General features: G+C 45.3%; 44 protein-coding genes (1 of these 44 only partly in view). 23 read left to right on the top strand and 21 right to left on the bottom strand.

The window, feature by feature from the left end; translation table 11 throughout:
* Positions 1 to 160: 160 nt before the first annotated feature.
* Positions 161 to 1969, bottom strand: a complete 1809-nt coding sequence (locus tag K0O23_RS15740) for a M61 family metallopeptidase (protein ID WP_219878399.1) — start codon at positions 1967 to 1969, stop codon at positions 161 to 163.
* Positions 1970 to 2063: 94 nt separating this feature from the next.
* Positions 2064 to 2486 (bottom strand): hypothetical protein, encoded by a 423-nt coding sequence (locus tag K0O23_RS15735; RefSeq protein ID WP_219878398.1) that lies wholly within the window; start codon positions 2484 to 2486, stop codon positions 2064 to 2066.
* Positions 2487 to 2762: 276 nt separating this feature from the next.
* On the opposite strand from K0O23_RS15735, the gene K0O23_RS15730 reads away from it, so the two are divergent.
* The 3 genes from K0O23_RS15730 (at position 2763) to K0O23_RS15720 (ending at position 4936) form a co-directional block, all read left to right on the top strand.
* A complete protein-coding gene (locus K0O23_RS15730; RefSeq protein WP_219878397.1) occupies positions 2763 to 3380 on the top strand; it encodes a C40 family peptidase in 618 nt (205 codons plus the stop codon).
* Between the two features lie 85 nt (positions 3381 to 3465).
* Positions 3466 to 3840: a hypothetical protein gene (locus K0O23_RS15725; RefSeq protein ID WP_219878396.1), complete on the top strand. Its 375-nt coding sequence runs from the start codon at positions 3466 to 3468 to the stop codon at positions 3838 to 3840.
* 643 nt (positions 3841 to 4483) lie between these two features.
* A complete protein-coding gene (locus K0O23_RS15720) occupies positions 4484 to 4936 on the top strand; it encodes a DUF2147 domain-containing protein (protein WP_246597153.1) in 453 nt (150 codons plus the stop codon).
* Positions 4937 to 5058: 122 nt separating this feature from the next.
* Here the strand turns inward: K0O23_RS15720 and K0O23_RS15715 are convergent, their stop codons facing one another.
* Complete coding sequence (locus tag K0O23_RS15715) at positions 5059 to 5526, bottom strand: hypothetical protein (protein WP_219878395.1); 468 nt, start codon at positions 5524 to 5526, stop codon at positions 5059 to 5061.
* A gap of 166 nt (positions 5527 to 5692) precedes the next feature.
* Here K0O23_RS15715 and K0O23_RS15710 point away from each other — a divergent pair, with 166 nt between their 5' ends.
* Complete coding sequence (locus tag K0O23_RS15710; protein ID WP_219878394.1) at positions 5693 to 6295, top strand: hypothetical protein; 603 nt, start codon at positions 5693 to 5695, stop codon at positions 6293 to 6295.
* A 127-nt stretch (positions 6296 to 6422) separates the two neighbouring features.
* On the top strand, positions 6423 to 8942 hold the full coding sequence (locus tag K0O23_RS15705) for a gliding motility-associated C-terminal domain-containing protein (RefSeq protein ID WP_219878393.1): 2520 nt from the start codon (positions 6423 to 6425) through the stop codon (positions 8940 to 8942).
* A gap of 209 nt (positions 8943 to 9151) precedes the next feature.
* On the opposite strand, the gene K0O23_RS15700 is transcribed toward K0O23_RS15705, so the two are convergent.
* On the bottom strand, positions 9152 to 9778 hold the full coding sequence (locus K0O23_RS15700) for a cytochrome c oxidase subunit 3 (protein ID WP_246597152.1): 627 nt from the start codon (positions 9776 to 9778) through the stop codon (positions 9152 to 9154).
* A 187-nt stretch (positions 9779 to 9965) separates the two neighbouring features.
* On the opposite strand from K0O23_RS15700, the gene K0O23_RS15695 reads away from it, so the two are divergent.
* From K0O23_RS15695 to K0O23_RS15660, 8 genes are all read left to right on the top strand, one after another.
* The gene (locus K0O23_RS15695; protein WP_219878392.1) at positions 9966 to 10541 is read left to right on the top strand and encodes a hypothetical protein; all 576 of its coding nucleotides are present in this window, start codon (positions 9966 to 9968) and stop codon (positions 10539 to 10541) included.
* A 42-nt stretch (positions 10542 to 10583) separates the two neighbouring features.
* A complete protein-coding gene (locus K0O23_RS15690; protein ID WP_219878391.1) occupies positions 10584 to 12914 on the top strand; it encodes a patatin-like phospholipase family protein in 2331 nt (776 codons plus the stop codon).
* 546 nt (positions 12915 to 13460) lie between these two features.
* Positions 13461 to 13961 (top strand): DUF4920 domain-containing protein, encoded by a 501-nt coding sequence (locus tag K0O23_RS15685; RefSeq protein ID WP_219878390.1) that lies wholly within the window; start codon positions 13461 to 13463, stop codon positions 13959 to 13961.
* Between the two features lie 143 nt (positions 13962 to 14104).
* Entirely contained in the window at positions 14105 to 16114 is a 2010-nt protein-coding gene (gene ligA / locus K0O23_RS15680) for an NAD-dependent DNA ligase LigA (RefSeq protein ID WP_219878389.1), read from the top strand.
* Positions 16115 to 16554: 440 nt separating this feature from the next.
* Positions 16555 to 17586: a sensor histidine kinase gene (locus tag K0O23_RS15675; RefSeq protein WP_219878388.1), complete on the top strand. Its 1032-nt coding sequence runs from the start codon at positions 16555 to 16557 to the stop codon at positions 17584 to 17586.
* Between the two features lie 16 nt (positions 17587 to 17602).
* Positions 17603 to 18346 carry a LytR/AlgR family response regulator transcription factor gene (locus tag K0O23_RS15670; protein ID WP_219878387.1) on the top strand — a complete coding sequence of 248 codons (744 nt, stop codon included), beginning with the start codon at positions 17603 to 17605 and terminating at the stop codon, positions 18344 to 18346.
* Positions 18347 to 18533: 187 nt separating this feature from the next.
* Positions 18534 to 19403 carry a 4-hydroxy-tetrahydrodipicolinate synthase gene (dapA, locus tag K0O23_RS15665; protein WP_219878386.1) on the top strand — a complete coding sequence of 290 codons (870 nt, stop codon included), beginning with the start codon at positions 18534 to 18536 and terminating at the stop codon, positions 19401 to 19403.
* Between the two features lie 5 nt (positions 19404 to 19408).
* On the top strand, positions 19409 to 19840 hold the full coding sequence (locus K0O23_RS15660; protein ID WP_219878385.1) for a hypothetical protein: 432 nt from the start codon (positions 19409 to 19411) through the stop codon (positions 19838 to 19840).
* Positions 19841 to 19876: 36 nt separating this feature from the next.
* Here the strand turns inward: K0O23_RS15660 and K0O23_RS15655 are convergent, their stop codons facing one another.
* Entirely contained in the window at positions 19877 to 20971 is a 1095-nt protein-coding gene (locus K0O23_RS15655) for a glycoside hydrolase family 113 (protein ID WP_219878384.1), read from the bottom strand.
* Positions 20972 to 21210: 239 nt separating this feature from the next.
* On the opposite strand from K0O23_RS15655, the gene K0O23_RS15650 reads away from it, so the two are divergent.
* Together K0O23_RS15650 and K0O23_RS15645 are read left to right on the top strand one after the other, a co-directional pair.
* The gene (locus K0O23_RS15650; protein WP_219878383.1) at positions 21211 to 22059 is read left to right on the top strand and encodes a hypothetical protein; all 849 of its coding nucleotides are present in this window, start codon (positions 21211 to 21213) and stop codon (positions 22057 to 22059) included.
* 286 nt (positions 22060 to 22345) lie between these two features.
* Positions 22346 to 23449 carry a lysylphosphatidylglycerol synthase transmembrane domain-containing protein gene (locus tag K0O23_RS15645; RefSeq protein ID WP_219878382.1) on the top strand — a complete coding sequence of 368 codons (1104 nt, stop codon included), beginning with the start codon at positions 22346 to 22348 and terminating at the stop codon, positions 23447 to 23449.
* A 123-nt stretch (positions 23450 to 23572) separates the two neighbouring features.
* Here K0O23_RS15645 and K0O23_RS15640 read toward each other — a convergent pair whose 3' ends face one another.
* From K0O23_RS15640 to K0O23_RS15630, 3 genes are all read right to left on the bottom strand, one after another.
* A complete protein-coding gene (locus tag K0O23_RS15640; protein WP_219878381.1) occupies positions 23573 to 24121 on the bottom strand; it encodes an SRPBCC family protein in 549 nt (182 codons plus the stop codon).
* 181 nt (positions 24122 to 24302) lie between these two features.
* Complete coding sequence (locus tag K0O23_RS15635) at positions 24303 to 24860, bottom strand: hypothetical protein (RefSeq protein WP_219878380.1); 558 nt, start codon at positions 24858 to 24860, stop codon at positions 24303 to 24305.
* 52 nt (positions 24861 to 24912) lie between these two features.
* Complete coding sequence (locus tag K0O23_RS15630; RefSeq protein WP_219878379.1) at positions 24913 to 25596, bottom strand: hypothetical protein; 684 nt, start codon at positions 25594 to 25596, stop codon at positions 24913 to 24915.
* 143 nt (positions 25597 to 25739) lie between these two features.
* On the opposite strand from K0O23_RS15630, the gene K0O23_RS15625 reads away from it, so the two are divergent.
* From K0O23_RS15625 to K0O23_RS15605, 5 genes are all read left to right on the top strand, one after another.
* Positions 25740 to 26486 (top strand): hypothetical protein, encoded by a 747-nt coding sequence (locus K0O23_RS15625; RefSeq protein WP_219878378.1) that lies wholly within the window; start codon positions 25740 to 25742, stop codon positions 26484 to 26486.
* Between the two features lie 60 nt (positions 26487 to 26546).
* Positions 26547 to 26783 (top strand): hypothetical protein, encoded by a 237-nt coding sequence (locus K0O23_RS15620; protein WP_219878377.1) that lies wholly within the window; start codon positions 26547 to 26549, stop codon positions 26781 to 26783.
* A gap of 164 nt (positions 26784 to 26947) precedes the next feature.
* Positions 26948 to 27745: a DUF547 domain-containing protein gene (locus K0O23_RS15615; protein ID WP_219878376.1), complete on the top strand. Its 798-nt coding sequence runs from the start codon at positions 26948 to 26950 to the stop codon at positions 27743 to 27745.
* A 3-nt stretch (positions 27746 to 27748) separates the two neighbouring features.
* Positions 27749 to 29119: an NAD(P)/FAD-dependent oxidoreductase gene (locus K0O23_RS15610; RefSeq protein ID WP_219878375.1), complete on the top strand. Its 1371-nt coding sequence runs from the start codon at positions 27749 to 27751 to the stop codon at positions 29117 to 29119.
* Between the two features lie 12 nt (positions 29120 to 29131).
* A complete protein-coding gene (locus K0O23_RS15605) occupies positions 29132 to 30487 on the top strand; it encodes a 4Fe-4S binding protein (protein WP_219878374.1) in 1356 nt (451 codons plus the stop codon).
* 53 nt (positions 30488 to 30540) lie between these two features.
* Here K0O23_RS15605 and K0O23_RS15600 read toward each other — a convergent pair whose 3' ends face one another.
* Positions 30541 to 30786 (bottom strand): hypothetical protein, encoded by a 246-nt coding sequence (locus tag K0O23_RS15600; RefSeq protein ID WP_219878373.1) that lies wholly within the window; start codon positions 30784 to 30786, stop codon positions 30541 to 30543.
* Positions 30787 to 31415: 629 nt separating this feature from the next.
* Here K0O23_RS15600 and K0O23_RS15595 point away from each other — a divergent pair.
* On the top strand, positions 31416 to 32018 hold the full coding sequence (locus K0O23_RS15595) for a TetR/AcrR family transcriptional regulator (protein ID WP_219878372.1): 603 nt from the start codon (positions 31416 to 31418) through the stop codon (positions 32016 to 32018).
* A 57-nt stretch (positions 32019 to 32075) separates the two neighbouring features.
* On the opposite strand, the gene K0O23_RS15590 is transcribed toward K0O23_RS15595, so the two are convergent.
* From K0O23_RS15590 to K0O23_RS15545, 10 genes are all read right to left on the bottom strand, one after another.
* Positions 32076 to 33233, bottom strand: coding sequence for an iron-containing alcohol dehydrogenase (locus tag K0O23_RS15590; protein ID WP_219878371.1), 1158 nt, complete (start codon positions 33231 to 33233; stop codon positions 32076 to 32078).
* Between the two features lie 10 nt (positions 33234 to 33243).
* Positions 33244 to 34263 (bottom strand): NADP-dependent oxidoreductase, encoded by a 1020-nt coding sequence (locus tag K0O23_RS15585; protein WP_219878370.1) that lies wholly within the window; start codon positions 34261 to 34263, stop codon positions 33244 to 33246.
* A gap of 133 nt (positions 34264 to 34396) precedes the next feature.
* On the bottom strand, positions 34397 to 34741 hold the full coding sequence (rplT, locus tag K0O23_RS15580) for a 50S ribosomal protein L20 (protein WP_219878369.1): 345 nt from the start codon (positions 34739 to 34741) through the stop codon (positions 34397 to 34399).
* Between the two features lie 89 nt (positions 34742 to 34830).
* The gene (rpmI, locus tag K0O23_RS15575) at positions 34831 to 35025 is read right to left on the bottom strand and encodes a 50S ribosomal protein L35 (RefSeq protein ID WP_219878368.1); all 195 of its coding nucleotides are present in this window, start codon (positions 35023 to 35025) and stop codon (positions 34831 to 34833) included.
* Positions 35026 to 35048: 23 nt separating this feature from the next.
* Positions 35049 to 35573, bottom strand: a complete 525-nt coding sequence (infC, locus tag K0O23_RS15570) for a translation initiation factor IF-3 (protein ID WP_317195702.1) — start codon at positions 35571 to 35573, stop codon at positions 35049 to 35051.
* Positions 35574 to 35691: 118 nt separating this feature from the next.
* Positions 35692 to 37629: a threonine--tRNA ligase gene (gene thrS, locus K0O23_RS15565; protein ID WP_219878367.1), complete on the bottom strand. Its 1938-nt coding sequence runs from the start codon at positions 37627 to 37629 to the stop codon at positions 35692 to 35694.
* A gap of 13 nt (positions 37630 to 37642) precedes the next feature.
* Positions 37643 to 38731 (bottom strand): tetratricopeptide repeat protein, encoded by a 1089-nt coding sequence (locus K0O23_RS15560; RefSeq protein WP_219878366.1) that lies wholly within the window; start codon positions 38729 to 38731, stop codon positions 37643 to 37645.
* Positions 38732 to 38884: 153 nt separating this feature from the next.
* Entirely contained in the window at positions 38885 to 39670 is a 786-nt protein-coding gene (locus tag K0O23_RS15555; protein WP_219878365.1) for a tetratricopeptide repeat protein, read from the bottom strand.
* A gap of 60 nt (positions 39671 to 39730) precedes the next feature.
* Positions 39731 to 42484 (bottom strand): DNA gyrase/topoisomerase IV subunit A, encoded by a 2754-nt coding sequence (locus K0O23_RS15550; RefSeq protein ID WP_219878364.1) that lies wholly within the window; start codon positions 42482 to 42484, stop codon positions 39731 to 39733.
* Positions 42477 to 44339 (bottom strand): DNA topoisomerase IV subunit B, encoded by a 1863-nt coding sequence (locus tag K0O23_RS15545; protein WP_219878363.1) that lies wholly within the window; start codon positions 44337 to 44339, stop codon positions 42477 to 42479. Before K0O23_RS15545 ends, K0O23_RS15550 begins: the two co-directional genes overlap by 8 nt.
* Positions 44340 to 44682: 343 nt before the next feature.
* On the opposite strand from K0O23_RS15545, the gene K0O23_RS15540 reads away from it, so the two are divergent.
* Both K0O23_RS15540 and K0O23_RS15535 read left to right on the top strand, forming a co-directional pair.
* Positions 44683 to 45810 (top strand): AI-2E family transporter, encoded by a 1128-nt coding sequence (locus K0O23_RS15540; protein ID WP_219878362.1) that lies wholly within the window; start codon positions 44683 to 44685, stop codon positions 45808 to 45810.
* A 49-nt stretch (positions 45811 to 45859) separates the two neighbouring features.
* On the top strand, positions 45860 to 47362 hold the full coding sequence (locus K0O23_RS15535) for an exonuclease domain-containing protein (RefSeq protein ID WP_246597151.1): 1503 nt from the start codon (positions 45860 to 45862) through the stop codon (positions 47360 to 47362).
* 100 nt (positions 47363 to 47462) lie between these two features.
* Here K0O23_RS15535 and K0O23_RS15530 read toward each other — a convergent pair whose 3' ends face one another.
* Complete coding sequence (locus K0O23_RS15530; RefSeq protein WP_219878361.1) at positions 47463 to 48410, bottom strand: 1-phosphofructokinase family hexose kinase; 948 nt, start codon at positions 48408 to 48410, stop codon at positions 47463 to 47465.
* A gap of 45 nt (positions 48411 to 48455) precedes the next feature.
* Positions 48456 to 49397 carry the 3' portion of a glycoside hydrolase family 65 protein gene (locus K0O23_RS15525; RefSeq protein ID WP_219878360.1) on the bottom strand. 1464 nt of this gene lie beyond the right edge of the window, so only the last 942 of its 2406 coding nucleotides appear in the window; its start codon lies off the right edge, out of view — the gene reads right to left on this strand; the stop codon is at positions 48456 to 48458.

The raw sequence follows: 49397 nt of genomic DNA, 5'->3' as shown, positions 1-49397 counted from the left end.
GCTGCGCAAGGGCTGCCACAGAACAGGAAAGCGGTGCAGGAAAACTCCTGCACCGCTTTACCGCATCCGATTGGCACTGGCCAACCTCTGGAACATGCTCTATCTATCCCTCAATCAAAGTTCAGGATGATTCATGTTTGTGTGCCATAATTAAAGCTGGTTATGATTTTTCTATTGCTAACCAACTACTGTATACTTGCTGTTGCTCTGTTGTTGGTTTTGCTATACGCTCGAAGCGATACTGAACGCTGTTATCTTTTAGCATCGGCACCTCTAGCAGCATTAACTTACCGTCGCGTGTGACCAAAACCTCCAGCTTCTCTCCTACCTTACGGCCATTTACATACTGGTTAACATCTTCACCAACCCGGAAACCGTTTACAGCTATAATCTCATCATTCACATTTAGCCCTGCCTCGTAGGCACTTGTTCCGCGGTTCACATTGCGTACCATTACCTTACCATCAACCATAGCTGTTGTAGCACCCCAGCTGGAGCTTTCGCTGCCCTGGTTCGTATCTACCAGTTTCAGGCCTGCCGCCTCGAAATACTTGTTGTAGTCTGGTGTTTTTGTACCGTTTATATAATCCCTGAAAAAGGCATCCATACTTGTTCCGGCTATTTTTTCTACAGCCTCTTTAAACTCTTTCTCAGTGTAGCCTCTGTCAAGTTTCTTATAGTAGCGATCATACATATAGCGCATTACATCATCAAGACTTTTCTGTCCGTTTGTGCGTTTCATGATCTCCATGTTAAGCAAGTGGCCCAGCACGCCGCCCTTAGTATAGTAAGATACCTCTGCATTGTTTGAGTTCTCGTTGCGGCGGTAATACTTTATCCAGGCATCCAGGCTCGATTCTGCAACTGTCTGAACCTTGTTACCGGGCGTGTTCTCTACTGAGTTAATGGACCCGGCTACAATATCAAGGTAGCGCTGGGGAGAGGTAAAACCGGCACGGCGAACGATCAGATCGTCGTAATAACTGGTAATACCCTCTGACACCCATAAAAGGCTGGTATAGTTTTCCTGGTTATAGTCGAACGGACCAAGGGGCTGGGGGCGCAAGCGTTTCACATTCCATAGGTGGAAGTACTCATGGGCTACCAGGCTCAGAAAACCATTATAGCCGCTTTCTGTACCATAGTTCCAGCGTGATGTCTGCAAGGTAGTAGAGTTAAGGTGTTCTAATCCGCCGCCGCCGCGCTGCAAATTGTGCACGATAAACACATAACGGTCAACGGGTAGCTCCCCCATAATGGCGATAGATTCCTCTGCTACACGCTTCATGTCCTGCATAAGTTTTTCAGGGTTGTAATTGCCCTCTCCGTACATGGCCACTTCATGCGGTACACCGGCTGCAGTAAACGTGTATACTTCGTGGTTGCCAATCTCCAGAGGCGAGTCGGCTAGTATGTCGTAGTTTGGGAAAGTATAGGTAAACTGCCCAATACTTTTCAGGCCAGTTGATACTTTGCTCCAGCCGGCATAGGGTTTAACCACAAGTGTGCCGGCAGTCTGATGGTATCCTTCCGGATACATAAAAATGCTGGTACCGTTTACGTAGCCGTGCGAGGCGTCCAGAAAACTGGTTCTAACACTCATTTCGAAAGCGTACACATTGTATGTTGCACGAATAAGGTCTGCTTTATCTGCGTAAACGCGCCAGGTATTCTTTTCGATCTTTTCTGAACGTAGTTCCTTGCCGTCCTTATCAGTAGCCCGGAATCCCTCTACATTTTTAGCGAACTCGCGAACAAGGTAAGAACCGGGGGCCCAAACAGGCATTGTAAAATCGACATACTTCTTCTTTACCCCAGACAATTCTGCCTCTACTTTAAAGTAGTGCGTATGCGGCTCCGGCATAGAGAGTGTGTAGCGCAAACCAGCTGCAAAAAGAGACTGACTGCTGCTTAGTACAAAAAAGGTGAGAAGTAAAAATAAAAGTTTAAGTTGCTTATTTCTGAGCATGTTATCGGATTTTTATAAATTAAAGCTTTTGGCATTTTACAACAAATACCGTGCTTTTCAAAATCCTACCAGCTTTCTAAGCCTTACAAACGCATCATTTATTAATCGTAAACACCTCTTTATCAAGCCATGACAAAGCATCCTCTGGCTCGCAGAAAGTGTTCATGATAATAAAGGAATTATAGCTTTTTAGTCCAAACCTGCCAGCCTCCATGAGCAGTGCATGGTAGCACCTCTCTGAAAGTACAACAGCAACATAATTGTTAGTGCCCAAACTGCTCATGATCTTTGGAAACATACAGCTTTGCAGCCATGTCTCTTCCTCCTCATTTAAGCAACCTATCTCCCTGGCATCTAGTAGCCAACGTTTTACTTTATTCTCCTCTGCGCAAGCCAAAGCCTGCTTCATCCCCTCTTTAAACTCAATAAATTGTAGTCGCTTCGAACAGGTAAAGTGTAACCAGCCCTGTTCCTGATCAAACTCTGCTTTAAATGAGTCTGAATTGTAAATCAGCATATTTTTTTCATAGTTGAATGCACAAAATTAGCATTTTATAACCATACAATATAATTAAGCCTGTTTTTAGTTTAATTATTTAAAGTTTTTGTGTAAACATCCTGATTTTAAGGGTAAACCACATTTAAAGTCAGGTAAACTTTTCGCTATGCAAAATTTGTTCATTAGATTAAACCTAACTAATTGCATATCAAAATATTATAAGCCATAATGTTGAAAGGCCATCTTTGGCATGATATTTCCATTGGTATAGCTGAAAACAAACCTCCTTGAATTATGAAAAAGAACTTTGTCTTGATTTTGATGCCGCTGCTTATACTTGTGATACTTTTCTGGACCAGGGCGATTTATACTTTGATTCCGATGGATGCTGCTACTGCTGCAGCAGAGCACAATACAGCGCAACATAAAGCTGCATCAAAGTCTGAATTTATATTGGCTTCTTATACAGATAACACTCCTAAAACTAAATCAACCCCGGTAAATGCACGCGCTACAAACTCAATTGGCAACAGCGAGGAAATAATATCTTACGCCATGACTTTACTAGGCAGCCCCTACGTTTATGCAGGCATGAGCCCTGATGGTTTTGACTGTTCTGGGTTTGTAACATATGTTTTTGATGAATACGGCATTAATCTGCCCCATTCTTCGGCCATGCAGGCTAATGAAGGTGTACAGGTTGAAAAACATGAAGCCAGCACCGGTGACCTTGTAATATTTACTGGCACCAATCCGGGTAAGCGTGAGCCCGGCCACGTTGGTATTGTTATCTCAGCTCCCGGCGACACCATTGAGTTCGTGCACTCCTCGTCTAATGGAGGTGTAAAAGTAAGCAAGGTGCAAGGCACAAGATATGACCTGCGTTTTCTTGAAGTAAGAAGAGTGCTTTAATAGTACTTTATTTGCCCTAAAGTATAACACTTATGCTTTTTAACGTAAATAAGCCTAAGCAACGCCGCTTAGGCTTATTTACGTTATGGCACATCCTTACATCATCAACACTGTTAATGCACTTGTACTTATCATACTTGGTTTGATTGGTTATTTCACTAATCCTGCAAAGCCCCCTGTAGCCTTGTTGGCTCCATTCTTCGGATTCCTGCTTTTGGCCTGCACATACCATCTGCGTAAGCACAACCGTTTCGTTTTCCATACGGTAACAGCGCTAACACTTCTGGTTGCCGTGCTTGTTTTTGCACGCATAAACCCAAGCACTTTTACCTGGAATATGCGCAACATCCTGCTTTTACTGATGGGGCTTAGCTGCTTTGGAGCAGTAGCGTTCTATGTTTTTACGTTTGTGCGGGAAAGGCGGCTTGGCAACGATACAATCTACAAGGACGACCTGTAGACAAGAAGTATAAAAGTATTATAAAAAAGAAACACCTGATGCAGCCCGTCAAGATGCATCAGGTGTTTCAGGAATCCCTCAACTTCAGAGTAAGCGGCGTACTGTTTTACAGTATCACCATCCTAAAAAGAATCAGAGGTAACATCGCTATCTGCGCAAGCAGTAGCTATACTACTGCTTACTAAGCCTGCTCACCTTTAGAGTGAACAAAATTACCTAGGCTTACTAAGACGACCGATGGATTAGACATAGCACCTCCTTTCTCTTTAGTCAAACATAGACCCTGCATGTTTAGCAATAAATAACTGCACCCGATGCAAGGCTGTAGCACCCGCTACTTTACTCTTAAAGTTAAAAGAACGCTTAAAAGTTCACAAGGTTTTAGGCATTTTTTTGTGCTATTTGTTTGCCACCCCATAATCTCCTTTTAACCAATAAATTATACATAGCCAGATCATAAATAAACATGAATTTAGGTAACTGTTGCCCTTGTATTACTTAAAAGTAATAATTGCCTCTTATCCCCGCTTCATGAAAAAGAGTTAACAATATCTGAACTAATATTATTTTAAGTTTCTTATTATGTATAATTAAGTTATATTCTTTATATTTGGTTGGATAATACACCTAAACTTAACCACAAATGAAAAAGTACCTTCTTACTCTTGTAATGCTCATGTTGTTTGGAACATGTGCCTGGGCTCAGAAAATGTCTCCTATTGGCGTTTGGACAAATGAGGACGGAAAAGCCAAGTTCGAAATTTATAAGTGCAGCGGCGATAAGCTTTGCGGCAAAATCATTTCGCTGCGCGAACCTAACCGTAATGGCAAACCTAAGATGGATGACAACAACCCAAGCAAATCATTGCGCAACCGTCCGTTGATGGGTCTTGAGTTCTTAAAGGGCTTTGAATACGAGGGTGACAACAAATGGGACGATGGCACCATCTACGATCCGGAGAGCGGTAAAACTTACTCTTGCTACATGAAAATGATCGGAAAAGACAAGATGGAGGTTAAAGGCTATATTGGCATCTCGTTGATAGGAAGAGCACAGACCTGGACCAGGGTAGACGATACAGCCTCGACTAAGTAAGAAAACGGTATACCTATAAATCAATAAAGGTTAGCATAAATGCTAACCTTTATTTTTTTCAACCCTTTACCATACCTATAACTTACAAGTACTGTAAAAGGTTATGGCTAAAAGGGCTTTTCTTAATTTACCAGCAGTATTTTATAAGTTTTGTCGCGAAAAGTAAACGTTTCGCCTGCTGTTTTACCTGCCATGGCCTTGAATATAGGAGACATGCCGGAAATTGCAAAGTATGACTCTCCGTCTACTTTTAACTCTCCAAGGCTTACACCTATAAAGTAATTTTGCAATTCGGTGTGCACTACGGCCCCCAATGATATATCATGATTTACTTTTGTGGCATTGATGCGGCGCAGCAATGCCATCGTGGAGATAAGTTCATCTAGCTGCCGTGCATACAAATCGCGCTGTATCTGGCAGTTTTCCCTGAACGACTCAAATTTGTCTTCCATGGCACCATCGTGCTCATTGGCGCTACTCTGTGCTTCGTCCATAGCGTCTTTGGCAGCCTTAATCTGCCCGGTAAGAATCTGAATGCTCTCCTGGAGCAGGCGTTTCTTTGTTTCTAGTTCTTGTGTCAGCATTTCCATAGTCTAGTCTGCCGTTTATCGGAATAAAATCTATTTATTTGCCGGGTTAACAGGCCCGGCCTTATCTGTTACAACTATTAAACTTTAAAGTAAGGAGATTCCTGCTAATGGGGATAACTCTCATTAAACTATTTACAGGAAATTATGTTTATGAGTAAATTATCAAATGCCATTTAACGATTTTTTAACCCGTTTGTTTGGTTTCGGAAATACAGCGCACTCATGCAGTACCATACGCCGTTCCGGAAAGCAGCTTTCAGCCTATAAACAATGGGTGGCTGCAAAGGTGTACCTAAACTGGACCGGCCCTTTTTTTAAAGCATACCACTATAAGAAATGCAATATAAGCTCGTCCCCTTTTCGGGTTCAGATAATAAATGAGTCGAACCTGCAGGGCGCTATCTTATTTTATGATCCGGTAATCGGGGCACAGAACTTTACCTTTTTATTTGACCTGCTAAACGAGCGCGTACAGCAACTAGGCTACAAATTACACAGCGCCGATACACGGCAAATATGCCATAAGCGATACCAGGAGCAGATAGAGCGGTATGTGCTGACTCCGCCAGCGGCTAATGTACCAGGCACCGACCTGTGCAACCAACTTTACGGTAACATTCACATTGATAGTGTTGTAATAAACAAACTCCCCGGATACATCCGTTTCGTGGCTAATACGTATACCGATCCATACTTTAGCAAGCCGTTGCCATTTATGGAGCTGCTAAAAAGCGTTCTGCAGCCCAACGAAGAAAAAAGCTTACATTAAAGCTGATGACAGATAGCCTAACGGACAGTTAATCACAATTTTTATATCGGGCTGTCTTTTTTAAATGTCATATCTTTTAAATACATTTAGTCAGGCAATATAAAACTGTACCCATAATGTTGTGCCCATGAAACTACGTTTACTGCTGCTGGCGTTTACTCTATTAATTTGCGCCAACGCCTACGCAACGCACATAGTTGGAGGCGAGTTTGAGCTAAGGCATATTATCAACTATAACTACAGGCTTACCCTAAACTTATACTTTGATGATGTAAACGGCAGTCCTGGCGCCCTGGACCAGTCAGTAACTGTTAATTTTTTTGAGAAAGGCACTAACCGCCTTATGCTTACACAGGTAATGCCCTACCGATCGAGAACGCCTGTTAACTACACAAACATTGAGTGTACTGTAAGTGAGCTCAGAACAAGCAAGATCGTTTACTTCGAGAATATTTTCCTGGATCCGAATAGATTTAACAGCCCTGCCGGTTATTATGTAACCTGGGAGCGCTGTTGCCGCAACCGTACTATAAACAACATTGTAAGGCCCGAAGATGCCGCTCAAACCTTTTACATGGAACTGCCCCCGGTGGTTAAGAACGGACTAGCCTTCCGTAATTCCTCCCCTGTTCTTTTTCCGCCATTGAGCGATTACGCCTGTGTAAACGAGCTTTTCTATTTTGACTTTAATGGCACAGACCCTGATGGCGACTCTCTGGTGTATGACATGGTTACACCACTAAACGGTTATACTACACCAGCGATGCCTGTTTATACCATAACTCCCAGGCCTGAGCCCTACCCTCCTGTAACCTGGTTACAGGGCTATAGTGCAAACGTGCAGGTGCAAGGCTCTCCCCCAATGAATATTAACCCAAAAACAGGGCAATTAACCATGCGGCCAAACCAGAAAGGTCTTTTTGTTTTTGGTATCAGGTGCCAGGAGTTCAGGGGCGGAGTGAAAATTGGTGAAGTACGCCGCGATTTCCAGGTGATGGTGCTCGATTGCCCTACAAACCAGACACCAGTTGTTTCGGTGCGGGAACAGGGCAAAACAGAGAATTACAAGCAAGGCGATGTTTTACGTTTAGCCGCCGATGGCAACCGCTGCATTGATGTGTTGTTCACGGACCCGGACAAACCTGAATTTGTGGCGCTGCGTGCCTTACCAGTTAACTTCAGCGCGCAGGGATTTACACTGCAGGGAATTACCAGTGGCACAATTAACCAGGGCACTACAACAAACGAGTCGCTTAAGGCAACCCTTTGCTTCGACGAGTGCTTTGATACTGAAGGCAAAGTATACCAGCTAGACCTGATCGTGCGTGATGATGGCTGCAGCTTGCCGCGCCAGGATACTGTAAGGCTAAGTTTTGTGATAGACCCGCTTCCGGATGCACCTCCTACTGTCTCGTTATCTACCCCTGACAGGGTCTTTAATGTAAAAAATGGTGATGTGCTCACATTCGATGCCTTAGGCTTTGATACAGACAATGACAATGTGACCATTACGGCCACTGGGCAAAATTTTGATCTGGCAACCCAAAGTATAACTTTTCAGCCTAGAACAGCTGCCGGGCAGGTCAGTTCCCCGTTCAGGTGGGATATAGATTGTAAAGCCTTACAGCAATCATACAAGATAGATTTTACCGTAAATACCACGGTTTGTAATGAAGTTATCAGCCGGAAAGAGACCATTGAAGTAAGACCCGACAACACAAACAATGTACCCGCCATAAGCTCTGATAAGCAGGTAACGGTATTTAACCTGCAGATAGGTGAACCTTTTTCGGCCAGGATTTTCGGAAATGACATTGACCTGCACAAACTTGCATTGCAGGCTACTGGGGATGGCTTTAACCTGGCTGATGTAGGCATGACCTTTACAAGCACAGGCAGCGAGGGCACAGCGGAGGGTATTTTTAACTGGACAGCCACCTGCAACGATTTTAAGCAAAGCATAAGGCGCGTAACATTTACCCTAAAAGAAACGGCTTGTGTGCCTTCTCCGGATCAGCAACTGGTTTTTGAGTTCAGGATTACGGCTCCTAATAATGCCCCTACCTTTACCACTGATAAAAACGTGCTGGTGTTTGACCTGGACCTGAACGAGAACTTTGAGGCAAACATGTTTGGCCGCGACATAGACCTGAATGCACTTACTATGAGTGCCGCCGGTGAAGGCTTTACTCTGGATGAAATGGGAATGGTCTTTAACAACAAGGATAGCAACGGCACCTCGGATGGTAAATTTACCTGGACGGCTAATTGCATAGGCGCAGAGAAAGGAACGCTCAGAGTAACCTTTAACTTATCTGAACAGGCCTGTAACCCTTCTTCTGATCAGCAAATCACGATGGAGTTCCGTGTTAAAGTACCTGTAATCTCAGATTATGTGCCGGCAAATATCTTTACGCCAAACGGCGATGGCCTGAACGATTTCTTTGAAATACCAGCTTTGCCTTCTGACTTTTGCACAGCCCAGTTCGCTAGCATAAAGATATTTAACCGTTGGGGCAAAGAGGTTTTTGCCAGCACCAGCAACGCGTTTAAATGGGATGGTAAAGGCGTGAACGACGGCGTATACTTTTATGTGATCGATTACCAAACAAGCACTTACAAAGGCTCGGTAACACTAGTGAGATAAGTGCAAAGTATAAAAAGCAGAAGCCCATACTTTAAACTGGTATGGGCTTCTGCTTTTTATACTTTTATCGGTTGAGTGCTTTATACTTTTTACTTCGCTTATACATTTGATCTTCTTGCAATGAATGCCACAACAATGCTTATGTTACGCGCCAGGTATACTTTCTAATGATTTGGGATACGGCTGCTAAGCATTATTAAAACAGCGGCTTAAGCCATAAAAAGGAACACAATGTAAAGTCCTAACCAAAGAAAATCCATGAAGTTCCAGTAAGTGCGCAGCATTGAGAGCTGCATGCTGCGGTATGGGTCACGGATAAAGATAAGGCTGCGAACCCCGTCTGCTGCCACGTGTGCCGTTTTAAAGAACAGGAAAGAGAGAAATATAAGGCCGCCTAATAAGTGCAGAATATGGAGTGCAGAAATAAGGTATAGATACGTACCGGAAGCCTTACCGGAAAAATAAACCCCGGCCCTGGTCATTTCATTCCAGCCGATAAGCTGCGCTACTATAAAAAGTATACCCAAACCTAATGTCATGCCTAAGTAACGGGTCATGCGGTTTAGTTTGTCTTTGCGGTATATCCGGGGTATTTTGCTTATTGTGTAACTGCTAAACAAAAGTATAAGCGTACTGATGCTGAAAAACTTTGGCAACTCAAAACTCTCATTCTGAAAACCTCCTGTACGGGCAAAAGCAACCACCAGAATAAAGAACAACACCCCGATCCCGATCATACTAAGGAACAACAACACCCGAATAGGGTGCATCCTCTCCATTTTTCTGAATGCTGAGAGTTGTTTTGTGTTTACTTTATTCTTCTTGTCAGGATCCATTTTATACTTCCCACTAGGGCTTAAGCAAGCGGCCAGCGCCAGGATTAGATAATACTATTACGGTTAGTACTTTATACCGTACCTGTCTAAGTATAGTTTTGTATTTATATCATTTAATTTAAGTGCATTCCGGCAATTACCTTTCTGATCTGAAATCCGTTATAGGAATATATACAAACAACTACTTATGTCGAAATCTCTACTTTATAACACCATACTTGTATTGTTGTTTACGTTTGTCATCACTAAAGGTCAAGCACAATCCAGATCAAACTACACCAGCGACAATAGAGTAACGGTTACCCTGGACGGCCTTACTCAGGCCTACACGTTTACATCTAACGACATGCTGGTGCGCTATAACAGCACCACGCAAAAAATAGAATGCATCCTGAACGTTGCCACCCTGCTACCTACAAACGATACGGCACCGCCTGATATGGCATACGATGTGTTTTTTGGGGCAAAATACCAGGATCTGCTTTTCTTTATTGATGCCCCTGTTGAGAAGGTGAACGGCAGCCGTCTTTTCCCGGGAAATGTAAACAAGACAACCACCATTACGTTGCAAGGCGTCACAAAGCAAACTGTAGTGCCATTGGCGCTGACGTCCGACAGAAACGCTATTGTATTTAATACCAGCTTCGATCTCAGGCTGGATAATTTTTCGGCCAGTGTACCTGTGCAATATTTTAACCTGCTCACGGGGCGGGTTGTTATTACAATAAGTAATGCCAAGTGGGTAGGCATTAATATCCACTAAAAGTATAAACCAACATCTGCAGCACGCGCTTAACACCCTACTATGCAGCAAGCATACTCATCACCCTGCATCAAAACATGGCTCATGGGCATCTTGTCTGTGCTATTGCTATACTTTTGTACAACTAGTGTTAGTGCCCAGAGAGTAGCCGTTGTTTTTAGTGGCGGTGGTGCCAAAGGTATTGCGCACGTAGGGGTGTTAAAAGCCCTGGAAGAAAACAATATTCCTGTTGATTATGTGCTGGGAACATCAATGGGTGGAGTCGTAGGCGGCCTGTATGCTGCTGGTTACTCTCCCAGTGAGATAGAATACCTTTTTAACACCAAAGAGTTTCAGGACTGGGCCCGTGGCCGCACAGAGGATACCTATACCTACAACTACGCCTCCCCTGATATAAGTCCCTCCTTTCTTCACTTTAACCTTTCGCTGGATTCCACTTTCCAGATGCACCTGAACTCGAGCCTGGCAAACGGTGCCTCGCTTAACTTTGCTTTTGCCCAGTTGCTGGCACAGCCCTCTGCCAAAGCAAAGTATAGTTTCGACAAGCTCATGGTGCCATTCCGAAGTATAGCTTCTGATATTTATACCCAGCAGCAGGTGGTGCTCAGCAAGGGTCAGCTATCAGATGCCGTACGCGCCACCATGACAGTGCCTTTAGTGTTCCGGCCAATAAGGGTAGAGAGGCGGTTGCTGTATGACGGGGGGCTCTATAATAACTTTCCGGTGGATGTGGCCAGATCAGAGTTTAAACCAGACGTGGTGATCGGGGTAAATGTGTCGCCGAAGACCTACAATGAATACCCCTATGGTAAAGACGACTTTGACCTGCCCCAGACCCTGTACTATGCCATGCTCTCCAACAGCGACTCTACTGCCCTGGGCAAGCAGGACATTTATCTGCAGCCCAACACCGGCAACCTAACTGCCCTGGACTTTAATGAGGTAAAAACCCTTTTTGATGCTGGCTACAATGCTGCCCAGGAAAAGATGGAGGAGATCAAACGCAAAATAGGCAGACGTGTGACACCAGAGCAAATGTCGGCCAAACGGGAGGAATTCAGAAAGGGCTTCAGCGCCCTCTCGTTTCAGGAGATCACAGTGTCTGGCTTAGACGAAGCTCAAAGCGCGTACGTTCACAAGTTCTTCCGGAAAGAGGGTGATGTATATACTATGGAGGAAATCAAGAAAGGTTACTTCAGGTTGTCTGCCGTGGAGAGTTTTCGCAGCATCTACCCATCCATAGTCTATAACACAAGCAAGAACGCCTACGAGTTTAAACTGGACATGGAGCACGATGAGGCATTACAGCTTTCGGTGGGAGGTGTGCTGGCATCCAGGCCAATCGATAATATTTACGCTGGTTTTGATTACAGCCTGCTGCGCAAAAAACTTTATACTTTCTCTAGCAGTTTTAACACCGGCCGTTTTTACCAGGCAGCGAAAGCGCGTATAAGGATAGATGTGCCTGCACGCTTCCCCTACTACCTTGAACCTTCGTTCATGTACAACAACTGGAGCTACCTATCTACCAAAGGCTTCCTGCTAGACCGCGATAAGCTACCCTTTATTGAGCAGTCTGACAGAAACTTTAACCTAAGCCTTGGCTTTACAAACACCTACAAAGGCAAGCTGGTACTGAACGCAGGCTTTATCCAGACGATAGATCGCTATAGCAACCGCCTCGAGATACTGAGTACCGACACACTTGATAAAACCAACTTCAATGCGCTGTCTACTGGCATTACTTTTAAAAGAGGACATTTAAACCGGAAACAGTTTGCCTCGTCGGGCAGTATGCTTACAGCGTCTGCAGACTTTATACATGGCCGTGAAACACTACGCCCCGGCTCTACCAGCGCCATCACAAGCAAGCAACAAAGCAACCGGGAATGGTTTAAAATAAAAGCCACCTATGAGCAGTATTTCGGGGAACAGAAGCATAGGATCGGGTACATGCTGGAGGGCGTGGCTTCTAACCAGCCGTTCTTTATGAATTACCGTTCCACCCTTACATCAGCCGCTGCCTTTACCCCATTGCCCGATAGCAAGACGCTGTTTTTAGACAGGTACCGGAGCCACCAATACCTGGCTGGGGGTATAAAGTATATTTACCTTTTTAGCCAGCGTTTGGAAGGCCGCTTAGAAGGGTATGCGTTTCAGCCGTACAAACCGATTTTACAAAACAGAGAGCAACAGGCATACTATGGAGACCTCTTTAGAGGCACCTCTTTTATAGGAAGTACCAGTATGGTGTATCACAGCATTATTGGCCCCGTTGCCTTAAGTCTGAACTACTACGGCGACACTGCCAAAGAGTGGGGGCTGCTCTTCCACATCGGTTACATCATTTTCCAGGACAGAGCACTTGACTAAGTGTAAAAGTTCAAATAGGCATACTAAATTTATACTTAAACACAATACACTCATAGCACTGATTTTAAGAATAGTATAAACATGCTATAGATACAGAGGCAATATATTAGGCATCGTGGCATAATACAGCCTTGTCACTGTGTAATATTTGTGTAAAAAGGCTATTAAAGCCTTCCATGGCATGTTTTTGTAGATGTTTAACTACAGCAAAGTATAAGAGAAAAGGAAATAGCCCGGCATACAGGTTTACCTGCTAGCGGATTATTAAGAACGGTATACTTTCATTGGCATACAAATAACTGTTTCCAACTGATTATCACTATAATTAAACTACTTTATTTAAAGTTATAAATTCATTAAAAACCCCATCTCCTACTCTACTGCTAATTGGCAGGAATATATGTTAAAGTATAAATCCAGGCTCAGATTAAAGATGTTTACTATACCTTTTTAATCTGCTAAAGAAATATTTTATACTTATCGGCAGCGCCATACTTCAGCCAAATTCTATATCTTTACTTATCCAATAAAACCCTGAAGACCCAAATGAAAAAGACCATTCTTAGCTTGTTTGCAGTTGCCACGCTTGTTGCCTGCAACCAGACAAAACCAACTGCCGATGCTACCGAGCCTGTGGCTACAACCGAAGAGGCAGCAGACAATACCTACGGCTCCGGCTTTGCTGAAGAAAATGTTGTAAGTGCATCTCAATTGCAGACCCTTGTACAGGACAAAGATTCTGTAGAAGCCGTTGTAACTGCAGAGGTGGTGGAAAGCTGCCAGGCTAAAGGATGCTGGATGGATGTAAAACTGGCCGACAACAGCACCATGAAAGTTACCTTCCGCGACTATGGTTTCTTTTTACCGATCGAAGACCTGAAAGGACGTACGGTAGTGTTTACCGGAACGGCTAAGCGTGAAGTTATTTCTGTGGATGACCAACGCCATTATGCACAGGATGCCAGAAAATCAAAAGACGAAATAGCGGCTATCACTGCCCCCAAAGAAGAGCTTCGCTTCGTAGCCGATGGCGTGATCCTGAAGTAAAGCATAAAAATCATACTTTGGCAGGCTCCCTTTAAAGGAGCCTGTTTTGTTTTAAGCCTGCTATACATGCTCAACAGTTTATAATCAAGCCTGATTTTTAGAAATCTCTTTCCTATTTTTACCGAAGTATAAACCGACTGATAATGGCCCCAGAGAAAGACCCGGCTCAGGAAATTAAAGAGCTAACCCACCGTATCAATTACCTTAACTACCAATATTACCAGAACAGCGTATCGGAGGTGTCGGACTTTGAGTTTGACGCCATGTTAAAGCGCCTGCAGGACCTGGAAGAGCAGCACCCTGACTTGCGCGACCCGAACTCTCCTACTCAGCGCGTGGGAGGTACCATTACGAAAAACTTTAAAACCGTTACCCACCGCTACCCGATGCTGTCGCTGAGCAACACCTATTCAGAGGAAGACCTGCGGGAGTTCGACAAGCGTGTACGTAAAGCCATCGGCGACGAGGTAGAGTACGTGTGTGAACAGAAATTTGACGGTGTAGCTATCAGCCTTACCTACGAGAACGGGCAGTTTGTACAGGGTGCCACCCGCGGCGACGGAACACGAGGCGACGATATATCTGCCAATGTGCGCACTATCCGCGATATTCCGTTGCAGGTGCATGGCCAGAACTACCCTGATCTGTTTGAAGTGCGTGGTGAAGTGTTTTTGCCCTTGCAGGTATTTGAAGAGTTGAATACAGAGCGCGAAGAGGCCGGAGAGCAATTACTGGCTAACCCACGCAACGCAGCCTCGGGTACACTAAAGCAGCAGGATTCCGCTATAGTTGCCAGCCGTAAACTAGGTTGCTTCTCCTATAGTTTCCATTGTAATAACAGCCCTTTCCAGACACATGCCGAGAGCCTGCAGGCCATTCAAAAGTGGGGTTTTAAGGTATCAGACACATGGCGCAAATGCGGCTCTATTGAGGATGTGCTTGCTTATATAAAGGAATGGGAAACAAGACGCCATGAACTACCCATTGCCACTGATGGCGTAGTGGTGAAGGTAAACAACTATAACCTGCAGGAAGAACTGGGCTTTACAGCTAAGAGTCCGCGTTGGGCAATTGCTTACAAATATCCGGCCATGAGCTCTGCTACCAAACTTATAGACATACAATACCAGGTGGGCAGAACCGGCGCTGTAACACCCGTGGCGCTGCTAGAGCCTGTACTTTTGGCCGGTACTGTAGTAAAAAGAGCCTCCGTGCACAATGCCAACGAAATTCAACGCCTGGACCTACGCCTCGGCGATACGGTTTTTGTAGAAAAAGGCGGTGAGATCATTCCAAAAATCACAGAAGTAGACTTTAGCAAGCGACCTGCCGACAGCCAGCCTATACTTTACCCTACTCATTGCCCTGCCTGCGGCTCTGAGTTGGTGCGCTCTGAAGGCGAGGCTAACTTTTATTGCCCTAACGAGAAAGGCTGCGAACCCCAGATTCGAGCTAAGCTGGAGCACTTTATCAGCCGTAAGGCCATGAACATTGATGAATTGGGCCCTAAAACGATTGAGCAACTCTACAAAGCCGGATATGTTTCTAATGCCGCCGACCTGTACGATCTGACACTGGAGCAACTGGCCGGCCTGGAGCGTATGGGTGAGAAATCTGCCAGCAACATACTCAAGAGCCTGGAGAAGTCAAAGGAAGTGGCTTATGACCGGGTGCTGTTTGCCCTAGGTATTCGCTTTGTGGGCAGCACCGTTGCCAAAAAGCTGGCAGAGCATCTGCCTGATATTGTAGCCCTACGTGGTGCCACGTACGAAGACTTGGTGGCCATAAACGAGATAGGTGACCGCATTGCCAACTCCATCATAGAATACTTCCAAGATCCGGAGCACGTGCAGCTGGTTGAACGCCTTCAAGCGGCGGGCTTAAAGTTTAAGGGCGAAATCTCTACTGTAGAAATGGAAAGCGATAAGCTGGCCGGCAATACGTTTGTGATCTCAGGCGTGTTTGAAAGTATAAGTCGCGAAGAGCTTCAGCAGCTGATAGCAAGCCACGGCGGCAAAGTGGTCTCTTCTATCTCGGCTAAGCTTAACTACCTGGTGGCCGGCGACAAAATGGGCCCGGCTAAACTGGAGAAGGCAAACAAACTGGGCATACAGATCTTGTCAGAAGATCAGTTTCTGCAGATGATCAGGTAGCGCATCTGTACTTACCATATTTAGAAAATGAAAACGCCAGGCTGCATAACAGTCTGGCGTCACTCATCTTAAACAAACAAACATGAATCTTAGGTAGTAGAACAGGGAAATATGGCAAAGCTTCCGGCGACACACCTTACCAAAGTGCTCACCGGCATACTATCTCTAGTATGGTTTTCATAATTTTATTCTGACTAACTGCATACAAAAGAATACAAATAGTTAAGGTAAAAAAATATACTATACCAAAACCCCTAAAGTATAGACGAAGCCCGCTAACAACCTGACAGTGCCGCTCTAGACACGTAAATATTTTATACAAAGCTCTGTTTCTACTTACCTAAAGCCGCACTAAATGAATTAAATTTTATACTTTGCTTATCTTTAAGGTATAAAGTCAGGTCTGGTTTCTATTATAAACAAAATTGCCTGTGAGCAGCATGCCCATTCCGATACCGGTTATATCACTAAAAAAACGCTACACCATAGCCATACATGTGGCTGTGTGGCTGATTTTTGGAACATGGATTTTTTACCTGGCTTCTTCCAAGCAAAGCATTACGCTGGGCAAAGCGCTTGACGTAGTGGTAGGACTTTTGTTTCCGGTAGGCGTTTTTTACTTTAACTGGTATGTGCTTATCTCTAAGTACCTGGCCCGTAACAAGATATTCCTTTACATAGCCGCTGTTGTAGCTACTTTGTTTGCCCTGGCGCTAATACAAGCCCCGATAGATTACTACATCTTCAGGAAGTATAACCCCAGTATGACTGAGCTGTACAGCACAGAGCGCTTGATACAGTATATGGTAAGCGGCCTTGTGGTGGTGTTTATTAGCTCGGCGCTAAAAGTTACCGGCAACTATATCCGGAACGAGCAGCTTAACAAAGAACTGGAAACCCAAAAACTTACCGCAGAGCTGGCTTACCTAAAGTCTCAGGTAAACCCGCACTTTCTATTTAACACCCTGAACAACATCTATTCGCTGGCCTACAAACAGTCGCCTGACACGCCTGATGCCATCATGAAACTGTCGCTGTTGATGCGCTACATGCTTTATGAAAGCAACGATACGCTGGTAAGCCTGGACAAAGAAGTAGACCATATCAAAAACTTCATCGATCTGCAGAAACTGCGCCTGCGCGAGCAAACCGGTATAAAGTTTAACATAGAAGGCGACCTGACAGGCAAGCAGATTGCCCCTATGCTATTGATGACACTCGTAGAGAACGCCTTTAAGCACGGCCTTGTAAGCAAAAATGAGATCGGGATTATACTTGACCTTATAGTAGAAAAGGACAGGCTTGTATTTAGCACAGTAAACAATACCAGTACACATAAAAAGCGTGAGTTCGGGGGCATTGGTCTTGAAAACCTGAAACGCAGGCTAAATTTGCTGTACTACAACCGGCACAAGCTTACCCTTGAAGAAAAAGACGGTACCTTTTACGCAACTTTAGCACTATACTTCTAACGATAATCACAAAACTATGACTATACGCTGCATTGCCGTAGACGACGAGCCCCTGGCCCTTGATATTATAGAGAGCTATATCAGCAAACTGCCTTTTCTGCAACTGGTTAAGACATGCTCCAGCGCTACAGAAGCAATGCAAGTGTTGCAGGAGGAACAGGTAGACCTCATGTTCCTCGACATCGAAATGCCCGAGCTTACAGGCATACAGTTCCTGAACATCCTCAAGCACCAGCCGCTTATCATTTTCACAACGGCCTACCCTGATTACGCTCTGGAAGGCTTTAACCAGGATGCTGTGGACTACCTGCTAAAGCCTATCCCCTTCGATCGGTTTTTGAAGGCTGTGACCAAAGCGCAGGAAAGATTACAGCGGAACGGCAAAGCCACAGAAGGCGGAGCTGCAAGCACTACAGCGCCACATGCACAGCAACTCGAACAGGATTTTATGTTTGTGAAGGCTGATTACAAAACTATTCGCGTAGACTTCCGAGATATACTTTGGATTGAAGGCCTGAAGGATTACATCATCATCCAGACAAGAGACCAGAAGATCATCACGCTGCTTTCTATGAACAAGATGATGGAAAAACTGCCGGAAACTAAATTCCTTCGGGTGCACCGGTCTTTTATCGTGTCACTCCAAAAAATAGACAGTATAGAAAAGAGCCGCATCAAAATAGGCAACAAAGAGATCCCGATCGGCGAAGTATACAAAGACCAGTTCCTGAAGTGGGTGGAAGAGAATAATATTCAGTAGGTGATTGCTAATTGATAATTGGTGATTGTTAAATATATGACGTGTCAGACAGGTCTTTTGTCCTTTGTCATAGAGTCCTTTATCATTAAATGAAGTGTCGTGATACATACTTCGTGATACGAAATACGAAGCGAATACTTGCAGAAACGGAGACATAGACAGAACTTTACGGTTCAGAAAATAAAGTATGATTAGAGAGAAATTAAGAGGAACGGGCGTGGCCCTTGTTACACCGTTTAAAGAAGACTTATCCGTTGATTACAATGCGCTAAAGAAACTACTAACTTTTGTGCTGGAAGGTGGCGTGAACTACCTTGTTATCAACGGCACCACAGCGGAGTCGGTAACCACTACCGCAGAAGAGAAGGCTGAAATATTGCGCGTTATCAAACAGCAGGTAAATGGCAAAGTCCCTTTGGTATACGGCATCGGAGGCAATAACACACAGCATGTACTGGACCTACTTAAGAACACTGACTTGGATGGTATTACGGCTATACTTTCTGTTAGCCCCTACTATAACAAACCATCGCAGCAGGGTATTTTCCAGCACTACACGCTTATAGCTAATAACTCGCCGGTTCCGGTTATACTTTACAACGTTCCTGGCCGCACTGGCAGCAATGTTACAGCAGATACCACGTTAAAACTGGCGCTGCACGAAAATATTATCGGTGTTAAAGAGGCATCTGGCAACCTGGAGCAATGTATGGCTATTGCCAAGCACAAACCAGCTGACTTTATGCTGATCAGCGGCGACGACCTGTTGACTGTGCCAATGGCTGCCTTTGGTGCAGAGGGTGTTATCTCAGTATTGGCAAACGCTTTCCCGGACAAGTTCTCTAGAATGATCGAGCTTGCCCTGAGCTACCAGTTTAAAGAGGCTGCTGCGCTTATGAACGATTTTGTAGACCTTAACCCGTTGATGTACGAAGAAGGCAATCCTGTAGGCGTAAAAGTTGTTCTGGAGCGTTTTGGCGTTTGTGGCCCTCATGTAAGGCTGCCGTTAGTAGATGCATCTGCCGGTTTAAAAGACAGGGTGTACAAGCTTTTGTAATTGTAATGAGCTTAAGAGCATTATTTAGCCTGTTGCTGTGCTGCTTCTTGGTATCTGCTTGCAATAAAGACGAAGTACCTTCAAGAGAAGAGCAGTTGCTTGGCAAATGGAATATAGTAGAGTCACGTATTAAAGTCTATAAAACTCACAATGGCAGTCAAACTGTGTATGTAGATAACACCTCCAGCTTTGAAAAAGGCAAATTTACAAAGGAACTGCTTGAGGGCGGTGTTTATATTGAGAACACGAACAGCACCAGCACTTGGGAGTTGATAGACAAAGGAAACAAGTTAAAGTTTACGTCGGATGCCCGTTTTACTTATGAGATTGTACTATTGAGCGGCACAACCCTTAAACTTTACAGAAAGTATACTTTCCCATCTACAAATACAGATATACATACAGAGGAAGAAACAATCCTTTTGGAGCGGATGTAATAATTTGTAATTTAATTATACAGAAAGGCCGGTTAACTACCGGCCTTTTTCATTTGCTTCGCCGTACCATCTTGCCATCACCTCTGCTGCGGGTTTGTTCTGTGGCGTGAAATCCAGGTGGTCGCGGCGGTTTTCACGCAGTTGCGGGTACCACTTCCAGATAAACGTACCGCCAAACCAGGGTTGCTGCCAAAACTGCCGGAACATGGCCTCATAAGCGTTTGCCTGGGTCTGCTCGGATAATGGTACCTGCTGCCAGTCTCTGCCGGGCCATTTCCAGGGCTCTATAGCGGCATCTGGTGTGCTTTTATAGCCTATCTCGGTAAACACCACAGGCTTTTTATACTTTGCCTGCAGCCTGGCAATAGCTGCCTGGTGCAACTGCCACCCATCTGTAAGTTCCGCCAGGCTTGGCTCCGATTTATCTGTCAGCGGGAAGTAAGCCTGTATGCCAATAAAATCAAGCGCGTCCCAAAACCTGATCTCCTCATACTCTTTGTACCAATTGGCGGCGTATGTCAGCTGGCCTTTGTACACTTTTCGGATTTCACGGATAAGGTTGCGCCAGTCTTGTTCGCGCCTCACGGCTGGCAAGTATAACTCTGTACCGATACAAAGGGCTTCTATGTTTTGTGCTTCGGCCAGGCGGGCAAAATGGAGTATGAAGGCGCTGTAATTGGCAAACCACTGCTGCCATTCCTCCTCTGTCTGCATCTCAATATCTCCGAGCCATTTGCCACTGTTGCGGTCCATGAGCCAGATGTGCGGCTTTAGCAATGTTTTAAGCCCCAGTTGCTTTGCCAGTTGGGTTGTGTGTATCAACCCTTTGTCGCGCTCACCCCAGTATACCCTGTTCCCACGGCTGATCGTTATCTCAGGTTCGTTGTAGGCTTTTTGCCAGCCGAAGGGTGTCTGGGCAATCCAGGAAACATGATGCTTTTTAAGCTGAGCCAGTTGCTCCACTGTTATAGAATCCCCGGCTACCCAGCTTACGCCTCTGAACCTGTGCGCCGGCGCCACTGCATCAGAAGTATAAAGCGTAGCAGGCGGCGTACCTAATCCTGCTGCCCCTGCCAATACCAGCAACAGTAAAGCCATAACACCCCACGGCAATAAGCTCTTCTTCATCATAAAACACTTACGTTCTGTACTGCGGCAGAGTATATATTTACTGTAGTACACCCTATCAAACAACTTAAACTACAAGTATAACTTAACACAAACTGTAAATTGATTTACAATAAATTATAGCAGGCATTATATAGTATTAAACTCTTTTAAAACCGGTATAGTTGCTGTGAGGTAAAATGAGCACACAGCTTATTTACCCGATTAATTTATTAATTTGTGGCCCGTAAACCTTTGCCCTTATGCGTAAACTTCTGCTACTACCGCTGGTGTTGTTCTTTAGCTGCAAGCAATCTGCTGATAAAGCTGTTACCGGCCCACCTACCGACCATGCTGTGGCCATAGAAGAAGATGAAGATGAAGCCGGCAAAAAAGAACATATATACATAGCTTACGAAGCTGATACCACAGACCTGGCACCCGAACCCGACACACCTCTAAAGTTACTGCTCGAGGGCAGTTTCCATAAGCAGGAAGTATGGCAAGGTGCCGAGAAGAGATCCTGGCTGGCCGTTTTTTATGAAGATGGCCGCTATTACCTGCGCCCTGCCAGCCTACAGGTTAAACCAACCTACGACCCTGTGGCCGACTCGGACCAGGAAATAAACGGCAAAAGAATTATTTCAGGCAGAGAAGTTATTAGCCAGGACTCTAATACTGTATTTTTCCTGACAGGGCTTGAGAAGTATAAAGAAGGTGAGCTTGATACTGTTGCCTTTACAAGTAACATCATCCCGGCTAATAAGACACTTACCTATACTTTTAAAGGCAGACCCTATAGCATTAAGGCTTACGGCGACAGCACACAACTTAGCGAGGGCAAGTACAGCTACAAAGATTACAGGTGGAAGGTGTCGGGTTCTAAAAAAGGAAAACGGATAGAGCAGACCCTGGCAGAAGACGAGCAGTTCGAGAAATCTATCTACATGCTGCTCTGGGCCGGCGACCTGGACCGCGACGGGGTTCCTGATTTACTGATTGACATCTCGAACCACTATAATATATCAACCATAGCGCTCTTTTTATCATCAAAGGCCGAGAAAGGTAAGTTGTACAAAAAAGTGGCTGTGTTTCAAACCATCGGCTGCTAAGCTGTATCTATACTTTCTCTAAAACATAGCTTTCTTCTCAACTTACCTAATCATGGGCTTCGTCCGTTATAAACGTCCTTTTACGGAATAGCACCAGCCTTAATGCACTAAATCAAGATCTCCAGCATTTAAAGGATAACAATTAAGCCTACCTTTCCTGGCGCTGTGCACTATACGCTTTGCCTGTAACCTCTTAATACAGCTAAAGCTTAGATGGTTTGCAGCACATTCACTAAATAGATTAAGGCAAAACAATTGTGGTCCGGAATTTGACCACGCATTTAGTATGGCGCTAACGCAACAGAACTTTAAAAAGCATTTTTCAGTCCCCCGGATACTTCTGCCCATACTTTTGGGTTTAGGGGTAATCGTGTATATGCTTTACCAGAACTACGAGCCCTCTCAATTAAGTACCTTACTAAATGCCAGCCCCTTTTGGATCGGGATGGCGCTGCTGGTACTTTTTGTCCGTGACTTTGGGTATATGTACCGCATCCGGTTTATAACTGATAAAGTACTAAGTTGGAAACAAAGCTTTAACGTGATCATGCTGTGGGAGTTTGCTTCTAGTGTTTTGCCTTCAGTTGTAAGTGGCTCTACTATTGCGGCCTATATACTTTTTAAGGAGAAAATTCCGCTGGGCAAATCCATTGCGCAGGTTATGGTAACGGCCATGCTCGATAATTTATACTTTGTGGTGGCCTTACCGCTAGTGCTGCTGTTTACAGGAGGCCAGGTTTTCCCGGAAATGGTAGGGCTAAACCAGACCATGCGCGAGGGCATTGCCATCGCTTTTTTTGCAAGCTACCTGATGATCACGCTCTATGCCTGCATCATGTTCTATGCCCTTTTTATCAATCCTAAAGGGGTTAAAAAACTAATGCTATATATCGGGCAGCTTAAACCATTTAAACGCTGGAGAGCTGCTTTATTTCAGCATGCCAACGAACTGCTGATTGCCTCGAAGCACCTGCGCACCAAAGATGCCTCCTTCTGGCTGCATGCCAGCATCTCAACTATCTTTGTATGGACGGCACGTTACGCTATCATAGGCTGCCTGATCGCTGCCTTTACACAGCTTGACTATCAGGACCACTTAGTAGTTTTTGCGCGAAACCTTGTGTATAAGATTTTACTTTTCTTGTCTGTAACACCTGGCGGAGCTGGTGTGGCAGAGATCTCGTTCCCGGCCTTTTTTGGGGTTTACCTGGGTGGTTTTACCGCGATCGTAGTTTTGCTTTACCGCCTGTTAACCTATTATTTATACTTGTTGATAGGAGCCATTGTGTTTCCGAGGTGGGTAGCAAGCAGGTTTAAACGCGAACATACTGAGCCGGCAGTTAAAATAAACTTAGAAGAAGCAAAGCCAGCAACTATCAAAATAGCATAGAAGCCATTCATGTACCCAACAAACCTGTCTTAAGTATCGCTTAGAATTCTGAATATCCTATAAAAAAGAGAGCCATCCTTCTTACAGGATGGCTCTCTTTTTTATAGGATATTCTTGTTCTGTTTACCTGGCTACTGCAGTTGGCTGTTCTACTACATTTCTTAGGTTTTCGAGGCCGCGCTCAAAGTCAGGGCCTAACATGCCATCCATCATCAGTCCAAAATATTTATTGATCGGGTTAGACCCCATATCCGCCTCCATGGTCCAGGTTACTTTTGTACCTTCCGGTGTTTCTTCGAAAAGATAATATGCAAGTCCGTCGCTTTCACCTTCAAACTGCATTTTAGTATCGATGCGCTGGTTAGGTACGCTTTCTGTAATTGTAAGTGAGCCGTTACCTACATTCGGGTGTATGCTGAACCAGTTATACTTTGCATCCTTGCCGCCGTCAGGTCCTTCGTAAGAAAGCAGCATCTGCGGATCAATTTTATGCCACGGAGACCACTTTTCCCAGTTTTGCAGCATGTTAACCTGCTCAAAAACAAGCGGTGTTGGTGCCTTAAGCACAGCAGTGCGCACAACTGTAACTTTAGATGGCAAAAAGAACGAGACTATTAGCAGCACTACTACCAGCGACAATAAGGTTAAGCCGATCTTTTTCAAAACTTGCATGAGGTTGTTGTGTTAGGTTGAACTGTTAAACATAGTAATAGTTTAATGTATATGCAACAGATGTGGTAACACATATAAAAAAAGCCGCAGCTTACGCTACGGCCTTTTCTCAGATGGAAATTTAATACTAATGTACTGCGTGTTATACGCATATGTTTCAGAAAGTATACATTTTTACTTGCTACCTCCCAAAATGCCCGTAATAGCGGTCTCCTACTCTGTTAACCCTTTCTCCTATTCCATACCTGTCGTCTTCAAAGTCCCGGAAGGCGTCTTCATTGCCATAGGAGGCATCGTGTCGGTAACCATGGTTTCCTCTGCTATCCATGCTACGGTACATATCGCCTTCTTCCGGGTTATCATAGTTAGGGTTGTAGCCCATATTATAGCTATAATGGCGCTGCTGGCCTGCATAAGGCCCCTCGCCGGCACGCGGGAAATGCCCCATGGTGTCCAGGTCATTTTCAGCTGAACGTGGCAGGCCATACTCCTCTGAGCGCGGCTGAGCAGTGTAGTTGCTGATATCATACATTTGTTCATAGCGTTCATCACGCATGCCTACTTCTCCTCCTCTTCTGCCATATTCACGGCTTTGCTGCCTGCGGTAATCCTGACCAGGCTCATGTTGCGTATCGCCAAGGTATGCATGGCGCCTTCCCTGGTAAGGTCCACTGTCACGCTGCCCTTGGCTGTATTGTTGGCTATAGCTGCCATAGTTCATTTCTCTGTTGTCTCTCATTATTATAATAGCTTAAAGGTGCCCCACTGATGCCGGCACCTGTAGTTACAAATTATCGGTTGCCTCTTTTGCCCTTTTGCTGCGATTCGCTTTGCCAGCGATCCATTTCGCTGTTGTAGCTGCCTTCGCCATAATGAGTAGCTCCCGGGGTATAATTACGGTCTGCAAAGCCTCCGCTATAGTCGTTATCGTAGTTGCGGTTGCCCATTTCGTAGCGTCGGTAAGACTCATAATCGCCCATAGAGCCGCGTGCCCAGTTATCGTTGTCGCGTCCGGAGCGCACATCATGCCCAAAGCCTTCATCAGCTATTCTGTACCTGGTATGGGGTTCGCGGTTACTCCGCATATCACTATAGTCCTGATCGCTGTAATCTGCGCGGGCATCGTAGTGGCGTCCGGAGTTATAACCGTCGTTGGGTACATAGCTCATGCCGTAGGGGTTGTCAGACTCGCGGTTACGTCTGGTAAAATCCTCACCGGCATACTGGGCGCCTCCGGGTGCAAAGCGGCCTTCTCCGGACATCTGGCGGTAGTCAGCATTTTCGTTGAAGCTGGCACTGTCGCCGAACTGACTATACTCGTTTCGGCCATAGCCTCGGTTAAAGTGCGTATCTATAGTATAGTTTCGCCGGTCTGAATTTTCGCCCTGGTGGTGACCATGCAACCAACGTGCATCAGGGTCTCCAGCTCCATGCTCCATATTATCACGTCGTTCATATCTTCTGTTGTCTCTCATAGCTTAGGTTTTATATAGGTTAAACTCAATTACATACCTTATTACGGTAGGATGCAGCACTTTGGTTAACTGCACGGTATTGTTGTTCCTAAACCCAAGCCAGCTTCATGCGTTAAAAGGTATAACCAAAACAGAAAAAAAGCATGGAAGGAAAAGATAGATATGACAGAACAGGTAACCCTGAGCACCGAAGCCAATACCGGAATAACGAGCGCCGGGTAGATGAGGACATGTATCGCGGGGCGTACCGTTTCGATAACAGCAGTGACCATAGAAATGTAAGCACCTGGGACTGGAAAAGAGACAGAGACCGCAGTCAGGGCGACTATAACCGTAACTACAATCGCGACTATAATCAAAATTATAACAATGATTATAACCGTGATTACAACAAAAGTAACCGTCGCGCAGAAGAGAGTGGCAGCAAGCGTGATCATGAAAGAGACTGGAGTGGCCAAACTCACAGTAACCGTGGCGGCTACGACGCAGACAACTATAATACAGACAGCCATTACCGCAACCAGGGCCGCTCTTACCGCTCAGGCAATAGCAGCAACTGGAACAGACCACGGCATGAAAGCGATCACGACCATTACAACTATCGCAGTGTAAGAAGCCGTATGGATGACCGCGACAGATTTGTTGGCGGCAGCAGCAATTTTAACGCTAACTACGGACCTGACAATTACGGACGTGGCGGTGGAGAGAATTACGGTAACATGGCCGGCTCGCTGAGTTTTGGCTATGATGGCACCAGTAACTACGACCCGGACTGGAACAGGCAATACGACCCTTTGAGCGGCCACAGGCAAAGTTATCACGGCCACTACACCAGCCGCCACCCAGATCCAAACAGAAACGACTTTGATGAAAATTACGAAAACAGCTAGCAGTTAGCAGAAACAAGAGCAAATCAGGCTCTACATACATTTTAACTAAATTTAAGAACCATGAATACAGACAATAGAGATAAAGACAAATTAAGAAACGAGGATACCGATAATACTTTGAATAAAGGTAATAAGGTGCCTAACATACACCCCACTGGCCAGAAAGTGGATGTAGACAATGAAAAACTTAAAAAAGGCAAAGTAGGTGGCGCCCCGTCGCAGAAAAGCGGCAGCAGAGGCAGCGCCGATGTGCAGGACGGCGGCACCGATATTGGCAGCAGCGCAGGCAGCCATTAAGCATTACCTTATACTTTAAAACACTTTAATGAAAGGCCGGTAAATCCGGCCTTTTTGTTTTTGCGTTAGGTATTGGCAAACTTTTAGTTACAGTTACGGTTTCTGTGTTAATTTTAGGCATAGCAGCAATGCATTATACTCCATCTTAGCTGTACTTCACCCACATGGAAAAGCCACATAAAAGCAATGTAAAGCATTTAAGCATTCTGCTACTTTGCTGTGCTGTAATACTTTTGCTCAAATGCCATACTGCTTCCCCGCCAACGGCGTACATCACATCTGTAAAGCCAGATCACCAGTTGTGGACCAGCCTGCTGCAAAAGCATGTAAACGAGACAGGCTTTGTAAACTATAAAGGCTTTGTACAGGACAGCGTACTTCTTAACCAATATCTGAAAACACTGCAAACCGGTGTGCCTGACCCTAAAACCTGGACACAGGAAGAGCAACTGGCTTACTGGATCAATGCTTATAATGCCTTCACCGTAAAGCTTATAATAGATGAGTATCCTCTGAAAAGTATAAAAGACCTCAACAGTATCTTCTCCATCCCTTTTGTGAACAGCATCTGGGATAAGAAATTTTTCAGGTTAGGAGGAGAAAAGTATAGCCTTAATATAATTGAGCATCAAATTCTCAGAAAGGAGTTTGAAGAGCCGCGCATCCATTTTGCAATTAACTGTGCATCAGTTTCGTGTCCTAAACTCAGAAGAGAGGCCTATACTTCCGAACAACTTGAGGCACAGCTTCAGGAACAGGCGTATAACTTTATAAACGACCCTTTTAAAAACCGGCTTTCATCTAACAATCCGAAGCTATCTAGTATCTTTAACTGGTTTGAAGGAGATTTTAAGAAGAATGGCAGCCTGGTAGATTTCCTGAACCGTTATGCAAAAACCAAAATCAGGGAAGATGCAAGTATAAGTTACCTCGAGTATGACTGGCGCCTGAACGAACAATAGTATATGCAAGCAGCGCAACATTTGGTTATCATCGGAAACGGCGTGGCAGGCGTTACGCTAGCCCAGCATGTCAGGGCAAAAAGCACCTGCCGCATCACGCTTGTATCTGCAGAGTCGGCAACACATTTTTCGAGGCCTGCCCTGATGTATGTATACATGGGCCATATGCGTTACAAAGACATCCTGCCATACCCTGACTGGTACTGGAGTAAAAACAACCTTAACCAACTACACGATAAAGTAACGTCCGTTAATTTCGAAACCAAAACCCTGACTCTGCAAAAAGGAGAACCTGTACAGTATGACGTACTGGTGCTGGCTACTGGCTCCTGCCCTGCTTTTTACAACTGGCCTGGCCAGAACCTGAAAGGTGTACAGGGACTGGTAACGCTGCAGGACCTCCAAAGTATGGAAGATAACACCAAAGACATTAAAGAGGCTGTGGTAGTGGGAGGAGGACTGATAGGCATTGAGATGGCCGAAATGCTGCGCAGCCGTGGTATTGCCGTTACCATGCTGGTGCGGGAACTACATTACTGGTATAGTGTTTTGCCAAAACAGGAAGCTATACTTGTATCCGATATCATTAGAAAACATGGCATTAACCTGATCTTTGAGGATGAGTTGGCAAGTATAAACCCGGATGCACAGGGCGGTGTAGAAAGTATAACCACTAAAAGAGGTAAGCAGCTAACCTGCCAGTTTGTGGGTATTGCAACCGGTGTCAAACCAAATGTAAGTTTCTTAAACAACTCAGGGCTTAACATAGACAAGGGTATACTTGTAGATGAAGCCTTCGCCACAAACCAGCCGGATGTATATGCCATTGGGGACTGTGCCCAGTTTAATAACCCTGCTCCCCTCGCTCCTGCTGTTGAGCAACTTTGGTATACCGCGCGCCAGCACGGTGAAACCTTAGCTCAAACCCTTACCGGCACCAGGCAAAAGTATGACCGCGGCCCCTGGTTTAACTCTGCCAAGTTCCTGGATATAGAGTATCAAACCTATGGTTACGTGCCTGCCACCTGGGATGAAAAGTATGGCTCATTGTACTGGGAGCATACTGCTGGCTACAAGGCGATCCGCTTTTTGTTTGAACAGGATTCTGGCTTGCTGACTGGTATAAACCTGCTTGGCATACGTTACCGCCACGACCTCTGCCACCATTGGCTAAAACAGCAGTATACCATACACCAGGTGATGCAGGAACTCCCTGCTGTTAATTTCGATCCTGAATTCTTCCAGCATTACGAGCAGGAGTTATTCATACAATATGCAGCGCAGTTCCCTGCACAGGCCACACCGCCTACAAAAAGTAACTGGTGGCAACTACGTAAAAAATTCGGCCTCTTTTCTTCTTCTGAGTCTTGTTAAGCAACTTACAACATGAGTAATTCAACTTCTGCCTATAGTTTACCCTTTTCATCAAATACACGTGGTGGCTTTTTTAAGCTTATTGGCTTGCTGCTGGTGGCAATAGGTTTACTTGGCATGCTGGTAGCTGCATTTGGTGCAGAGGCGGTATCTCCTGTCCTAACAGGGCTTGGTGGTATTGTCTCTTTATCCATAGGTGGTATTTTATACATTTGGGAGGCGCGCAGTCAAAAATCTGTAGCGGAGCAGAATAATGGCGCCTGGCAAAACAACATGACGGCTCGCGGTGCAAGTGCCTGGGTTGTTGGCGTGGTGCTTACAGGCTTTTATGTGCTGCTGTACTGGTACCCGGATACGTTACGTGGATTAACAATGGCCGTAGAACCAATTAGCCAGTGGCTTCGCAACCGCCCAGCCGATCATTGGTTTTTGTACGGCACATTCTATACGTTGGCAGTTATGATCATGGGCGTGCATGCCTTGCTCAAGTACCGTAACAGCCGCTACCACATCATCAGAACCATATCGGTAATCTTTTTCCAGCTGGGTTTTGCGTTTCTGCTGCCGGGGCTACTTATGTTGTTCAATCAACCGGAGTTTTATTTCAGCTATTTCTGGCCGCTAAAGTATGATTACCTTTTCCCAGGCACTGTAGGATATCTGGTTGATAATGGCGCTGCGCTAGGCGTGTTCATGGTTTTCTGGGGGGCTATACTTTCATTTGCCGCCACACCTGTGCTTACATACTTCTGGGGCAAACGCTGGTACTGCTCGTGGGTGTGTGGCTGCGGAGGCCTGGCCGAAACTGCCGGCGATCCCTACCGCCACCTCTCCGATAAAAGCAAGAAAGCCTGGCAATGGGAAGTGGCGATCATTTATCCGGTATTTGGCTTTATTATTATAACTACTCTTATACTTTGGATAAACTCATGGAGCGAGGGCAGGCTTCTAGGCAACCTTTCGCATGGGTTCTCCAGTACCTACGGCTTTTTTATAGGGGCTATCTTTTCCGGAGTGGTTGGTGTTGGCTTTTACCCGATCATGGGTAACAGGGTGTGGTGCAGGTTCGGTTGCCCAATGGCAGCTTATTTAGGGTTATTGCAGAAGCATTTTTCCAGGTTCAGGATCACGACCAACGGCGGCCAGTGCATCTCCTGCGGCAACTGCTCCACTTATTGCGAAATGGGGATTGATGTAAGGCACTATGCGCAGCAGGGCGAGCCGATTATCCGTTCTTCCTGCGTGGGTTGTGGCATCTGTGCGCATGTTTGCCCCAGAGGTGTGCTTAAACTCGAAAACGGTCCGCGCGATAATCGTTATGCAGCCACTCCACTTATTAAGCGCAGCGATGTAAACATACTTTCCTAAATGCAGAAAGCCACCTTGTAGGTGGCTTTATCTGTATCCAAAATTAGATTTTACTATTGAAGTTCTTCCTGTTCCATGTAATCCCACATGGCATCTTCACTAGAACCTGTCTTGGCCGCATAAACCAGCATCGTCGTATAAACTCCGATCAGCAGGAAACTCAAAGGAATAGAAAATACAAAAGAGACAATAAGCGTTTTTATCGGATCAGGCTTAGAACGCATTTTCGTGGAGGCATACCAGAAAAACAAAACATTGAAAATTCCTGAAAGCGCTACAAAGTTTAAGATGTCGATCATTGGCTAAAAGTTAATTTAAGTTTAATCTACCAAGAAATATGCCAGCGTTAATTTAAGGTGTATTTATCGCCTCTAATCTCTTGGATAAATCCTTTTTAAAATGCTGATTAATGCAATTTAAATTACAGATTACAATTTGCCAAATTTTTTTACTATAAATTTTACAAATATTTATCAACATTATATATTAGGATATATCTATATAGAAGCATATCAAATTATCATTTTTATTATTTCCCTGTCTTAAGCAAACCTAAATAGTGAATTCCTTAGAACATCATACTGCTGGCTTAAAGAGCAAACTAACATGCTGCTTCTGGCTTAATTAGTTTGGGATTAGTAATGTGCTATTTACACTGTTGCTACATTTATTAATAGGTTGCTGACTTAACTGAGAAAAAGCAACAAAGATTCAATTATAAAGTATGGCTGAAAAAAAACTTAAACTTATATGGCTATAACTCAACTCTAAAGGCTTTACACAGGTAAATGGTTCTGTTGATATATAAAATGAATTCCTATATTAAAGCAAAACATACTATTTGCCTGCGTTCCGGAGTCAGGGTTTGTTGGTTAACTAAAGCGGCTCCGATATTTTTTTTATCCGCAGGCTCCATGGGTAATCGCTTATGAAAACAAAAGAGCAGATTGTAGTAAAAGCCAGAAAGCTATTTTTTGAAAGGGGTTATGTTAGTGTGCTAATGGCTGATATTGCCAGAGAAATGGGAATGAGCAAAAAGACACTCTACCAGTATTTCTCCGGTAAAGAAGAGCTGGTCCAGGAAGTCATAAAATCTTACCAGCAAGAAATGCAATCCAAAGTAGAAGAGCTCATCAACGATGATTCTATCGCATTTCCAGATAAGGCCAGTCGGATATTTAAGTATGTTGCCACCAGGCTGCATGGCCTTAATCCTCAGTTTATTGAAGACATCAAGCAAAACTCACCTAGTAGCTGGAAACTAGTACAGGATTATAAAACAGATGCTGCTTACCTGAGATTTAACACCTTGCTAAAAGAGGGCGTGCAACTGGGCTACGTACGTGATGATGTAAACCGTTCGCTTGCTGTTATGCTTTATGCCAGTGCCCTGGATACTATCGTGAACCCTGATTTCATGCGACAGATACCTCATCAGCTAACCAATGAAATACCGTATACCCCAGACGCAGTTTTCGATGGCCTGATCAACATTATTTTTAACGGAGTGCTTAACGGGAAGAGCCTTTAAAGTGTTTATAATTATAAAAAGGGCCGCTGATTGCAGCGGCCCTTTTTATAATTTATACTACAGACTCAGTTTCAGGATCTCCTCCACATCCCTGATCTGTATGTCGGCCCGTTCGCCAAGGTCTTTTACATCGCGCGCCTTAAAGCGTTTTACAATCTCCTGGATGGTTTCCTGACCTACTTCATAATCCTTCAGCCTGGTTTTAATGTCAAGTGACTCAAAGAAAGCGATGGTGGCCTGTATGGTAGCCTCTATGCGTTCATCGTCGGTACCGGAATTTATATCCCAGACACGTGCGCCATACTGTAGTAGCTTCTCTTTTTTGCTTTCCTGCTTGTAGCGCAGCAGCGATGGCAGCACAATGGCCAGCGTGCGTGCGTGGTCGATGCCATGCAGGGCAGTAAGCTCGTGGCCAATATAATGTGTGGCCCAATCGGTAGGCACTCCTACACGTATAACCCCGTTCAGGGCCATGGTAGCGCACCACATAAAGTTGGCCATGGTATCGTAGTCTTTGGGGTTCTGTATCGCCTTAGGTCCCTCCTCTTTCAATGTTAGAAGTATAGCCTCTGCCATTCTATCCTGTAGCGGGGCGTTAACCGGGTAGGTAAGGTATTGCTCCAGCACGTGGGTAAAGGCATCTACAATACCGTTGCTTATCTGGCGGAGCGGCAGAGTATAGGTTGTCTCCGGGTCCAGAACCGAGAATTTTGGAAAGGTGAACGGACTGCCAAAAGCAAATTTCTCTTTTGTGTCTGCCCTGGTAATTACAGATCCTGAATTCATTTCAGAGCCTGTGGCAGGCAGCGTAAGTACCGTACCAAATGGCACTGCTTTGGTAACCGGTATTTTTTTGGCTAGTATATCCCAAGGGTCGTTGCCTTCATACTCCATAGCAGCCACAATAAACTTGGTGCCGTCTATCACAGAGCCACCTCCTACAGCCAACACAAAATCTATACTTTCCTGCTTAGCCATACTTACAGCCTTCATTAAGGTCTCGTAATGCGGATTGGGTTCTATGCCGCCAAACTCAACCACTGCATGGTCTTTAAGCGCCTGCATTACCTGGTCGTAAACGCCATTCTGCTTAATGCTGCCTCCCCCATAGGTTATTAAAACGCGTGCATCTGCGGGTATCTCTTTGGTAATGGCTTCGATCTGCCCTTTACCGAATATTATTTTAACGGGGTTATAAAATGTGAAATTGTTCATAGTTAAAAATTTATACTTGTATTGATCTGTCAGCTACTTTGACCAGTTGCTTGCCAGTGTTTTCTCCTTTAAACAAACCTAGAAAAGCTTCCGGAAGATTATCAAAGCCATCGGTTATACTTTCTTCATACTGCAGCTTGCCAGTTTTAACCCAAGATACCAACTCTTTTGCGGCCTCTCCAAAGCGATCAGCATAGTCGCTTACGATAAACCCTTTCATCAGGCAGCTTTTTGTCAGAAGTATAGGTTCTACTCTTGGCCCCGTTGGGCGGCTGGTGCTGTTATAAAGCGCTATCTGCCCACACACCACAATGCGTGCATACTTATTAAGCAAAGTATAAACCGCATCCGAAAAACTGCCTCCTACATTGTCAAAGTATACATCCACTCCATCAGGACATGCTTTTTCCAGGGCTTCTTTTATGTTAGAAGTTGTTTTATAGTTAATGCCTTCGTCAAAGCCCAGTTCATTTTTCAGATAAGCTACTTTTTCATCGGTTCCGGCAATACCAACAACACGGCAGCCTTTTTGTTTTGCAATTTGTCCTACTACTGTGCCTACTGCCCCTGCAGCACCTGATACTACCACTGTCTCGCCTTCTTTGGGTTCGCCGATAAACAACAGTCCACAGTACGCAGTTAAGCCGGGCATTCCCAAAATACCCAAATGATAGCTAAGCGGTGCCAGGTCGGGGTCTATACTTGTCAGCCCATTCCCATCAGAAAGTATAAAGGTTTGCCAGGGCAGGTTACCCATTACCACATCTCCTTTTTTATACTTCTTGTTGCGGCACTCCACCACCTCGGCCACTATGCCTCCGGTAATTGGCTCGTTTACTTTATAAGGCGGTACATAAGACCTGGTATCGTTCATGCGGCCACGCATGTAGGGGTCTACAGAAATGTAAAGGGACTTGAGCAAAAGTTGCCCTTCTTCCAGTCCGGATATTTCCTGCTCATCAAATTCAAAATTCGATTCATCAGGCATCCCCTGCGGCCTGCTGTTTAGTAATATTCTTTTTGTTTTCATAGTATAAGTTCTGGTTAAGTTAAGTGTATGTAATAAAGGCGCTGCGGGTTATACTAATACCTGTTTATAAACAAGAAAAAACAAAAAGGGCTTAGCAAATGCTAAGCCCCTCCTGGTATATATTGCTAGTAAATTACTTTACTTTATCAACAATGCTCTTGAACGCGTCAGGGTGGTTCATGGCAAGGTCAGCAAGTACTTTACGGTTAAGGTCGATGTTGGCTTTCTTAAGAGCGCCCATCAACTGAGAGTAAGACATGCCGTGCTCACGCGCACCAGCGTTGATACGCTGAATCCATAAAGCTCTGAAGTCTCTCTTCTTTGCTTTTCTATCGCGGTAAGCGTAAACTAAACCTTTTTCAATAGCGTTTTTCGCTACTGTCCAAACGTTCTTGCGACGACCAAAGTAACCTTTGGCCATCTTCATCATTTTTTTTCTTCTGTGTCGTGCTGCTACGACATTGACCGATCTTGGCATTTTGTTAAAAGTTTTGGCGACTGGTGATTAAGATTAATCTTCAAAAAAGACCAGGCACCGGGTTCGTACTAATAGTTAACCTAAAATAATTAAATGTTAAGCATTGCTTTTACTCTGTCCATATCAGCTGAGCTAACAAGGCCTGTGTGAGTAAGGTTACGCTTCTGCTTCGTCGTTTTCTTAGTCAGGATGTGGCTTTTGTAAGCGTGCTTACGCTTGATCTTGCCAGTACCTGTCAAAGAAAAACGCTTCTTTGCACCAGATTTAGTTTTTACTTTTGGCATGTTTATAAAATTGATTGATAAAATTATTTTTTAGCCGGAGCCACCACTTTAGGTGAAAGGATCAAAAACATTCTCTTTCCTTCCAGTTTAGGTAGCTGCTCCACTTTAGCTACATCCTCCAACGCCTGTGCAAATTTAAGCAGTAAAATCTCGCCTCTTTCCTTGAACACGATAGTTCTACCTACAAAGTGCACATAAGACTTGATCTTAAATCCGCTTTCCAGGAATCCTTTGGCGTGCTTTAGCTTAAACTCGAAGTCGTGATCATCCGTGTTAGGGCCGAAACGAATTTCTTTGATCACTACTTTCTGCGCTTTCGCCTTCATTTCGCGCGTTTTCTTCTTCTGCTCGTACTTAAATTTCGAGTAGTCGATAATACGGCAAACTGGCGGATTAGCTGTCGGTGAAATCTCAACCAGGTCAAGATTCTGCTCATTTGCAATTCTTTGAGCATCTCTGGTCTGGAAAATTCCCTGCTCTACATTGTCACCAACCAACCTTACTTCTCGGGCAGTTATTTTATCATTGACTTTGTATGGCTCTTCCACCTTTCCGCGTGGGATGTAGCGCTTGTTTGGCGTTGCTATGGTTGTACCTCCTTTAAAGTTAATTTCTACAATTAGGCTGCGAATATCGCAATTTTTATATCAAAAAGAAAATATTTTCTTAATTGTTAAGTGTTTCGGCAATTTTAAGCTTAAACATTTCAACGTATTCATCTACTGTAAGCGAGCCTAAATCTCCTTCGCCGTGCTTGCGTACCGACACTGATTTGTTCTCCTGCTCTTTCTCTCCTACGATCAGCATGTAAGGCACTTTGCGAACTTCCGCATCGCGTATCTTACGTCCGATCTTCTCATCACGGTTATCCACGAAGCCTCTGATGTCTTCCTGCTGCAACTTGTTATATACTTCCTGTGCAAAATCGTGATACTTTTCTGAAATCGGAAGTATGGCAAACTGCTCCGGGCTTAACCAAAGCGGGAAGTTACCGGCACAATGCTCGATTAGTACAGCCACGAAACGCTCCAGCGAACCAAACGGTGCTCTGTGGATCATTACCGGGCGGTGCTTGGCATTATCGGCACCAATGTACTCCAGTTGGAACCTTTCTGGTAAGTTATAATCTACCTGAATAGTTCCAAGCTGCCATTTACGGCCAAGGGCATCCTTTACCATAAAGTCAAGCTTAGGTCCGTAGAACGCAGCCTCACCCAATTCGGTTACAGTACGCAGCCCTTTCTCTGTGGCAGCCTCTATAATAGCGCTTTCGGCTTTCTCCCATGCTTCGTCGCTGCCAATGTACTTTGCCTTATTCTCCGGGTCGCGCAGCGATATCTGGGCAGTATAGTCCTCAAAGCCTAATGCCTTGAACACGTACAATACCAGGTCGATTACTTTGATAAACTCTTCTTTTACCTGATCAGGGCGGCAGAAGATGTGGGCATCGTCCTGAGTAAAGCCACGCACGCGGGTTAAGCCGTGCAGCTCGCCGCTTTGCTCATAACGGTATACCGTACCAAACTCGGCAAGGCGCACTGGCAGCTCTTTATAAGACCGTGGTCGTGTTTTATAGATCTCGCAGTGGTGCGGGCAGTTCATTGGCTTCAGGAAGAACTCCTCCCCTTCGTTTGGCGTTTTGATTGGCTGGAAAGAGTCGGCACCATACTTTTCGTAGTGGCCTGAAGTAACATAAAGCTCTTTGCTGCCGATGTGCGGGGTAACCACCGGCTGGTAACCGGCACGCACCTGTGCCTTGCGCATGAACTGCTCCAGGCGCTCACGCAGCAAAGTTCCTTTTGGTAACCACAACGGCAAGCCCATGCCTACTTTCTCAGAGAAAGCAAACAATTCCAGCTCCTTGCCAAGTTTGCGGTGGTCACGCTTCTTAGCTTCTTCCAGGCGCTCCAGGTACTCCGTCAGTTCCTTTTGCTTCGGGAATGTAACGCCGTAAATACGGGTAAGCTGCTTGCTGTTCTCATCGCCGCGCCAGTAAGCACCTGCTACGTTCATCAGCTTTACAGCCTTTATAGTACCTGTGTTTGGCAGGTGCGGCCCACGGCAAAGGTCCACAAAATTACCTTGCGTGTAAAACGTGATCGTACCGTCTTCCAGGTCTTTGATCAGGTCCAGTTTATACTCATCGCCTTTTTGGGTAAAGTAATCCACAGCCTCTGCTTTAGAAACTTCACGGCGCACGAATTCGCTTTTGTTGCGGGCCAGTTCCAGCATCTTCTGCTCTACTTTGGCAAAGTCGTCCTGCGAGAAAGACTTCTCACCAAGATCCACATCGTAGTAAAAGCCATTCTCTACCGGAGGTCCGATACCGAACTTTACACCTGGGTACAACTCTTCCAGCGCTTCCGCCATTAAGTGGGCTGAGGAGTGCCAGAAAGTATTTTTGCCTTCGTCATCGTTCCAGGTGAGTAGCTGCACCGTAGCATCTTCGTTTACAGGGCGCGTTATGTCCCAAACCAAACCGTTTACTTTGGCAGCAAGCACATTTCTGGCTAAGCCTTCGCTTATACTTTGTGCGATCTCGAAGCTGGTTACGCCTTTATTATACTGGCGCACCGAGCCATCTGGCAGTGTGATGTTGATCATGTATTTTCTAAATCTATTGTTCTAACATTTCCCGGCGCACTGCTGTGCTGTCGGGCATTGGTCTTGTTAATTTATACTTCAGGCGGCTGATGGCCTGGTAACCGTACGTATAGCGCGGCTCCACCTCCACCAACTGCTGGTAAGTTTGTAAAGCCTTTATATTTCGCCCGGTGCGCTCGTACGCGCCGGCAAGGGTACTCAGGTACTTAACTTCTTGTTCATACTTCGGGTATACTTTCTCTAAGTGCACCAGCGCTGTATCGGTGCGACCCTGCAAATAAGCTGCCATGCCTAACCTGTAATGTGCCCCATACAGGGTGTCGTTTAAAGCGACAGCCCTGTTAAAAGAAAGCATGGCACTATCCTGTTTCTGCGTTGCCTGGTATAACAGCCCTTTGTAATACCACAGCCTGGCATCTTTTGCATCCAGCTTTTGAGCCGCGTTTAAGTAAGGCCTGGCAGCATCATAGTCTCCTCTGTTTACAAGTATACCAGCCAGTTCGCGTTGCGGCTGCATAAAGTCAGGCAACTGCTCCAGGGCAAGCTTATAATTACGAACCGCTCTTGCTGTGTCTCCGGTTGCCTCCTGAACCCTGCCTTTGTAATAAAAAGCATAAGCATCCGTGGGAGACAGCTTTTGCGCCTTATCAAGGTATACTTTAGCTTGTTTGTACTCTTTACGCTGTAAGTATAACTCACCAAGTAATACATACAGAGAGCTGCTCTGGTATGAGTTACGCTCTGCCTGCAACGCCAGCGGCAGTGCTTCTTCCTGCCTGTTTAATGCCCGAAGCACCTGCGCCTTCACAAATAGTGTAGAGGGCTCGTTCTTTGTCAGGTTTACTGCCTCATTTGCATCAGAAAGCGCTTTTTCCAACTCACCTTTCCGTAGCAGCACCACAGCACGCCTGGCATACAAACTGCCGTCCCGCCTGGACTGCTCAATAGCTGCATTTAGGTTCTTTAGCTGGGCATCCTCATCATCTTTTACTTCTGACAGGTTTACCATCCGCTCCTCCCGGTTAGCCTCCTCACCATCACATGCGCTTACCGATGTCAACAGCACCAGTCCCCACAATAACGACAATCTTTTTAACGGCATAAATACACAAGTCAGCTTAAAAGCTTGTTAAGGTGCTAAATTAAGACAAATTACCTAAATAGAATAATACTATGTTGTTAAACAGGGCATGTATAAAGCAGAAAGCCTGCCTCCCATCCGGAAGCAGGCTTTCTGAAGATATCCTGAATGCGTTTATGTATTCTTCTTTTCTTGCAGCATAATCTTACAGCGCCTGCTTAACTCCAGCTCTTCCTTCGTATCCAAAGGTAGCGTCAGGGCTTTTGTAAGTGTTGCGATACAAGCTTCTGTATCTTTCATTTCATTATAGATCAGAGCCAGATCAAAGTAATACCTGATATTGTTTGGATTATAAACTATCGCCTTTTCTATTGCGTCTGCGGCATCTTTATTGGTAGACACACTACACACACCACCAAATAAAAACTTAGATGCTGCTTTTTCTGCAAAATTCAGATTGGCCATTTTAAAATGCCAGCGGCCAAGTATGTGCCAGGCACCAGCATGTTTTGCATCTGCGGCCAAAGCGGCATCTACAAAAGACTTTACTTCGTGTATACTGGATAGTCTTTCTTTAGGTCCGGAGAGTAGTCCCTGGCTACCAACCGATAACGCCATAACGTAGTTAGACTCTGCATCTCTTGGGTTTATAGCATATGCTCTGTTAGCATACTCTCTCGCTTTAGCAACATGCTGCAGCTTCTTCGTTTCATCGGTATACCTTTCGCTGATGCGGCTGTGCAGGTAACTTGCTTTGCAAAGCGCTATATAATTATCCTCGGCTTCCTCCAGCACCTGCTCATACACAACCAGTGCTTCGCTGTCTTTATAACTGCTCAGCAACTGTTCAGCACGCTGCAAAAGCTTATCATTCCCGGATGCACCGCCGTTTGCCATGCAGGCAAAAGGTGTGCAAAAGAGAACAAGTATAACAGGAAATGCTTTAAAAAGTCTTTTCATACAATACCACACATCACAAACTACGGATTTTCAAAGACTTTTGCAAGAGTTACAGCTGGATTAAAATAAATCCAGCTGCTTTTTCTCTTTAAGTGCTTTGATTTCCTTGTTACTGTGCGTATCCTCTTCTACGCTTTCAGCATCAGAGAGTTGGGTACCGCTGATTTTGGCTGCTTCTTCAGCCAACTCCTTCAGCTCTGAAGGCAGCGTTACAGGCGCTTTACGGGGAGCGGCTTTCTTGGCTTTCCCTTTTTCATCCTGCGGCTGCTCCACGGCTTCCATCTTAGGAACCTCAACGTCGTAGATCTTGAAGTAGTTGAGTTTATTACCCATTGCCTTCCAGCCTTTCACGTCAATAAAGTCGCTCAGCAACAGCTTCTCTGTAGCTTTTTCACCACGCAGGCTCAGCTTGAACTTAATAGTTGCCAATGGCTGAGAGTGCGTAGAAACAGCCTCCAGCCTTGAGTTCTTGCTTTCAGAAATAAAGGTGAATTTCTTAGCTACTGTGCTCGTTTCTACTCTAAAGCGCTTCACATAGTACGTCTTGTTATCACCATCGTAGTAGATCGCCGAGATTACCAATTCCGGCTCAAACTTCTGCAGTACCTTGATCTTCTCTACTGTGTAGTGGTTGCTTAGATCAAACGTGGTTTGCTCATAAGTACCATCCTCGTAAATCACAAGTATGGTATCATCTGTATTGAAGGAACCCAGGTAGCGGCCACGGCCTTCGGTGTTCAGTCTTCCGATCACTTCATCGTAGTAGATCTCACGGCCACCTAATGTAGAGTCGCCCAGGCTTTTCTGCACTACTTTCTTGATCGGGTACTTTGTAACGATATTACCGTTAGAGCCCTTGCCTTTGATCATCAGCTCCGCAAAGTCGTAATCAAATTGCTTGTTGCGTGCTGTAGACTGCGGCGACAAAGTTACACTTACCACCTCCGATTCTGAGTTCGGGTTAGCAGTAAGGTAATGTACTTTAGAGCCTTTGTTGCCTTTAGTCAGGTCATACTCCTTATCTCTGGTAATGGACTTCACTGCAAAGCGCTTGGCAAAAGACACACCAGTCTTACCATCTACGTAGATCATGTTGTACACCATGTGCTCGTCGTTCTTGTTGTAAACGCCAGCCATGATAATGTCTTTACCAACAAAGGTCTTATCAGCCACCTTGGTTACGGTGAACTTACCGTCCTTACGGAACACGATGATGTCGTCCATATCAGAGCAGTCGCATACAAATTCATCTTTGCGAAGGCTGGTACCGATAAAGCCGTCTTTGGCGTTCATGTAGAGCTTCTGGTTCGCAATAGCCACTTTCTGAGCAGTAATCACATCGAAGGTCTTCACCTGCGTTTTGCGGTCACGGCCCTGGCCATACTTCTTCAGCAGTCCCTCAAAGTATGCGATAGCGTAACGGATCAGGTTAGCCAGGTTATCATCCACTTCGGCCATCTCCTCTTCCAGCTTGTTAATATACTCGTCTGCTTTAAAGGAGTCGAACTTGGAGATACGCTTAATCTTGATTTCTGTCAGGCGAATAATGTCCTCTTCGGTAACTTCGCGGCGCAGCAGCTTCTTGAACGGGTCTAAACCTGTATCAATTGCATTTAGTACAGCCTCCCAGGTCTCACACTCTTCGATGTCGCGGTAAATACGGTTCTCGATAAAGATTTTCTCAAGTGAAGAGTAGTGCCACTTGTCTTCCAGTTCACCTTTGCGGATCTCAAGTTCTCGCTTCAGCAGGTCTACCGTTTTAAATGTAGAGATGCGCAGCAACTCATCCACACTCATAAAGTGCGGCTTATCGTCGATAATCACACAGGTATTCGGAGAAATAGAAACTTCGCAGTCAGTAAAGGCATACAAAGCATCCATTGTCAGATCCGGAGAAACGCCTGGAGGAAGTTGTACCTGTATTTCTACATTAGCAGCCGTGTTGTCTATTACCTTCTTGATCTTGATCTTGTTGTTCTCGCTCGCTTTCACGATCGACTCCATCAGGCCTGTTGTAGTAACACCATAAGGCACATCACGGATGATGAGCATGGTCTTGTCTACCTTCTCAATAGTGGCACGCACACGGATTTTACCGCCACGCATGCCATTGTTATAGTTGGTAACATCCACCTGGCCCCCGTTCGGGAAGTCTGGCAAAAGTAAAGTGCTACGGCCTTTAAGCACATCAATAGAACCCTTTATAAGTTCTTTGAAGTTGTGCGGCATTATCTTGGTAGACAAACCTACGGCAATACCTTCAACACCCTGCGCCAGCAGCAAAGGGAATTTAACCGGAAGTGTTACCGGCTCGTTCTTACGGCCATCGTAGCTCAGCTGCCATTGGGTTGTCTGTGGGTTGAACACCACATCCAGCGCGAACTTAGAAAGACGTGCCTCGATGTATCGTGGCGCAGCTGCGCTGTCACCGGTACGCACATCACCCCAGTTACCCTGTGTCTCAATTAAAAGGTCTTTCTGCCCAAGGTTCACCATTGCATCGCCGATAGAAGCATCGCCATGCGGGTGGTACTGCATGGTCTGACCAATAACGTTGGCTACTTTGTTAAAGCGGCCATCGTCCATCTCTTTCATGGCGTGCAGGATGCGGCGCTGCACTGGTTTTAAACCGTCTTCAATGGCTGGTACCGCACGCTCCAGAATTACATAAGAAGCATAGTCTAAGAACCAGTTCTCGTAAAGGCCGGCAACAGGTGTAACGTTATGGATGACTTCTTCTTCGCCATCGGTAAACGCCACTTCCAGTTCGTCTTCTCTTTCTATCTCTTCGTTATTCAACTCGTCGTTATGCATATACTTCTTCAACTATGTCTTTCTCAATCTTCAAATTATCGATAATGAAATTCTGACGCTCCGGTGTGTTCTTGCCCATGTAGTAGCTCAGTATCTTCTGTATCGTGGTATCCTTCTGCAGGATCACCGGCTTCAGCTTAATGTTGTCGCCGATAAACTTACCGAACTCATCCGGTGAGATCTCTCCCAAACCCTTGAATCGGGTAATCTCAGGGCGCTTACCCAGTTTCTGTATGGCTTCCTGCTTCTCGGTTTCGTTGTAGCAGTAGATCGTTTCTTTCTTATTGCGCACACGGAATAGCGGCGTTTCAAGTATAAACACGTGGCCGTTACGAACCAGGTCCGGGAAGAACTGCAGGAAGAAAGTCAGCAACAATAAGCGGATGTGCATACCATCCACGTCGGCATCGGTAGCGATCACCACGCGGTTGTAGCGCAAGCCGTCCAGACCTTCTTCAATGTTCAGGGCGTGCTGCAGCAGGTTAAACTCTTCGTTCTCGTATACTACCTTTTTCTTAAGGCCATAGCAGTTAAGGGGCTTACCTCTTAAACTAAAAACAGCCTCAGTGTCCACGTTTCTGGACTTTGTGATAGATCCACTTGCCGAGTCACCCTCTGTGATGAAAAGCGTAGACAACAATGAATTTTCGTGCTTGTCTTCGTTAAAGTGCAGGCGGCAGTCGCGCAGTTTACGGTTGTGCAGGTTGGCTTTCTTGGCACGCTGGTTTGCCAGTTTTTTCACACCGGCCATATCCTTACGCTCACGCTCACTCTGCTCAATTCGCTTCTTTAAAGCTTCTGCAGTAGCAGGGTTCTTGTGCAGGTAATTGTCAAGATTCTCCTTAATAAAGTCGTTTATGTAAGCACGTACAGCTGGTCCGTCAGGGCCCATCTCCATAGAGCCAAGTTTGGTTTTAGTCTGCGACTCAAACACCGGTTCCTGCACACGCAGCGAGATGGCACCAACTATAGAGCCACGAATATCAGCGGCATCGTAATCTTTCTTGAAGTGCTCGCGAACTGTCTTCACAATGGCTTCACGGAAAGCAGCCAGGTGCGTACCACCCATCGTAGTGTACTGTCCGTTTACAAACGAATAGTACTCCTCACCATAGTCATTGCCATGCGTTAGAGCCAGTTCAATGTCCGCTCCTTTCAGGTGGATGATCGGGTAGCGCATCGCTTCTTCGTCGGCTTTGTTTCGGAGCAGGTCCAGAAGGCCATTCTCAGAGTAAAACTTCTTGCCGTTGAAGTTGATCGTTAAGCCAGCATTCAGGTACACATAGTTCCAGATCTGGTTCTCGAGGTACTCCGGGTTAAATTGGTAGTTCTTAAAGATGGTATCGTCTGGCGAAAAGATCGTAAGCGTACCATTTCGCTGCGAGGTTGGCTCCAGCGGCATATCGTTGGTAAGTACGCCACGCTCAAACTCAGCTGACTTCATCTGGCCGTCGCGCACAGACTGGATGCGGAAGTGGCTTGAAAGGGCGTTAACCGCTTTGGTACCCACACCGTTCAGACCAACCGACTTTTGAAAAGCCTTGCTGTCATACTTACCACCAGTGTTGATCTTGCTTACGCAGTCGATCACCTTGCCCAGCGGAATACCACGGCCATAATCGCGCACCTGTACTTTGTGGTCAGAAATCTTAATGTCGATGGTCTTACCGAAACCCATCACGTGTTCGTCGATGGAGTTGTCGATCACCTCTTTCACTAAAATGTAGATACCGTCGTCAGCAGCCGAACCATCGCCCAGTTTACCAATATACATACCAGGGCGTAGCCTGATGTGCTCGCGGGGCTCCAGGGAACGAATGCTGTCTTCGTTGTAATTATGCTCTAACTCTACCATTATGTAAGCGTAAGTATAGTTGTTTAGATAAAATCAATCGGAAATATAGAAAAATATAAGAGACTAGCTGCAACAAATAGTTCCTGCCAGCTAACAAAATGCAAATAACTAAAATTTTTAGCTAATGTGATTAGCAAAACTAAATCTCATTACTGGTCATTGACAACCTTATACATGTATAGAACCATAAAATTAAGGCACTGGTTCATCAAAATCAAGTTATTTGCCTTATACTTTGGCTAGTATTTTTAGCAAATTAATATATAAAAACTTCTATAAATTAAGCAGAACATTTAGTTACTTTAATGCCTCGTGCATAAGTGCCCTAATGGCTTAGCCTTCTATGGAATTAAAATTACCGAAGTACGTTAAATTTATACTTGTCCTGCTTGGTATTGTACTGTTGGTAGGCCTGTTGCAATCTTTCAAGTCTGTGCTGGTGCCATTGGCCTTTGCGTTACTGTTTGCCCTGCTGCTGCTGCCTTTAGCAAGAGACCTGGAGCGGTTGCGCATCCCAAGGCCGCTGGCCATACTTATCTGCATTATCTTAATAGTAACTATACTTGGCGCCGTGGTCTGGTTTTTATCTATGCAAATGATAAGCCTTACCTCCGACCTGGATACCATTGGCGAAAATATCGGAAACCTGCTTGACAGAGTGCAGCTTTATCTCTACGACAAGTTTGGTATAGAACCCTCTAACAGGGCCGACCTGGTACGTAATGCAATAGGAGGCCTGCAGGATATCACCACTACTTTTCTGGGCAGCACTATTTCTATGACAACAGGCGCTATCTCGATGCTGGTGATCATACCCATCTTTGTTTTCTGTTTTTTGTACTACCGCGACCACCTGGAGCAGTTCCTGTTTAAGTTCGTTGCCAAAGACCGGCGCAGCAGTATGGTACAGACAGTAGAAAACATACAGCAGGTAGGGCAAAGCTATATCTCCGGGTTGATGATCGTTATCTTTATTGTGGCCCTGCTTAATTCTGCCGGATTAATGCTACTTGGCGTGAAGTATGCCATTTTCTTTGGCGTGTTCGCTTCTATACTTACCATTATACCCTACATTGGCATTCTGATCGGTGCTACCCTGCCGGCTCTGTTAACATTGGCTACCACAGGCCATCTGATAGATGCCCTACTTGTAGTGGGCGTGTTTATGTTTGTGCAGTTCCTGGAGGGTAACTTTATTACACCGTATGTGGTAGGCGCAAAAGTAAGCATCAATCCTTTTGCAGCCATTGTAGGCTTACTTGTTGGCGGTGAGATATGGGGTGCTGCCGGCATGATTCTGGCAATTCCGGTTATTGCCATGCTAAAGGTTTTATTCGATGTGTATCCGCCCTTAACGCCATTCGGATTTCTGCTGGCTGATATTGATGAAGTAAACCATAAAAAGCGAGGCCGGGTAGGCAACTGGTTCAGCGAAATCTGGAACGGGATTTGGCACGGTAAGAAGAAATGAGACAGGCAAAAACTAATTTGCTTGGCCAATAACAACACCTACTGCATAATTGAAACGGAATACTAAAAAAATTGGTTTAGGAGGAGAGCCATCGGCCAAGGCTGGTGTGCCTGATGAAACGGACATAACTCCCAACCATTTGTACGCGATAATTGACATTGAAACAACAGGCGGACAGCCTGCCCAGGACAAGATTACAGAGATTGCCATTTTTATACACGACGGCCACCAGGTTGTTGACAAGTATAGCACTTTGATAAATCCGCAAAGATCTATCCCTTACTTTATTTCGCAGCTCACCGGCATAACCGACGAAATGGTAAAGGATGCGCCTAAATTTTACGAGGTGGCCAAGGAAATCGTGGAGTTTACCGACGGTAAAATCTTTGTAGCCCATAATGTGCGTTTCGACTATTCCTTTATCAAAAAAGAGTTTGCCGATCTGGGTTATACTTTCCAGCGTAAAACCCTTTGTACCGTTCGCCTTAGCCGTAGCCTTATTCCCGGATTGCCTTCTTATAGTCTGGGCAAGCTTTGCAAAAGTATAGACATCCCGCTTACCCAACGCCACCGCGCTATCGGCGATGCCGAGGCTACTGCCAAACTGTTTGATAAACTTATCAAGATAAACCGCCCTGTAGTGGATGGTAACATGCACATGGCAGCAGAGCCCTCCCAGGCTATTAAACAGGAGATAAAAACATCGTTGCTGCCACCAAACATCTCTAAAGAGCAGATAGATGCCCTGCCCATGGTGCCAGGTGTTTATTACTTCCATAACGAGCAGGGCGAAGTGATCTATGTGGGTAAAAGTATAAATATCCGGAAGCGGATTGTTCAGCACTTTAACATCGATTATAAAAGCCGTAAGTCCTTGGACTTTAAGAACAACATTGCAGACATTACTTACGAGCTGATGGGCAATGAACTGGTGTCGCTGTTGTTTGAGTCTGCGGAGATAAAACGGATGAAGCCGCATTATAACCGGCAGCAACGCCGCAGCGTGTTCAATACCGGCATATTTGTGTACCAAGACAGTGACGGCTATAAAAGATTGACCTACGGCAGCATAAACAAAGCCGATAATGTGAGCATGACACCGATCATCGCCCTATCAAACTTTTACAAGGCAAAGGGGTTCCTGTTCCATAAAGTATCTAAGTTTAACCTCTGTCAGAAACTATGCGACCTTTATAAAACGAGTGGGGCCTGCTTTGATTTCCAGGTGCACCAGTGTAACGGCGCCTGCATCGGAAAAGAGTCTCCGGAAACGTATAATATGCGTGTTGATGCCGCTCTGGATTCCTTTACCTATGAGCACAATAGCTTTGTGATAATTGGCAAAGGCCGAGAGCCCGGCGAAAAATCTGTGGTAGTAGTAGATCATGGCATTTACCTGGGATTTGGCTTCGTAGACGAAACATTCTCAGCCTCCTCGCTTGACGATTTTAAGGGCGCCATTACGCGCTACAACGACAACAAAGATATACAGCAGATTATCAGAGGACATATGCGCGGCAAACACAAGGATAAAGTGATCGTGTTTGAGTAAAAGGGCTGGATGTTAGGTATTGGTTATTGGTTATTAGATAAAAGACAAAAGACATTATACTTACAGCTGCATCTGATGTCTAAGAAAATCTTATTCGTAATTATACTTCTTTATGCTCCATCAGCCACTTATAAATTTCTTCGGTATCTTCTTTGCGGCAAAGTTCTGAGCCAGGCGTCATGGTAGCGGCTGTACCCGCGGCTACGCCATAGCGTACTACTTCATCCAGGGGGCAACCTTTTAATAAACTCATCACAATCCCTGCTACCATACTATCCCCTGCACCAACGGCACTTTTCTGTGGCATGGTTGGCGGCACCACATAACTTATACCTTCTTTAGAAGCCAGCATAGCACCACGTGGTCCCAGCGATACCACCAATACTTTACATTTTCCCTCATCAAGCACCTGTTTGGCAATTTCTTCCTGCTCCATGGCTGATATCTGATCTTTACCTGCCAGGGCTGCCAGTTCGCCTAAGTTAGGTTTAAGCAAGTATACACCCTCTCCAGCCGCTTTCACCAGTGCTTCGCCTGATGTGTCTACTATCAGCCTGAAATCTTTTTTGTGGGCAATCTCGGCAAGGCGCAGGCAAAAATCATCAGGCACTCCGGGTGGGAGGCTACCACTGGCTATTACATATTGCGGCACCTCTCCCTGTGGCATCTGCTCCAGTTTTTCCAGGCACTGCATCCATTCATCTTCGTAGGTTTCGGGGCCTGGCATGCCAAACCTGTACTGGTCGCCTGTGGCGGTTTCCATTACCATCAGGTTCTCCCTCGACCAGTTTTTAGTCCTTACCGTCCAGCTGGTTATACCTTCCGCATCCAGCAGCTTACTAATCATTTCACCGGATGGCCCGCCAGACAAAAACCAGGCACACGATTCGCCACCCAATTTCTTCATGGCACGTGAAACATTGATACCTCCCCCACCCGGCTCAAACACAGGTTCTTCACAGCGCAGTTTTTTCTCGGGGAGCACCTGAGTAACCTTTGTGCTTTTATCTAGTGCAGGATTAAGTGTGATAGTAATGACTTTGTGCATAGTATGGATTAAAATTTGTGATCTTGTATGTATTGTACAGGCTATTTAATCTCTTTTAATGTCAAACTCACGCTTCTCGCCGGTTTTGAAAGTATACACCTGCCCCTGTACACCTATTTTCACTTGCTTAGACCAACCTTTATCGAACGTGATAACCATTTTATCGTGCGTAAAATTTAGCGAAAGCCAGTGGCTGCGGTATCGTATCTGGAAATTAAGGCACTCTATCTCATCTGGCAGCACAGGGTTAAACCACAGCACCTTATCGCGTATTTCAAGGCCTGTATAGCAACGCTGCACCAGGTCTACGGTACCGGCCATGGCTCCTAAATGTATACCCTCCGAAGTAGTGCCTCCCTGTATGTCTTCTACATCACTCATCAGCGCAATCTCAAAGTTTGTCCAGGATCTTTTGCGGTCTGAGCGGGCCAGTACCCAGGAGTGCACAATTTTGCTTAAGGTAGAGCCATGCGACGTTCTGGCTTCATAATAGGCGATGTTATCTGGTATTGTTTCAGGTTTAAAGCCGTAGCCCATACGCTCAAAAGTACTGGTTAATTCTTCGGAAGAGAACAGGTAGAACAGCATGAGTACATCGGCCTGCTTACTGGCCTTATACTTATTTACGTTGTCGTTCTCGCTTTCCAGAATACGATCCAGGCGCATGGCCTCGCCATACTTTGCTTTGTACTCCTCCCACGGAAATTCATCTAACTGCTCATACCCCTCAAATTGTGCAATAACATTACTCTCGCCTATAAAAGGCACGTACATGCGCTGGCTGATGTGCTGCCAGCGTTCCAAATCTTCCGTAGAGATGGAACACTTATCCATTAACTCCGCTACCCGTGAAGTATCCAACATTTTAGAAACTTTTAAGGCACACTGTATCACCCATACGGCCATCACGTTGGTATAAGCATTGTTGTTTAGGCCTGGCGCTTCTGAGCCTGGGTATTCAGTATGATATTCGTCAGGGCCTACTAC

The organism is Pontibacter aydingkolensis, from assembly GCF_019443125.1.
Lineage (GTDB): Bacteria > Bacteroidota > Bacteroidia > Cytophagales > Hymenobacteraceae > Pontibacter > Pontibacter aydingkolensis.
Note: the sequence above shows the minus strand (reverse complement) of the source record. Positions and strands in the feature narration are given on the sequence as shown.

Excerpts from the sequence above, each read along its gene's own strand:
- K0O23_RS15740 (WP_219878399.1), bottom strand. The coding sequence starts at position 1,969 with ATGCTCAGAAATAAGCAACTTAAACTTTTATTTTTACTTCTCACCTTT.
- K0O23_RS15735 (WP_219878398.1), bottom strand. The coding sequence starts at position 2,486 with ATGCTGATTTACAATTCAGACTCATTTAAAGCAGAGTTTGATCAGGAA.
- K0O23_RS15730 (WP_219878397.1), top strand. The coding sequence starts at position 2,763 with ATGAAAAAGAACTTTGTCTTGATTTTGATGCCGCTGCTTATACTTGTG.
- K0O23_RS15725 (WP_219878396.1), top strand. The coding sequence starts at position 3,466 with ATGGCACATCCTTACATCATCAACACTGTTAATGCACTTGTACTTATC.
- K0O23_RS15720 (WP_246597153.1), top strand. The coding sequence starts at position 4,484 with ATGAAAAAGTACCTTCTTACTCTTGTAATGCTCATGTTGTTTGGAACA.
- K0O23_RS15715 (WP_219878395.1), bottom strand. The coding sequence starts at position 5,526 with ATGGAAATGCTGACACAAGAACTAGAAACAAAGAAACGCCTGCTCCAG.
- K0O23_RS15710 (WP_219878394.1), top strand. The coding sequence starts at position 5,693 with ATGCCATTTAACGATTTTTTAACCCGTTTGTTTGGTTTCGGAAATACA.
- K0O23_RS15705 (WP_219878393.1), top strand. The coding sequence starts at position 6,423 with ATGAAACTACGTTTACTGCTGCTGGCGTTTACTCTATTAATTTGCGCC.
- K0O23_RS15700 (WP_246597152.1), bottom strand. The coding sequence starts at position 9,778 with ATGGATCCTGACAAGAAGAATAAAGTAAACACAAAACAACTCTCAGCA.
- K0O23_RS15695 (WP_219878392.1), top strand. The coding sequence starts at position 9,966 with ATGTCGAAATCTCTACTTTATAACACCATACTTGTATTGTTGTTTACG.
- K0O23_RS15690 (WP_219878391.1), top strand. The coding sequence starts at position 10,584 with ATGCAGCAAGCATACTCATCACCCTGCATCAAAACATGGCTCATGGGC.
- K0O23_RS15685 (WP_219878390.1), top strand. The coding sequence starts at position 13,461 with ATGAAAAAGACCATTCTTAGCTTGTTTGCAGTTGCCACGCTTGTTGCC.
- ligA (WP_219878389.1), top strand. The coding sequence starts at position 14,105 with ATGGCCCCAGAGAAAGACCCGGCTCAGGAAATTAAAGAGCTAACCCAC.
- K0O23_RS15675 (WP_219878388.1), top strand. The coding sequence starts at position 16,555 with ATGCCCATTCCGATACCGGTTATATCACTAAAAAAACGCTACACCATA.
- K0O23_RS15670 (WP_219878387.1), top strand. The coding sequence starts at position 17,603 with ATGACTATACGCTGCATTGCCGTAGACGACGAGCCCCTGGCCCTTGAT.
- dapA (WP_219878386.1), top strand. The coding sequence starts at position 18,534 with ATGATTAGAGAGAAATTAAGAGGAACGGGCGTGGCCCTTGTTACACCG.
- K0O23_RS15660 (WP_219878385.1), top strand. The coding sequence starts at position 19,409 with ATGAGCTTAAGAGCATTATTTAGCCTGTTGCTGTGCTGCTTCTTGGTA.
- K0O23_RS15655 (WP_219878384.1), bottom strand. The coding sequence starts at position 20,971 with ATGATGAAGAAGAGCTTATTGCCGTGGGGTGTTATGGCTTTACTGTTG.
- K0O23_RS15650 (WP_219878383.1), top strand. The coding sequence starts at position 21,211 with ATGCGTAAACTTCTGCTACTACCGCTGGTGTTGTTCTTTAGCTGCAAG.
- K0O23_RS15645 (WP_219878382.1), top strand. The coding sequence starts at position 22,346 with ATGGCGCTAACGCAACAGAACTTTAAAAAGCATTTTTCAGTCCCCCGG.
- K0O23_RS15640 (WP_219878381.1), bottom strand. The coding sequence starts at position 24,121 with ATGCAAGTTTTGAAAAAGATCGGCTTAACCTTATTGTCGCTGGTAGTA.
- K0O23_RS15635 (WP_219878380.1), bottom strand. The coding sequence starts at position 24,860 with ATGAGAGACAACAGAGAAATGAACTATGGCAGCTATAGCCAACAATAC.
- K0O23_RS15630 (WP_219878379.1), bottom strand. The coding sequence starts at position 25,596 with ATGAGAGACAACAGAAGATATGAACGACGTGATAATATGGAGCATGGA.
- K0O23_RS15625 (WP_219878378.1), top strand. The coding sequence starts at position 25,740 with ATGGAAGGAAAAGATAGATATGACAGAACAGGTAACCCTGAGCACCGA.
- K0O23_RS15620 (WP_219878377.1), top strand. The coding sequence starts at position 26,547 with ATGAATACAGACAATAGAGATAAAGACAAATTAAGAAACGAGGATACC.
- K0O23_RS15615 (WP_219878376.1), top strand. The coding sequence starts at position 26,948 with ATGGAAAAGCCACATAAAAGCAATGTAAAGCATTTAAGCATTCTGCTA.
- K0O23_RS15610 (WP_219878375.1), top strand. The coding sequence starts at position 27,749 with ATGCAAGCAGCGCAACATTTGGTTATCATCGGAAACGGCGTGGCAGGC.
- K0O23_RS15605 (WP_219878374.1), top strand. The coding sequence starts at position 29,132 with ATGAGTAATTCAACTTCTGCCTATAGTTTACCCTTTTCATCAAATACA.
- K0O23_RS15600 (WP_219878373.1), bottom strand. The coding sequence starts at position 30,786 with ATGATCGACATCTTAAACTTTGTAGCGCTTTCAGGAATTTTCAATGTT.
- K0O23_RS15595 (WP_219878372.1), top strand. The coding sequence starts at position 31,416 with ATGAAAACAAAAGAGCAGATTGTAGTAAAAGCCAGAAAGCTATTTTTT.
- K0O23_RS15590 (WP_219878371.1), bottom strand. The coding sequence starts at position 33,233 with ATGAACAATTTCACATTTTATAACCCCGTTAAAATAATATTCGGTAAA.
- K0O23_RS15585 (WP_219878370.1), bottom strand. The coding sequence starts at position 34,263 with ATGAAAACAAAAAGAATATTACTAAACAGCAGGCCGCAGGGGATGCCT.
- rplT (WP_219878369.1), bottom strand. The coding sequence starts at position 34,741 with ATGCCAAGATCGGTCAATGTCGTAGCAGCACGACACAGAAGAAAAAAA.
- rpmI (WP_219878368.1), bottom strand. The coding sequence starts at position 35,025 with ATGCCAAAAGTAAAAACTAAATCTGGTGCAAAGAAGCGTTTTTCTTTG.
- thrS (WP_219878367.1), bottom strand. The coding sequence starts at position 37,629 with ATGATCAACATCACACTGCCAGATGGCTCGGTGCGCCAGTATAATAAA.
- K0O23_RS15560 (WP_219878366.1), bottom strand. The coding sequence starts at position 38,731 with ATGCCGTTAAAAAGATTGTCGTTATTGTGGGGACTGGTGCTGTTGACA.
- K0O23_RS15555 (WP_219878365.1), bottom strand. The coding sequence starts at position 39,670 with ATGAAAAGACTTTTTAAAGCATTTCCTGTTATACTTGTTCTCTTTTGC.
- K0O23_RS15550 (WP_219878364.1), bottom strand. The coding sequence starts at position 42,484 with ATGCATAACGACGAGTTGAATAACGAAGAGATAGAAAGAGAAGACGAA.
- K0O23_RS15545 (WP_219878363.1), bottom strand. The coding sequence starts at position 44,339 with ATGGTAGAGTTAGAGCATAATTACAACGAAGACAGCATTCGTTCCCTG.
- K0O23_RS15540 (WP_219878362.1), top strand. The coding sequence starts at position 44,683 with ATGGAATTAAAATTACCGAAGTACGTTAAATTTATACTTGTCCTGCTT.
- K0O23_RS15530 (WP_219878361.1), bottom strand. The coding sequence starts at position 48,410 with ATGCACAAAGTCATTACTATCACACTTAATCCTGCACTAGATAAAAGC.